Annotated in this window: 41 protein-coding genes and 1 pseudogene; 30 read left to right on the forward strand and 12 right to left on the reverse strand. The window is 73.6% G+C overall.

Annotated elements, in window-relative coordinates; genetic code table 11:
* The 18 genes and pseudogenes from ACFT55_RS03925 to ACFT55_RS04010 all read left to right on the forward strand — a co-directional run.
* Positions 1 to 401: pseudogene (locus ACFT55_RS03925) on the forward strand (UDP-N-acetylmuramoyl-L-alanyl-D-glutamate--2,6-diaminopimelate ligase); the annotation flags it as partial.
* Positions 398 to 1,918: a UDP-N-acetylmuramoyl-tripeptide--D-alanyl-D-alanine ligase gene (gene murF / locus ACFT55_RS03930; protein WP_380241693.1), complete on the forward strand. Its 1,521-nt coding sequence runs from the start codon at positions 398 to 400 to the stop codon at positions 1,916 to 1,918. The pseudogene ACFT55_RS03925 and the gene murF, both read left to right, overlap by 4 nt.
* On the forward strand, positions 1,915 to 2,997 hold the full coding sequence (gene mraY / locus ACFT55_RS03935) for a phospho-N-acetylmuramoyl-pentapeptide-transferase (RefSeq protein ID WP_380241695.1): 1,083 nt from the start codon (positions 1,915 to 1,917) through the stop codon (positions 2,995 to 2,997). The genes murF and mraY overlap by 4 nt, the downstream gene beginning before the upstream one ends.
* Positions 2,994 to 4,457: a UDP-N-acetylmuramoyl-L-alanine--D-glutamate ligase gene (murD, locus tag ACFT55_RS03940; RefSeq protein WP_380241697.1), complete on the forward strand. Its 1,464-nt coding sequence runs from the start codon at positions 2,994 to 2,996 to the stop codon at positions 4,455 to 4,457. The genes mraY and murD overlap by 4 nt, the downstream gene beginning before the upstream one ends.
* Positions 4,458 to 4,511: 54 nt before the next feature.
* Positions 4,512 to 5,894 (forward strand): putative lipid II flippase FtsW, encoded by a 1,383-nt coding sequence (gene ftsW, locus ACFT55_RS03945; protein ID WP_380241699.1) that lies wholly within the window; start codon positions 4,512 to 4,514, stop codon positions 5,892 to 5,894.
* Between the two features lie 10 nt (positions 5,895 to 5,904).
* A complete protein-coding gene (murG, locus tag ACFT55_RS03950) occupies positions 5,905 to 7,074 on the forward strand; it encodes an undecaprenyldiphospho-muramoylpentapeptide beta-N-acetylglucosaminyltransferase (protein WP_380241701.1) in 1,170 nt (389 codons plus the stop codon).
* Complete coding sequence (gene murC / locus ACFT55_RS03955) at positions 7,071 to 8,585, forward strand: UDP-N-acetylmuramate--L-alanine ligase (RefSeq protein WP_380241703.1); 1,515 nt, start codon at positions 7,071 to 7,073, stop codon at positions 8,583 to 8,585. Before murG ends, murC begins: the two co-directional genes overlap by 4 nt.
* 260 nt (positions 8,586 to 8,845) lie before the next feature.
* Positions 8,846 to 9,571: a cell division protein FtsQ/DivIB gene (locus tag ACFT55_RS03960; RefSeq protein ID WP_380241706.1), complete on the forward strand. Its 726-nt coding sequence runs from the start codon at positions 8,846 to 8,848 to the stop codon at positions 9,569 to 9,571.
* 210 nt (positions 9,572 to 9,781) lie between these two features.
* Entirely contained in the window at positions 9,782 to 11,131 is a 1,350-nt protein-coding gene (gene ftsZ / locus ACFT55_RS03965; protein ID WP_380241708.1) for a cell division protein FtsZ, read from the forward strand.
* A 7-nt stretch (positions 11,132 to 11,138) separates the two neighbouring features.
* Positions 11,139 to 11,948, forward strand: a complete 810-nt coding sequence (pgeF, locus tag ACFT55_RS03970; protein WP_380241711.1) for a peptidoglycan editing factor PgeF — start codon at positions 11,139 to 11,141, stop codon at positions 11,946 to 11,948.
* Positions 11,949 to 12,130: 182 nt separating this feature from the next.
* Positions 12,131 to 12,601, forward strand: a complete 471-nt coding sequence (locus ACFT55_RS03975) for a cell division protein SepF (RefSeq protein WP_380241713.1) — start codon at positions 12,131 to 12,133, stop codon at positions 12,599 to 12,601.
* A 142-nt stretch (positions 12,602 to 12,743) separates the two neighbouring features.
* Entirely contained in the window at positions 12,744 to 13,034 is a 291-nt protein-coding gene (locus ACFT55_RS03980) for a YggT family protein (RefSeq protein WP_380241715.1), read from the forward strand.
* Between the two features lie 191 nt (positions 13,035 to 13,225).
* Positions 13,226 to 13,858, forward strand: coding sequence for a DivIVA domain-containing protein (locus ACFT55_RS03985; RefSeq protein ID WP_380241718.1), 633 nt, complete (start codon positions 13,226 to 13,228; stop codon positions 13,856 to 13,858).
* A 157-nt stretch (positions 13,859 to 14,015) separates the two neighbouring features.
* A complete protein-coding gene (locus ACFT55_RS03990) occupies positions 14,016 to 14,477 on the forward strand; it encodes a TraR/DksA family transcriptional regulator (protein ID WP_380241720.1) in 462 nt (153 codons plus the stop codon).
* A 76-nt stretch (positions 14,478 to 14,553) separates the two neighbouring features.
* Entirely contained in the window at positions 14,554 to 15,246 is a 693-nt protein-coding gene (locus tag ACFT55_RS03995; RefSeq protein WP_380241722.1) for a signal peptidase II, read from the forward strand.
* A 2-nt stretch (positions 15,247 to 15,248) separates the two neighbouring features.
* Entirely contained in the window at positions 15,249 to 16,181 is a 933-nt protein-coding gene (locus tag ACFT55_RS04000; RefSeq protein ID WP_380241724.1) for an RluA family pseudouridine synthase, read from the forward strand.
* A 50-nt stretch (positions 16,182 to 16,231) separates the two neighbouring features.
* Positions 16,232 to 16,363, forward strand: coding sequence for a hypothetical protein (locus tag ACFT55_RS04005; RefSeq protein WP_380241726.1), 132 nt, complete (start codon positions 16,232 to 16,234; stop codon positions 16,361 to 16,363).
* Positions 16,360 to 18,195, forward strand: a complete 1,836-nt coding sequence (locus tag ACFT55_RS04010; protein WP_380241728.1) for a glycosyl hydrolase family 28-related protein — start codon at positions 16,360 to 16,362, stop codon at positions 18,193 to 18,195. Before ACFT55_RS04005 ends, ACFT55_RS04010 begins: the two co-directional genes overlap by 4 nt.
* A gap of 54 nt (positions 18,196 to 18,249) precedes the next feature.
* Here ACFT55_RS04010 and ACFT55_RS04015 read toward each other — a convergent pair whose 3' ends face one another.
* Positions 18,250 to 19,218 (reverse strand): LacI family DNA-binding transcriptional regulator, encoded by a 969-nt coding sequence (locus tag ACFT55_RS04015; protein ID WP_380241731.1) that lies wholly within the window; start codon positions 19,216 to 19,218, stop codon positions 18,250 to 18,252.
* A gap of 96 nt (positions 19,219 to 19,314) precedes the next feature.
* Between ACFT55_RS04015 and dnaE the strand changes: the two genes are divergently transcribed.
* Genes dnaE through ACFT55_RS04030 form a run of 3 tightly spaced genes read left to right on the forward strand, consistent with a single transcriptional unit; the run spans position 19,315 to position 23,863 of the window.
* Positions 19,315 to 22,902 carry a DNA polymerase III subunit alpha gene (dnaE, locus tag ACFT55_RS04020; protein WP_380241734.1) on the forward strand — a complete coding sequence of 1,196 codons (3,588 nt, stop codon included), beginning with the start codon at positions 19,315 to 19,317 and terminating at the stop codon, positions 22,900 to 22,902.
* Entirely contained in the window at positions 22,899 to 23,417 is a 519-nt protein-coding gene (locus ACFT55_RS04025; protein WP_380241736.1) for an NUDIX domain-containing protein, read from the forward strand. Before dnaE ends, ACFT55_RS04025 begins: the two co-directional genes overlap by 4 nt.
* 41 nt (positions 23,418 to 23,458) lie before the next feature.
* Positions 23,459 to 23,863, forward strand: coding sequence for a pyridoxamine 5'-phosphate oxidase family protein (locus ACFT55_RS04030; protein ID WP_380241738.1), 405 nt, complete (start codon positions 23,459 to 23,461; stop codon positions 23,861 to 23,863).
* A gap of 54 nt (positions 23,864 to 23,917) precedes the next feature.
* Here ACFT55_RS04030 and ACFT55_RS04035 read toward each other — a convergent pair whose 3' ends face one another.
* On the reverse strand, positions 23,918 to 24,145 hold the full coding sequence (locus ACFT55_RS04035) for an RNA-binding S4 domain-containing protein (RefSeq protein ID WP_380241740.1): 228 nt from the start codon (positions 24,143 to 24,145) through the stop codon (positions 23,918 to 23,920).
* 58 nt (positions 24,146 to 24,203) lie between these two features.
* Here ACFT55_RS04035 and hisD point away from each other — a divergent pair, with 58 nt between their 5' ends.
* Positions 24,204 to 25,529 (forward strand): histidinol dehydrogenase, encoded by a 1,326-nt coding sequence (gene hisD, locus ACFT55_RS04040; protein WP_380241742.1) that lies wholly within the window; start codon positions 24,204 to 24,206, stop codon positions 25,527 to 25,529.
* 121 nt (positions 25,530 to 25,650) lie between these two features.
* Positions 25,651 to 28,965 carry an SNF2-related protein gene (locus ACFT55_RS04045; RefSeq protein ID WP_380241744.1) on the forward strand — a complete coding sequence of 1,105 codons (3,315 nt, stop codon included), beginning with the start codon at positions 25,651 to 25,653 and terminating at the stop codon, positions 28,963 to 28,965.
* Positions 28,966 to 29,082: 117 nt separating this feature from the next.
* Here the strand turns inward: ACFT55_RS04045 and ACFT55_RS04050 are convergent, their stop codons facing one another.
* From ACFT55_RS04050 to ACFT55_RS04075, 6 genes are all read right to left on the reverse strand, one after another.
* On the reverse strand, positions 29,083 to 30,810 hold the full coding sequence (locus ACFT55_RS04050; protein WP_380241747.1) for an ABC transporter substrate-binding protein: 1,728 nt from the start codon (positions 30,808 to 30,810) through the stop codon (positions 29,083 to 29,085).
* A 67-nt stretch (positions 30,811 to 30,877) separates the two neighbouring features.
* The gene (locus ACFT55_RS04055) at positions 30,878 to 32,932 is read right to left on the reverse strand and encodes a dipeptide ABC transporter ATP-binding protein (RefSeq protein ID WP_380241749.1); all 2,055 of its coding nucleotides are present in this window, start codon (positions 32,930 to 32,932) and stop codon (positions 30,878 to 30,880) included.
* Entirely contained in the window at positions 32,929 to 33,846 is a 918-nt protein-coding gene (locus tag ACFT55_RS04060; protein WP_380241752.1) for an ABC transporter permease, read from the reverse strand. The genes ACFT55_RS04055 and ACFT55_RS04060 overlap by 4 nt, the downstream gene beginning before the upstream one ends.
* 19 nt (positions 33,847 to 33,865) lie before the next feature.
* Positions 33,866 to 34,849 (reverse strand): ABC transporter permease, encoded by a 984-nt coding sequence (locus tag ACFT55_RS04065; RefSeq protein WP_380241754.1) that lies wholly within the window; start codon positions 34,847 to 34,849, stop codon positions 33,866 to 33,868.
* Between the two features lie 273 nt (positions 34,850 to 35,122).
* On the reverse strand, positions 35,123 to 37,405 hold the full coding sequence (locus tag ACFT55_RS04070) for a RecQ family ATP-dependent DNA helicase (RefSeq protein WP_380241777.1): 2,283 nt from the start codon (positions 37,403 to 37,405) through the stop codon (positions 35,123 to 35,125).
* Between the two features lie 280 nt (positions 37,406 to 37,685).
* Positions 37,686 to 38,108 carry a hypothetical protein gene (locus tag ACFT55_RS04075; RefSeq protein WP_380241757.1) on the reverse strand — a complete coding sequence of 141 codons (423 nt, stop codon included), beginning with the start codon at positions 38,106 to 38,108 and terminating at the stop codon, positions 37,686 to 37,688.
* Positions 38,109 to 38,198: 90 nt separating this feature from the next.
* On the opposite strand from ACFT55_RS04075, the gene ACFT55_RS04080 reads away from it, so the two are divergent.
* On the forward strand, positions 38,199 to 38,753 hold the full coding sequence (locus tag ACFT55_RS04080) for a Rieske (2Fe-2S) protein (RefSeq protein WP_380241759.1): 555 nt from the start codon (positions 38,199 to 38,201) through the stop codon (positions 38,751 to 38,753).
* 95 nt (positions 38,754 to 38,848) lie between these two features.
* On the opposite strand, the gene adhP is transcribed toward ACFT55_RS04080, so the two are convergent.
* Entirely contained in the window at positions 38,849 to 39,880 is a 1,032-nt protein-coding gene (gene adhP / locus ACFT55_RS04085; protein WP_380241761.1) for an alcohol dehydrogenase AdhP, read from the reverse strand.
* Positions 39,881 to 40,157: 277 nt separating this feature from the next.
* Here adhP and ACFT55_RS04090 point away from each other — a divergent pair, with 277 nt between their 5' ends.
* From ACFT55_RS04090 to ACFT55_RS04115, 6 genes are all read left to right on the forward strand, one after another.
* Positions 40,158 to 41,372 carry a histidinol-phosphate transaminase gene (locus ACFT55_RS04090; protein ID WP_380241763.1) on the forward strand — a complete coding sequence of 405 codons (1,215 nt, stop codon included), beginning with the start codon at positions 40,158 to 40,160 and terminating at the stop codon, positions 41,370 to 41,372.
* Positions 41,372 to 41,974: an imidazoleglycerol-phosphate dehydratase HisB gene (hisB, locus tag ACFT55_RS04095; protein WP_380241765.1), complete on the forward strand. Its 603-nt coding sequence runs from the start codon at positions 41,372 to 41,374 to the stop codon at positions 41,972 to 41,974. The genes ACFT55_RS04090 and hisB overlap by 1 nt, the downstream gene beginning before the upstream one ends.
* A 4-nt stretch (positions 41,975 to 41,978) precedes the next feature.
* Positions 41,979 to 42,515: a hypothetical protein gene (locus tag ACFT55_RS04100; RefSeq protein ID WP_380241767.1), complete on the forward strand. Its 537-nt coding sequence runs from the start codon at positions 41,979 to 41,981 to the stop codon at positions 42,513 to 42,515.
* Positions 42,516 to 42,694: 179 nt separating this feature from the next.
* The gene (hisH, locus tag ACFT55_RS04105) at positions 42,695 to 43,366 is read left to right on the forward strand and encodes an imidazole glycerol phosphate synthase subunit HisH (RefSeq protein ID WP_380241779.1); all 672 of its coding nucleotides are present in this window, start codon (positions 42,695 to 42,697) and stop codon (positions 43,364 to 43,366) included.
* A gap of 49 nt (positions 43,367 to 43,415) precedes the next feature.
* Positions 43,416 to 44,147 carry a bifunctional 1-(5-phosphoribosyl)-5-((5-phosphoribosylamino)methylideneamino)imidazole-4-carboxamide isomerase/phosphoribosylanthranilate isomerase PriA gene (gene priA / locus ACFT55_RS04110; RefSeq protein WP_380241769.1) on the forward strand — a complete coding sequence of 244 codons (732 nt, stop codon included), beginning with the start codon at positions 43,416 to 43,418 and terminating at the stop codon, positions 44,145 to 44,147.
* A 56-nt stretch (positions 44,148 to 44,203) separates the two neighbouring features.
* Positions 44,204 to 44,956, forward strand: coding sequence for an SseB family protein (locus ACFT55_RS04115; RefSeq protein WP_380241781.1), 753 nt, complete (start codon positions 44,204 to 44,206; stop codon positions 44,954 to 44,956).
* 6 nt (positions 44,957 to 44,962) lie between these two features.
* Here ACFT55_RS04115 and ACFT55_RS04120 read toward each other — a convergent pair whose 3' ends face one another.
* Genes ACFT55_RS04120 through ACFT55_RS04130 form a run of 3 tightly spaced genes read right to left on the reverse strand, consistent with a single transcriptional unit; the run spans position 44,963 to position 46,804 of the window.
* The gene (locus tag ACFT55_RS04120) at positions 44,963 to 45,811 is read right to left on the reverse strand and encodes a trypsin-like peptidase domain-containing protein (protein WP_380241771.1); all 849 of its coding nucleotides are present in this window, start codon (positions 45,809 to 45,811) and stop codon (positions 44,963 to 44,965) included.
* Positions 45,808 to 46,416 (reverse strand): hypothetical protein, encoded by a 609-nt coding sequence (locus ACFT55_RS04125; protein WP_380241773.1) that lies wholly within the window; start codon positions 46,414 to 46,416, stop codon positions 45,808 to 45,810. Before ACFT55_RS04125 ends, ACFT55_RS04120 begins: the two co-directional genes overlap by 4 nt.
* A gap of 1 nt (position 46,417) precedes the next feature.
* The gene (locus ACFT55_RS04130) at positions 46,418 to 46,804 is read right to left on the reverse strand and encodes a DUF1844 domain-containing protein (protein WP_380241775.1); all 387 of its coding nucleotides are present in this window, start codon (positions 46,802 to 46,804) and stop codon (positions 46,418 to 46,420) included.
* Between the last annotated feature and the right edge of the window lie 63 nt (positions 46,805 to 46,867).

A 46,867-nucleotide genomic window follows, 5' to 3' on the forward strand; every position in this document is an offset into this window, starting at 1 on the left:
AGCCGGCCGCCGACTGGCTCGACCCGTTCGGCGCGGGCGGAGCGGCGCTGACCGGCGGGCTGCTGCTCGGCGTGTTCGTCTACTGGGGCTGGGAGTCCGCGGTCAACCTCACCGAGGAGACGGAGGACCCCGCCGCCGTCCGTGCGGTCGTGCTCGACGGGGCCAGGGCGGCCGCCGGGCCTGCGCGCGCCGCCGGCCGCGACGTCGTCGTGATCGAGGTCGCGCCGCGCGCCGCCGCGATCGAGGCGGCCGTGCTCGACGCGGGGGCGGACGACACCGTCCTCGTGGCGGGGCGCGGCCACGAGACCATCCAGGAGGTCGCGGGCGTCGACCTCGAGCTCGACGACCGGGACGAGGCCCGCCGCGCCCTGCAGCGGCGGCACGAGAGGACGACCGCATGATCGCGCTGACCGCCGCCGACGTCGCCGAGGCGACCGGGGGACGGCTGCACGCCGCCGCCGACGTGGCCGTGACCGGGCCCGTCGAGGTGGACTCCCGCCGGGTCGGTGCCGGGAGCCTGTTCGTCGCGCTGCCGGGCGAGCGGGTCGACGGGCACGACTTCGCGCAGGCTGCCGTCGACGCGGGCGCCACCCTGGTGCTGGCCGCGCGCGAGCTCGAGGGACTGCCGACCGTCGTGGTCGACGACGTCCAGGCCGCGCTGGGCGAGCTCGCTCGCGCCGTCCTGGCGCGCGTGCGTGCCACGGGCGACGTGCGGGTCGTGGCGGTCACCGGCTCGGTGGGCAAGACGACCACCAAGGACCTGCTCGGCCAGCTCCTCGCCGACCTGCTCCCGGACGACGTCGCGCCCGCCGACGGCCTGGTGGTTCCCGCCGGCTCGTACAACAACGAGGTGGGCCTGCCGCTGACCGTGCTGCGGGTCACCGAGGCCACCCGCTTCCTCGTGCTGGAGATGGGCGCGGACGGCCCCGGCAACATCGCGTACCTCACGCGGATCGCGCCGCCCGACGTCGGCATCGTGCTCGCCGTCGGCGTCGCCCACGTGGGCAAGTTCGGCTCGGTCGAGGCGATCGCGCGCACCAAGAGCGAGATGGTCACGGGTGTGCTGCCCGGCGGCACCGTCGTGCTCAACGCCGACGACCAGCGGGTCGCCGCGATGTCGGCGCTCACGTCGCCGGAGCACACCGTCACCACCTTCGGGACGATCTCGTCGGCGGACGTCCGCGCCACGGACGTGGAGGTCGACGCCTCCGGCCGGGCGCGCTTCGGGCTGGTCGGCCAGGTGGGAGCGGACGCGTCGCCCGTCGAGCTGCGGCTCGTCGGGGCGCACCACGTGAGCAACGCGCTCGCCGCGGCCGCCGCCGTCCTCGCGCTCGGGGGCACCGTCGCCGACGTCGTGGCCGGGCTGTCGCGCGCGACGCCCGTCAGCCCGCACCGGATGGCCGTGACCGAGCGTCCGGACGGCGTGACCGTCGTCGACGACGCCTACAACGCGAACCCGGACTCGATGCGCGCCGCGCTGCGGACCCTGGCCGTGATGGCGGGCCGCACCCGCCGGTCGGTCGCGGTGCTGGGTGAGATGCTCGAGCTGGGCGACGGGGCGCGTGCCGCGCACGACGCGATCGGACGCCTCGTGGTGCGATTGAACGTCAAGCTCCTCGTCGTCGTCGGCGACGGGGCGTACCACATCCACGAAGGCGCCCTGCAGGAGGGTTCCTGGGGAGAGGAGTCGGTCTTCGTGCCTGACCTGGACGCGGCACGCGAGGTCCTCGCCGAGTCGCTCGAGCCGGGCGACGTCGTCCTCGTGAAGTCGTCCCTCGGGTCCGGCCTGTGGCAGCTCGGCGACGAGCTCGCCGCCGGCGGGCCGGCAGCGCCCGGCATCGACGACCAGGACGGCCAGGACGGCCAGGACGGCCAGGACGGCCAGGACGGCCAGGAGAGCACGGTGGTCGTCCCGTGATCGCGATCCTGGTCTCGGCCGGCATCTCGCTGGTCGTCGCGCTGTTCGGCACCCCCCTGTTCATCCGGTTCCTCGTGCACCGCAACTACGGCCAGTTCGTCCGGCAGGACGGGCCGACGGCGCACTTCACCAAGCGCGGCACCCCCACGATGGGCGGCGTCGTCATCATCGGCGCGACGCTCGTGGGCGTCGCGGGGTCGATGGCGGTCGCGGGCCGGCCGCCGAGCGCGTCCGCGCTGCTGTGCCTCTACCTGATGACGGGCCTGGGAGTGGTCGGCTTCCTCGACGACTTCACGAAGATCCGCAAGCAGCGCTCGCTCGGGCTCACCGCGAAGGCGAAGATCGTGGGCCAGGGTTTCGTGGGCATCAGCTTCGCCATCCTCGCCCTGCAGTTCCCCAACGCCAACGCGCGCACACCCGCGTCGACCCGCATCTCGTTCCTGCGGGACACGAACCTCGACCTGGCGTTCGCCGGGGTCACCGTGGGTCTGATCCTCTTCGTGATCTGGGCGAACTTCCTCATCACTGCGTGGTCCAACGCGGTGAACCTCACCGACGGTCTCGACGGGCTTGCGACGGGCGTGTCCCTCGTGGTCTTCGGCGCCTACGTGATCGTGTGCATCTGGCAGCTCAACCAGTCCTGCCAGCGCCTCGCTGCCGCCGGTCCGCGCTGCTACGAGGTGCGCGACCCGCAGGACCTCGCGATCATCGCGGCCGCGATCATGGGCGCCTGCTTCGGCTTCCTGTGGTGGAACGCCAGCCCGGCCCGCATCTTCATGGGCGACACCGGCTCGCTCGCCCTGGGCGGCGCCCTGGCGGGGATCTCGATCCTGTCCCGCACCGAGATCCTCGCGGCCATCGTGGGTGGCCTGTTCGTCATCATCGTGATGTCGGACGTCATCCAGATCGGCTTCTTCAAGCTCACCGGCAGACGCGTGTTCAAGATGGCACCGCTGCACCACCACTTCGAGCTGTCGGGGTGGGGCGAGGTCACGATCGTCATCCGCTTCTGGCTCATCGCGGGCCTGTTCGCCGCCCTGGGCATGGGCGTCTTCTACGCCGAGTGGGTGGCCACGTGACCCCTCCGGGTCGGCTGCCGGAGGGCGCGCGCGTCGTCGTGGCGGGGCTCGGGGTCACCGGCCGTGCCGTCGTCGCGGCCCTCGCGGGCCGGGCGGCCTCGGTCGTCACGGTCGACGCGCGGGCCGAGGGCGCCCACGTGCGCGACGCCGACGACCCGGCGACGGCCGCGCGCCTCGTCGCGGGCGCGGACCTCGTCGTCGCGTCGCCGGGGTGGGCGCCGAGCACGCCGCTGCTCGCCGCCGCCCGCGCGGCCGGCGTGCCCGTCTGGAGCGAGGTGGAGCTCGGCTGGCGGCTGCGCGTCGACCGGGAGGGTGCCGGCCGGGGGCCCGCGCCGTGGCTCGCGGTCACCGGCACCAACGGCAAGACGACGACCGTCGAGATGCTCGCGTCGATCCTGACCGCCGCCGGCCTGCGCACCGCTGCCGTGGGCAACGTCGGCACGCCCGTGGTCCAGGCAGCGCTCGACCCGACGCTCGACGTCCTGGCCGTGGAGCTCTCGAGCTTCCAGCTGCACCACACCCTGTCGACGTCGTTCGAGGCGGCCGCGGTCCTCAACGTGGCGGCCGACCACCTGGACTGGCACGGGTCGCTCGACGCGTACGCGCGGGACAAGGGGCGCATCTTCGCCCGGGCGCAGGTGGCCTGCGTGTACTCCGTCGCCGACCCGCGCACGGAGCAGCTCGTGCGGGACGCGGACGTGGCCGAGGGCGCCCTGGCCGTCGGCTTCACGCTCGGCGCCCCGGGCCCCGGCCAGCTGGGGGTCGTGGAGGACGTGCTCGTCGACCGTGCCTTCCACACGGCACCGGACGCCCGCGACCGGCACCGGACCGCCGCCGAGCTCGGCACCCTCGCGGACCTCGCGCACCTCGCGCCCGGCCCCGCGGGGAGCGTGGTGCCCGCGCACGTCGTCGCGAACGCCCTGGCAGCGGCCGCCCTCGCCCGCGCGCACGGCGTCGACGCCGCCGCGGTCCGCGACGGCCTGCGCGCCTTCCGGCCCGGCGCCCATCGCATCGCGCAGGTGCGGGAGCTCGACGGCGTCGCCTGGGTGGACGACTCGAAGGCGACGAACGCGCACGCCGCGGCGGCCTCGCTCGCCGGGTATCCGGCGGCCTCCGTCGTGTGGATCGCCGGCGGCCTTGCGAAGGGGGCGTCGTTCGACACGCTCGTCGCCGGCCGCGCCGACCGGCTGCGTGCCGCCGTGCTCATCGGCGTGGACCCGGAGCCGATCCGCGGCGCGCTGGCCCGACACGCGCCCGAGGTCCCCGTCGTGGTGGTCGATCCCGGAGACACTGGCTCGGTGATGCGTCGCGCGGTCGCGGCGGCACGGGACCTCGCCCGGCCGGGCGACACCGTGCTGCTGGCGCCCGCGGGCGCGTCGCAGGACCAGTTCGCCTCCTACGCCCAGCGGGGAGAGGCGTTCGCCGCCGCCGTGGCGGAGCTGGAGGCGACAGGACGGTAGGACGGCGCCGGGCAGTCAGCCCGGGTCGTCGCCACGCGAGCGAGGAGTGTCGGGATGGCGGTCACGACGGGCACCCGGCGCCCCCGCGCAGCCGCAGGTCAGCAGGCGAAGGGCCAGGCGAAGGGCTCGGTCCGGGGCGCTGCCAGGACCTCCTCGAAGTCGTCCGTCAGGTCCGCGGCCAGGTCTGCCACGAAGCGCTCGGCCGACCGGCCGTGGCTCGGGCAGTGGAACTCCACCGTCACGAGCTACTACCTGCTGGTCGGCGCGACCGGCCTGCTGCTCGTCATCGGGCTCGTCATGGTGCTGTCCAGCTCGACGGTGACGTCGATCGCCGAGGGCGGTTCGCCCTACACCGCCTTCGTCAACCAGGCGCGCTACGCGCTCATCGGGCTGCCGCTCATGCTCCTCGCCGCCCGGCTGCCCGTGCGCTGGTACAAGCGGCTGGCCTGGCCCGCGCTGATCGTCGCCCTCGGCCTCCTCGCGGCGGTGCTGTTCTTCGGGACGGCGGTCAACGGCAACCAGAACTGGCTGCCGCTGGGCCCGGTCCGGATCCAGCCGTCGGAGCTGGCGAAGCTCGCGCTCGCCGTGTGGCTGGGCGCGGTGCTGGGGCGCAAGCAGCGTCTGCTGGGCAGCTGGGCGCAGGCGCTCGTCCCGGGCGCGCTCGGGCTCGCGGCCGTCCTCGGTCTGGTGATGATGGGCCACGACCTCGGTACGGCGCTCATCATCGCGCTGCTGGGACTGGGCGCGTACTGGGTCTCGGGCGCACCGGCCTCGATGCTCGCCCTGGGCGGGGCGGGCGCGGCGCTCCTCGTGGGCTGGGCGTTCATCGTCAACCAGGGCAGCTCCGACCGGCTCGACCGCATCCTCGCGACCTACGGCTCCGCGTGCGACGCCGCGAGCGAGTGCTACCAGTCGATCCACGGCCTCTACGGGCTGGCGACTGGCGGCCTGTTCGGGGTCGGCCTCGGTGCCAGCCGCGAGAAGTGGAAGTACCTGCCCGAGGCGCACAACGACTTCATCTTCTCGGTGATCGGTGAGGAGCTCGGCCTGCTGGGCACCCTGCTGGTGCTCGCGCTGTTCGCGGTGCTCGGGGTCGCGATGGCACGGGTCGTGCGCCGGCACCCCGACCCGTTCGTGAAGATCACCACCGCGGCGGTGGGCTGCTGGGTCGTGGGCCAGGCGTTCGTCAACATCGGTGTCGTCACCGCGGTCCTGCCCGTCATCGGCGTCCCGCTGCCCCTGGTGTCGGCGGGCGGTTCCGCCCTGATCACGACCATGATGGCGCTCGGCATGGTGATCAGCTTCGCGCGGACCGAGCCGGGCGCCGCGGAGGCGCTGGCGGCCCGCCGCAGCGTCGTGCGCAGGTCCGTGGCCGTGCTCTCGCGCCGAGGGCGCCGCGGGGGAGAACCGGGCCGGGACGTCCGCCCCGGCCGATAGGGTCCTCGGTGTGAAGAGCTCTGCAGTCACGTCCGTCGTCCTCGCCGGGGGCGGCACCGCCGGCCACGTCAACCCCCTCCTCGCCGTCGCGGACGAGCTCCGCGCCCGGGAGCCGGAGGCCAGGATCCTCGCCCTCGGCACCACGTCCGGGCTCGAGGCCGACCTCGTCCCGGAGCGCGGCTACCGGCTGTGGCCCGTGCCCCGGGTGCCGCTCCCGCGCCGACCGAGCGTCGACCTGCTGCGGCTGCCCGGCCGGCTCAGCGCCGCCGTGAAGGCCGCCGAGGCCGCGATCGACGAGATCGGCGCCCAGGCGGTCGTGGGCTTCGGCGGGTACGTCTCGACGCCCGCCTACCTCGCTGCGCGGCGCAAGGGCGTCCCGGTCGTGATCCACGAGCAGAACGCGCGCCCCGGTCTGGCCAACAAGCTCGGCGCTCGCTGGGCGGCACGCGTCGGCGCCACGTTCCCGGGCACCACGCTGCCCGGTGCGCAGGTCGTGGGCCTGCCGCTGCGGGCCGAGATCGCCGACCTCGTCGCCCGCCGCGACGCCGACCCGGTGGGCGCGCGCGTGCAGGCGGCGGACGCCCTGGGTCTCGACCCGGCGCTGCCGACGCTCGTCGTCACGGGGGGCTCCTCGGGCGCGGCCTCGGTGAACGCGGCGCTGGCCGGCGCGGTCGACGCGCTGCTGGGCGCCGGCGTGCAGGTGCTCCACCTCACCGGGAAGGGCAAGGCCGGCCCGGTCCGCACGGCGGTCGAGACGGCCACCGTGGCGGGGGCCCACGAGGCCGCGCGCTACCAGGTGCGCGAGTACCTCTCCGAGATGCAGCTCGCGCTCGCGGCCGCCGACTTGGTCGTCGCCCGGTCCGGCGCGGGCACCGTCTGCGAGCTCGCCGCGCTCGGCGTCCCGGCGGTCTACGTGCCGCTGCCCGTCGGGAACGGGGAGCAGCGCCTCAACGCCGCCCCGCTCGTCGACGCGGGCGGCGGGCTGCTGGTCGACGACGCCGACCTCACGTCCGCCTGGGTCGCCCAGCACGTGCCGGCGCTCCTGGCCGACCGGCCGCGCCTCGAGGCGATGGCGGCCGCGGCGCGCACGACCGGTGTGCGCGACGGCGCCGCCCGCGTGGCGGACCTCGTGGCGGAGGCCGTCGCGGCGGCCCCCTCGGCCGCCGGGGGACAGGCATGAACGCGGCGGCACCCGGGGTGCTGCCCGTCGAGGCGCTCGGACGCGTCCACCTCGTCGGGGTGGGAGGCGCGGGCGTCTCGGTGGTCGCCCGGCTGCTCGCGGCGCGCGGCGCCGACGTCCAGGGCTCGGACGCCGCCGCAGGTCCGGCGCTCGAGGCGCTGCGCGAGGACGGCGTGCGGGTCTGGGTCGGTCACGACGCCGCGCACGTCGTGGGACCGGACGGTGCGCCGCTGGTCGACACCGTCGTCGTGTCCTCGGCCGTGCGGGAGACGAACCCCGAGCTGGCGGCGGCCCGCGCCGCGGGTGTCCGGGTGCTGCACCGCTCGCAGGCGCTCGCCTCCCTGATGCTGGACCGGCGCGCCGTCGCCGTCGCCGGGGCGCACGGCAAGACCACGACGTCGGCGATGGTCGCCACCGTGCTGCGTGCCTGCGGCGTGGACGCGTCGTTCGCCATCGGCGGGACGGTGCGGGTCCGCGACGCCGAGGGCCACGAGAGCGCCGTCCCGGGCGGCCGGCTGGGCTCCTCGGACGTGCTCGTCGCGGAGGCGGACGAGTCCGACGGCTCGTTCCTCAACTACGCGCCGACGGTCGCGGTCGTGACCAACGTCGAGCCCGACCACCTCGACCACTACGGGTCGCGCGAGGCGTTCGAGCGAGCCTTCGAGGAGTTCGCCGGCCGGATCGTGCCGGGCGGCACGCTCGTGGCGTGCGCGGACGACGCCGGGTCGGCCGCGCTCGCGCGGACGCACCGGGAGTCGGGGCGGACGGTGGTCACGTACGGCGAGGCAGCCGCGGCCGACGTCCGCGTGCGCGACGTCGAGGTCGGCGCCGGGACCGTGTCCGCCGTCGTGTCGGGAGGGCCGCTCGGCGAGGACGCGCACGTGCTCCGCCTCGCCGTCCCGGGGGCGCACAACGCCCTGAACGCCACGGCTGCCGTCGTGACCGCGGTCCTGCTCGGGGCGGAGCCGGCAGCGGCGGTCGCGGGTGCCGCGACCTTCGTGGGCACCGGGCGCCGCTTCGAGCCCAAGGGCGAGGCCGACGGCGTCCGGGTCTACGACAGCTACGACCACCACCCCACCGAGGTGGCCGCGCTGCTGCGTGCGGCGCGACCCCTGGCAGGCGACGGGCGCATCGTCGTCCTCTTCCAGCCGCACCTCTACTCGCGTACCCGCATCTTCGCGGACCGCTTCGCCGCCGCCCTGGCGCTCGCGGACGAGGTGGTCGTCACCGGGATCTACCGGGCGCGCGAGGACGTGGACCCGTCCGTCGGGCCGCGGACGATCACGGACCTGCTGGAGCGGACGGCGTCCGGCGGAGGGGTGCACGCCGTCGAGGACCGGCTCGAGGCGGCACACGTGACCTCCGCGCTGGCCCGGCCCGGCGACCTGGTGCTGACCGTGGGCGCCGGAGACGTGACCGAGCTCGGCCCCGTGATCCTCGCGGACCTGGCCGCGAGGCGTCCCGGCGTGGCGTCGCCCTCCGTCCCGTCCCGCGACGAGAGCATGGGGTGATGCGACCGCCAGCCCGCCCGCGCCCGACGCCACGCACCACGTCGTCGGGACCTCGGACGGGAGCGGCCGGAGGACCGGCGCCGCGCCGGCGCCCGGCGACGGGAGCCACCCCGGCAACCTCGGCGCGGACGACAGCCCCGGCCGCACCGACGGCGCCGACGGCGCAGGTCCGGACGCCCGCCGCCCGCCCCGACGGCGCGCATGGCCCCCGCACCGCGGCGACGGCGGTCGTCCCGGTGGGGCAGGAGATCCCGCCGCGCGTGTCCACCCAGATGGCGGACCGGCTCGCCGAGCGGACCGCGATGCGCCGGCACCGCGCCTGGCGGCGTGTGCTCGGGTGGGTCCTCGCCGTCGTCGTCGTGGTCGCCCTGGGCGTCGCCGCCCTGTGGTCCCCTGTGCTGGCGCTGGAGAAGGCGCAAGTGTCCGTCTCGGGGGTGAACCAGTACGTCGACCCGGCGGCCGTCCGGGAGATCGTCGAGGAGCCGGTCGGCACGCCCCTGCCGCGGCTCGACACCGTGGCGTTGCGTGAGCAGCTGCTCCGGCTGCGGGGCGTGAAGGACGTGCGCATCGCGCGCTCGTGGCCCCACGGCCTCGCCGTCGAGGTGACGCCACGGGTGCCCGTGGCGGCGGTCCCCGACGGCGACGAGCTGGCCCTCCTCGACTCGTCGGGAGCACGCGTCGCGACGCGCCCCTCGGCTCCGCAGGGGCTCCCGCAGGTCGACGTCCCGCTCGACGACGCCCTGGCGCTCCAGGCGGCGCTGCACGTCCTCGCCGCGCTGCCGCCGGGTCTCGCGAAGCAGGTCCAGCAGGTGAGCGCGGACACGCAGGACGCCGTCGAGACGGTGCTCGACGACGGCACCACCGTCGTGTGGGGCGGGAGCTCGCAGCTGCCCCTCAAGGTCGAGGCGGTGCGCACGCTGCGCAAGCTGGCCGACGGCGCCCGCACGATCGACGTGTCGTCGCCCGAGCTGCCGGTGACCCGGTGACCCGGCGCCCCGGCGGCGCAAGCACCGGGCGCGCGCGACACGCCGAGAGACGTCCGGCGCCGGGCCAGGCGCGACGCCTACCGTCGATCGCAGCAGCAACCTGACATAACTCTAACCCTCAACTCGAACCTTAAGGTTAGCCCTGCGGGAGCGACGAGGGGGAGCGAGGACCGGACGTCGGGGACCAGGAACGACCCGAGAGGCAACGACGTGGCAACTCCGCAGAACTACCTGGCAGTGATCAAGGTGGTCGGTATCGGCGGTGGCGGCGTGAACGCCGTGAACCGCATGATCGAGGTCGGGCTCAAGGGTGTCGAGTTCATCGCCATCAACACCGACGCCCAGGCGCTGCTGATGTCGGACGCCGACGTCAAGCTCGACGTCGGTCGTGAGCTCACCCGTGGCCTGGGCGCCGGCGCCGACCCCGAGGTGGGCAAGAAGGCGGCCGAGGACCACGCCGAGGAGATCGAGGACGTCCTGCGCGGCGCCGACATGGTCTTCGTGACGGCAGGCGAGGGCGGCGGCACCGGCACCGGCGGCGCACCCGTCGTGGCCCGCATCGCGCGCTCGCTCGGCGCCCTGACCGTGGGCGTCGTGACGCGACCGTTCACGTTCGAGGGCCGCCGTCGCTCCGTGCAGGCCGAGCAGGGCATCGAGACCCTCCGCGAGGAGGTCGACACCCTCATCGTCATCCCGAACGACCGGCTGCTGTCGATGTCGGACCGGACCGTCTCGGCGATCGCCGCGTTCCACTCCGCCGACCAGGTGCTGCACTCCGGTGTCCAGGGCATCACGGACCTCATCACGACCCCGGGCCTGATCAACCTCGACTTCGCGGACGTGAAGTCCGTGATGCAGGGGGCGGGCTCCGCGCTCATGGGCATCGGCTCGGCCAGGGGAGAGGACCGCGCCGTCCAGGCGGCCGAGCTCGCGATCTCCTCCCCGCTGCTCGAGGCGTCGATCGACGGGGCGCACGGCGTGCTGCTCTCGATCCAGGGCGGCAGCGACATCGGCCTGTTCGAGGTGCACGAGGCGGCGCGCCTGGTCCAGGAGGCGGCGCACTCCGAGGCCAACATCATCTTCGGCACGGTCATCGACGACGCGCTGGGCGACGAGGTGCGCGTCACCGTCATCGCCGCCGGGTTCGACGGCGGCGTGCCGCAGACGCGCAAGGACGGCCGGGGTCTCGGGCAGATCGCCGGGGCAACCCCCCGGCCGGCGGCCTCCGGCGACGGGGCGGCCACGACCGTGCCCGTGCCGCCGCCCGGCGTCCAGACGGCGCCCCCGCGCCCGCCGCAGCCGACCACCCAGTCGGTGCCCGCGGCGAACGTCCGGCCGCGGCCGATCCCGGCCGAGCCCGACGACGTGCCCGTCAGCCTCGACGCGCCGCCGGCGCCGCCCGCCGGTGCCCGCCCGTCGGAGGCGCGCCGGCCGTTCACCGTGGTCGAGGACGCCGAGGGCGAGGGTGTCACGGTGGAGCGCCCCGTCGAGGTCCCCCGGCTGTTCGACGAGCCCCGTCGCCCCGCCGAGGAGCTCGACGTGCCCGACTTCCTCAAGTGAGCGCGGAGTGAGCGGGACGGTCGGCTGGGCCCAGGAGGCGTTGTTGCCGGCGCAGTTCGGCGCGGGGCTGCTGCGCGTGGACCTCGGGGAGGGCGTCGTGGCGGGCTTCACGACGCGTCACGGCGGAGTGTCGCCCGCCCCGTGGTCCTCGCTGGACCTGGGCACGTCGACCGGTGACGACCCGGTGCGCGTGCGGGAGAACCGCGCACGCCTGGGGGAGTGGGTCGGCGCACCGGTGGCGTTCACCGCACAGGTGCACGGCGACCATGTGCTGGACCTCGGTGCCCCCGAGCTGGCGGAATGGTCGTCGCCCGAGCCCCCGGCCGCGGCGGGCGAGGCCGACGCGATGGTCACCGCTCAGCCGGGCCTCGCGCTCGGGGTCCTGGTGGCGGACTGCGTGCCGGTGGTGCTCGCCGACCCGGTCGCCCGGGTCGTCGGCGTGGCGCACGCCGGCCGCAAGGGCGTCGTGGCCGGTGTCGTGCACCGGGTCCTGGACGGCATGCTCGCGCGCGGGGCCAGCGTGGAGGACCTGCGGGCCGCCGTCGGGCCCGCGGTCTGCGGGTCGTGCTACGAGGTGCCCGCCGAGATGCGCGCGGACGTGGCCGGCGTCGTCCCCGAGACGTGGTCGACCACGGAGGCGGGCACGCCCGCCCTGGACCTGCCGGCCGGGGTGCTCGCCCAGCTGGCCGCCCGGGGGGTCGACGCGATGCGGGTGGACCGGTGCACGCTCACGGACGCCGACCTCTACTCCCACCGCCGTGCCACCGCCCAGGGCACGACGACGGGACGGCAGGCCGGCGTCGTCGTCCTGACCTGACGTGACACGACGAGCGTGACCTGGCCCGACCTGGCCCGACACGACCCGACCTGACCGGGACGGACACGCCTCGCGGGCACGACACACCGGCGTGTCGTGCGTCAATGCCGCCACGGGCGTGGTTAACGTCGTGACACCGCCCTGGACGGAGGGTGGGACGTGGCGACGAACGGAGCAGGGCGATGGGCGGAGCGCTTCGCAAGACGATGCTGTACCTGGGGCTCGCCGACGACCAGGGGGAGTCGGAGGAGTACCTCGACGAGTACGAGGAGCTGGAGGCACCGGTGCGCGACCGTGACGACTACCAGGCGCAGGTCACCCCGCTGCACCGCGGCGGTGCGAGCGAGTCGGTGATCGCGTCCGACCTGCGGCGGATCACCACCATCCACCCGCGCTCGTACAACGACGCCCGCACGATCGGCGAGGCGTTCCGTGGCGGCACGCCCGTCATCATGAACCTGTCGGACATGGACGACGCGGACGCCAAGCGTCTCGTCGACTTCTCCGCGGGCCTCATCTTCGGCCTTCGTGGGTCGATCGAGCGCGTCACGAACAAGGTCTTCCTGCTCTCGCCGGAGCACGTCGAGATCTCGGGCGAGGAGCCGCCGGCGGAGAAGGCCCCCGGCCGCGGGGCGTTCTACAACCAGAGCTGAGCGACCGCAGCGGCCACGCACCACCCCACCGGCGCACCGGTCCTGCCGGTCACGTCGACGGATCCGTCCGGCCAGGGCCGGGGCAGTCTGCCCCGGCCCTGCCTCGTGCTCGCCCTGCCTCGTGCTCGGGTAGGTTCGACCCGTGAACGCAGTGTTTACCCTCATCGGCTTCCTCCTCGGCCTCTTCCTGCTGTGCCTCGTCGTGCGCCTGGTGTTCGACTGGGTGCAGTTCTTCGCGCGGGACTGGCGACCTCGTGGGGTGATGCTGGTCATCGCGGAGGCCGTGTACACGGTCACCGACCCGCCGCTCCGCGCGCTGCGCAGGGTGATCCCGCCCCTGACGCTCGGGCAGGTCCGCCTCGACCTGGCGTTCCTGATCCTGTTCATCGGCACCTCGATCCTCCAGCAGGTGTTCCTCGGCCTCGGCCGGTGACATCCCTGTGACAGGCCGGTGACCTCCGGCAGGGTGACTCTCGCCACCCTGCTGACGTGTGAAGACGTGGTGAGGGCGGCACGACCGGGCCTTGTCGGGCAGGTCGCCCCGCACCGTGTCCGCTACCGTGGTCATCCAGACGGCCCGTGACCCGGGTCCCCGACGACCCTGCAAGACGATGAGGTGAGACGATGGCGCTGCTGACGGCAGAGGACATCCTGAACAAGAAGTTCGCCGCGACCAAGTTCCGTGAGGGCTACGACGTCGAAGAGGTGGACGACTTCCTCGACGAGGTCGTGCGGACGCTCACGGCGGTCCAGGAAGAGAACGACGACCTGCGTTCGAAGCTGACGGCGGCGGAGCACCGCGTCGCCGAGCTGAGCCGCTCGGACGCGGCGCAGCAGTCCCAGCCGACGCCCACCCCCGCGCCCAGCCCGGCCCCCGTGCCGGCCCCGGCGGCGTCCAAGCAGCAGCCGGCGGAGCCCGAGTCTGCGACGGGCATGCTCCAGCTCGCCCAGAAGCTGCACGACGACTACGTGCGGTCCGGTCAGGAAGAGGGCGACCGTCTCATCTCGGAGGCGAAGTCCGAGGGCTCGCGCATCGTCCGCGAGGCGGAGGAGACCAGCCACCGCACGCTGTCCCAGCTCGAGCAGGAGCGCTCGCTCCTCGAGCGCAAGATCGACGAGCTGCGCCTCTTCGAGCGCGACTACCGCACGCGTCTCAAGAGCTTCCTGCAGAACCTGCTGGGCGACCTCGACGCCCGCGGCTCGGCCCTGCCTCCTCAGCGGCAGAACGCCAACGCCGGTCGCGGATCGGAGCTCTGAGCGGGGCCCGTCACCCCGCGTACCGGGCTCTCTCGCCCCGTCTCACCCCGAGCGGCCCGCACGACATGCACGCCACCCCGCGCGTGCTGTTGTGCGGGCCGCTCGTCGCACTTACGCTTCGGTGACTCGTCGTCGACGCACCAAAGAAAGGGCACCGATGGCCAAGCTCTCGACCACCACCCGCGCGGCCTTGCGCGAGAACTTCCCGCACCTCACGCGGGACGTGAAGTCGTTCCCGGTCCGTGACGGCGAGGAGCCCTGGACCCTGCACGAGGTGGAGGAGCTGGCAGCCTTCCTGCTCGAGGACAAGGAGCGTCTCGAGCGCGAGCTCGCCGTCGCCGACCAGGAGCTGTCCGACCTGCTGCGCAACTCCGGCGACGGCGCGGGCGACGACCAGGCCGACTACGGCTCGAGCGCCCTCGAGCGCGAGCAGGAGCTGACGCTCGTCAACAACATGCGCGACCTGCTGGCGCAGACGACGCACGCCGTCGACCGCATCCGCAAGGGCACCTACGCCACGTGCGAGATCACCGGGCTGCCCATCGGCAAGGCGCGGCTGCAGGCGTTCCCGCGGGCGACGCTGTCCGTCGAGGCGAAGGCGCGCGAGGAGCGTCGCTGACCCTCCCCGGGTGGCCGGGGACCGGATCGGGCCGAGCGGTCCTGCGGCAGGCGCGGTCCGCCTAGACTGGCCGACGATGTCGACCACGCCCGCCGGCTCCGCCCCGGCCCCCGAGCCCGCGCCGCGCGACGGCGCCCCCGAGTCGCCCGCGACCGGTGCGCCCACCGACCACGGCCCGGAGGGCACCGCCGCGCCCGCCGCGGCGACGGGCGCTCCGGTGTCCGCTGAGCGCCGCCGTCGTCTGGTGATCTGGACCTTCGCCCTGGCAGCCGTGGTGCTGCTGGTGGACCAGCTGACCAAGTGGTGGGCGGAGTCGACGCTCGTGCTCGGCGCCGAGCCGTCCCCGCTGCTCGGTGAGCTCCTGCAGCTGCGTCTCATCTACAACGACGGCGCCGCGCTGTCGATCGCCTCGGGCATGACGTGGATCCTCACGATCGTCGTGATCGTCGTCGTGGTGGTCATCGTGCGCGCCATCCGCCGCATCGGCTCGGTCGGCTGGGCGGTGGCGCTCGGCCTGCTGCTGGGCGGGGCGCTGGGGAACCTCGGCGACCGGCTCTTCCGTCAGCCGGGCGTCGGTCGCGGCTGGGTGGTCGACTTCATCGACTACGGCGTCTTCGTCGGGAACGTCGCGGACATCGCCATCGTGGCGGCGGCCGCGCTCATCGTCATCCTGTCGTTCCTCGGGATCGGCCTGGACGGGCGACGGCACGTCGAGACGACCGGCGACCAGCCTGCTCGCAGCGCCGACGCCGCGGACGAGGAGCGCTGACGGTGTCGACGCGGACGCTGCCCGTCCCGGACGGCCTGGCGGGCGAACGGGTCGACGCGGCCCTCGCCCGGATGCTCGGGTTCTCCCGCACCCAGGCGGCCGAGCTCGCCTCGTCGGGCGCGGTCCTGCTGGACGGCCGCGAGGTCGGCAAGTCCGACCGCGTCGTGGCCGGGGGGTGGCTCGAGGTCACCGTGCCCGACGCGCGGCCCGCGGCCGCTGCCGTCGTCGCGGAGCCCGTCCCCGGGATGTCGATCGCGTACGAGGACGACGACGTGGTGGTCGTCGACAAGCCGGTCGGGGTGGCGGCGCACCCGTCGCCGGGCTGGACCGGCCCCACGGTGGTCGGGGCGCTCGTGGCGGCCGGCTACCGGATCGCGACCTCCGGCGCAGCGGAGCGCCAGGGCATCGTGCACCGCCTCGACGTCGGCACGTCGGGCCTCATGGCCGTCGCCAAGAGCGAGGCGGCCTACACCGGCCTCAAGCGCGCGTTCAAGGAGCGCACGGTCGAGAAGGTCTACCACGCCCTCGCCCAGGGGCACCCCGAGCCGACCACGGGCACGATCGACGCTCCGATCGGCCGGCACCCCAGCGCCGACTACCGGTTCGCCGTCGTGGCGGACGGCAAGCACTCGGTCACCCACTACGAGGTGCTCGAGATGCTGCCCGCCGCGTCGCTGGTGGAGGTGCACCTCGAGACAGGTCGCACGCACCAGATCCGGGTGCACTTCCAGGCGGTGCGCCACCCGCTGGTGGGCGACCTCACCTACGGCGCCGATCCCGTCCTCGCGTCGAAGGTCGGGCTCCGGCGGCAGTGGCTGCACGCCGTCCGGCTGGGGTTCGAGCACCCGCTCACGGGCCGCTGGGTAGAGGTCGGCAGCGAGTACCCGGACGACCTGGCGCACGCGCTCGAGGTCGTCCGCGGCGCGTACGCGTAGCCGCTGCTCTTGTCCTGCGACGCTCCACGCCCTAGCGTTCGTCGGGACGGGTGACACGAGTCACTCGCGACCTCGACGAGGAGGACGCATGGCAGCACACCCCGCGCCGGGCCACCCGGCGCCGGTACGTCCACGTCGGCACCGGCTCGCGCCGGTCGTCGCAGCAGGAGCAGCACTCGTGACGATCGTGGCCGGGACGTCCGGCGCCCAGGCAGCCCCGGCCCAGCGGATCGACCCGAGGCACCCGGACCTCGGCCCGAACGTCACGGTCTTCGGGCCCGAGACCCCGCAGTCCGAGATCCAGGCGACGATGGACGCGCTGCACGCGCGGCTGGTCGACGCCGAGATGACCACCGAGCGGCAGGCCGTGTACTTCCTGCCCGGTACCTACGGCTCGGCCGCCGACCCGTTGCAGGTCAACGTCGGCTACTACACCGAGGTCGCCGGCCTCGGCGCCTCGCCCGAGGACGTCACGATCGACGGGGCGGTCGAGGTGCGCAACCGCTGCCTCGGCGACGACGCGAACCCGAACTGCATCGCCCTCGTCAACTTCTGGCGGACGATCTCCAACCTCTCCCTCGACGTGGACACGGCGGGCCAGGGCGGCTGCGAGGCGACGGCGAACTTCTGGGCCGTGTCGCAGGCGGTCTCCATGCGGCGGCTCGACGTCCGCGGGCCGCTGTCGCTCATGGACTACTGCACCGCCGGCCCGCAGTACGCCAGCGGCGGCTTCATCGCCGACTCCCGGTTCGACAGCCCGGTGGTCAACGGCTCGCAGCAGCAGTGGCTCACGCGCAACAGCGAGCTGGGCGGCGGCTGGTCGAACGGCGTGTGGAACCAGGTCTTCTCGGGGGTCGAGGGGGCGCCGAGCGAGGCGGGCTTCCCGGCCCAGCCGTACACTGTGCTGGGCGAGACCCCGACGAGCCGGGAGAAGCCCTACCTGTTCGTCGACGACCAGGGCCGGTACAACGTGCGGGTCCCGGCGGCGCAGCACGACAGCAGCGGCGTGTCCTGGTCCGACGGGACCACGCCCGGCCGGACCGTGCCGATCACCGACTTCTACATCGCGCGCCCGGGCGACTCGGCGACGCGGATCAACGCCGAGCTCGCGCGCGGCAAGAACCTGCTGCTCACGCCGGGCGTCTACGACGTGGACCGCAGCCTCCGGGTGATGCGCGCCGACACCGTCGTGCTCGGCATGGGGCACGCGACGCTGACGTCGGTCGACGGGGCGGTGCCGCTGGAGGTCGGGGACGTCCCGGGGGCGGTCGTCGCAGGGGTGACGATCGACGCGGGCCCCGAGCGGTCGCCCGCGCTCCTGCGGGTCGGCAAGGCGCACGGCAACAACCACCGCTCGGACGCCACGAACCCCGTCACCCTCTCGGACGTCTACTTCCGCGTGGGCGGCCCGCACGTCGGGCGCACGGACGTCGCGCTCGAGGTGAACGCGGACGACGTGCTGATCGACCACACCTGGGTCTGGCGCGCGGACCACGGCGTGGAAGGGTTCGCCACCGACGGCTCGGCGGGGGTCAACGGCGACACCGAGCGGTGGCGCACCAACACGGCCCGCAACGGCGTCGTCGTCAACGGCGACCGGGTGACCGCGACCGGCCTGTTCGTCGAGCACTTCCAGGAGCACAACACGGTCTGGAACGGCGAGGACGGCACGGTGGTGCTGTACCAGAACGAGCTGCCCTACGACCCGCCCACGCAGGCCGACTGGACCCAGCCGGACGGGACGCTCGGCTGGGCCGGGTACAAGGTCGGTGACGACGTCCGCCGGCACCGGCTCTTCGGCGGCGGGGTGTACGTGTTCAACCAGAACAACCCCGCGATCGTGACCGAGGATGGGTTCTCGGTGCCGGAGCGGCCGGGTGTCCGGCTGCACCACCTCATGACGGTCAACCTCAGTGCCGGCACCATCGACCACGTCGTCAACGGCGAGGGCGACGCGGTGCCGCCGTCGACCTCCGGCTCGCCGGAGTACCTGGCCGACTACCCGGCACCCTGACGCAGGGACCGCCGCCTGCGGTCGCACGGCCCTGGTGGTCGTGCGACCGCAGGGTCAGGCCGAGCCGCGGACGACCACGCGAGCGGGGTCGTGCGGCCACGGCGGTGCCACGACGCCGTCCAGCGCCGCGAGCACGCTCGCGGCGAGGTGGTCCGACTGCGGCCCCACCGGCTGGGCGACGGTGGTGAGCGGAGGGGAGGCGACCCGCCCGGCGGGTGCGTCGTCCACCCCGATCACCGCGAGCCGGCCGGGGACCGTGAGCCCCGCCTCGCGTGCCCCCGCCACCACCGCCAGCGCCAGGTCGTCGTTGTACGCCACGACGCCCGTGACGCCCTGGCCGTGCCAGTCCCGCACGGCGCGGGTGGCGGCCTCGTCCGGGCGCACGACCGTGCGCAGGGGCGGGCGGAGACCGCGGCGCGCGCACGCGTCGCGCGCGCCGGCGACGCGGAGGTCGGCGAACCGGCTCAGCCGCGCGTCGTCGGTCGTGGCGACCGCGAGGCGCTCGTGCCCGGCGGCGGCCAGGTGGTCCACCTGCAGCGCCGCGATGCCGCGCTGCGAGCGGTCGAACGCGTCGTCGTCGGCAGGCTGGGCGGCGCCGACCACCTGGATGCCGGCGCGCTCCATCGCCGCCACGTCCGCGGCGGAGAAGGGGGCGAGGCCGACCACCGCCCGGGGCGTCACCGCCCGCCACAGGTCGGCGAGGTCGCGCGAGCCCCGGTGGTGGTGCACGAGGACGAAGAGCCCGCGGGCGGCGAGGACGTCGGTGAGGTGGTCGAGCACGGAGTCCACGACCGGGCCTGTCGGCCAGTCCGGCAGCACGCAGACCACGAGGTCGCTGCGGCCACGCCGGAGGGTGCGGGCCGCGGCGGACGGGGCGTACCCCAGGCGGGCGGCCGCGGCATGGATGCGCGCGCGCGTCGCCTCGGAGACCGAGGCTCCCGGAGTGTCGTTGAGCACGTAGCTGACGGTGGTCCTGGACACCCCGGCCGCGCGCGCGACGTCGGAGCTGGTCACTCCCGGCACTGGGCCTCCTCGCGGTGTCGGCGGTCGCCAGCACTGTATCGGGGGTCGCCCGGGAGTCGTCACCGGGACGTCGGTGGGGCGACCTAGACTCGCGGCATGCCCGACGCAGGATCCCCCACCGTTCAGCCGACCGGCACCTCCGAGGACGACTTCGTCCATCTCCACGTGCACACCGAGTACTCGATGCTCGACGGCGCGGCGCGGATGAACGACCTGTTCAGCGAGGTGTCGCGCCTGGGCCAGAAGGCCATCGCCATCACCGACCACGGGTACCTGTTCGGCGCGTTCGACTTCTGGAGCACGGCGCAGAAGCACGGGGTGAAGCCGATCATCGGCGTCGAGGCGTACGTCACGCCGGGCACCAGCCGCCACGACCGCACCAAGGTCCTGTGGGGCGAGCAGCACCAGCGGCGCGACGACGTCTCTGCGGGCGGCGCGTACACGCACATGACCCTCTGGGCGCGGGACAACGAGGGCATGCACAACCTGTTCCGCGCGTCGTCCCTGGCGTCGCTGGACGGGCAGATGGGCAAGTGGCCGCGCATGGACCGCGAGCTGCTCGAGACCTACGGCAAGGGCCTCATGGGCACGTCGGGCTGCCCCTCGGGCGAGGTGCAGACGCGCCTGCGGCTCGGCCAGTGGGACGAGGCGGTGCGCGCGGCGGGCGAGCTGCAGGACATCCTCGGCAAGGAGAACTTCTTCGTCGAGCTCATGGACCACGGGATCGACATCGAGTCCCGCACCTTCAAGGACCTCCTGCGCCTCGCCGAGCACATCGACGCGCCGCTCGTGGCCACCAACGACCTGCACTACACCAAGCAGGAGGACGCCCACTCGCACGAGGTGCTGCTCGCGGTGAACTCCGGGTCGACGCTCGACGAGCCGACCTACGACCAGGGCGGCAGCCGGTTCGCCTTCAGCGGGGACAGCTTCTACGTGCGCTCGGGCGCGGAGATGCGCCGCCTGTTCGCGGAGCTCCCGCAGGCGATCGACAACACGCTGCTCATCGCGGAGCGCTGCGAGGTCTCGTTCGACACCAAGGCGAACTACATGCCGCGCTTCCCGGTGCCCGAGGGCGAGGACGAGATCAGCTGGTTCGTCAAGGAGGTCGAGGCCGGGCTGCGCCGTCGCTACCCGGACGGCATCCCGGACGACGTGCGCAAGCAGGCGAACTACGAGGTCGAGGTCATCATCCAGATGGGCTTCCCGGGGTACTTCCTCGTGGTGGCCGACTTCATCAACTGGGCCAAGGACCAGGGCATCCGCGTAGGGCCCGGCCGAGGCTCCGCGGCCGGTTCGATGGTGTCGTACGTCATGGGCATCACCGAGCTCGACCCCCTCAAGCACGGCCTGATCTTCGAGCGCTTCCTCAACCCGGAGCGCATCTCGATGCCCGACGTCGACGTGGACTTCGACGAGCGCCGGCGCGCCGAGGTGATCCGGTACGTCACCGAGAAGTACGGCGACGACCGGGTGGCGATGATCGTCACCTACGGCTCGATCAAGGCGAAGCAGGCGCTCAAGGACGGCTCGCGCGTCCTGGGCTTCCCCTTCGCGATGGGGGAGAAGCTCACCAAGGCGATGCCGCCCGCCGTGATGGGCAAGGACATCCCGCTCTCGGGGATCTTCGACCCCCAGCACGAGCGGTACGCCGAGGCCGCCGAGTTCCGCGCGGTGCACGACGCCGACCCCGAGGCGCAGCGCGTCGTCGAGACGGCGCGCGGCATCGAGGGGCTGAAGCGCCAGTGGGGCGTGCACGCCGCGGGCGTCATCATGTCGAGCCACCCGCTGATCGACATCATCCCCATCATGCGGCGCCCGCAGGACGGGGCGGTCATCACGCAGTTCGACTACCCGACGTCCGAGGGCCTCGGTCTCATCAAGATGGACTTCCTCGGCCTGCGCAACCTGACGATCCTCGACGACGCGCTCGAGAACATCGTCATGAACGGCAAGGACCCGGTCGCGATCGAGACGGTCGAGCTGGACGACAAGGCCACCTACGACCTGCTGGCCCGCGGCGACACGCTCGGCGTGTTCCAGCTCGACGGTGGCGCGATGCGCTCGCTGCTGCGCCAGATGCGGCCCGACAACTTCGAGGACGTCTCCGCCGTCATCGCCCTGTACCGGCCAGGCCCGATGGGCATGAACTCGCACATCAACTACGCCCTGCGCAAGAACGGGCTGCAGAAGATCGAGCCGATCCATCCCGAGCTCGAGGAGCCGCTCAGCGAGGTGCTGGGGGAGACCTACGGCCTCATCGTGTACCAGGAGCAGGTGCAGCGCGCCGCCCAGATCCTCGCCGGCTACTCGCTCGGCCAGGCCGACCTGCTCCGCCGCGCGATGGGCAAGAAGAAGAAGGAGATCCTCGACAAGGAGTTCGTCCCGTTCGAGGCGGGCATGAAGGAGCGCGGGTACTCCAAGCCGGCGATCCAGGCCGTCTGGGACACCCTCGTCCCCTTCGCCGGCTACGCGTTCAACAAGGCGCACTCGGCCGGCTACGGCGTCGTCTCCTACTGGACGGCCTACCTCAAGGCGAACTACCCGACCGAGTACATGGCCGGCCTGCTCCAGAGCGTGCGGGACGACAAGGACAAGATGGCGCTCTACCTGGGCGAGTGCCGTCGCATGCACATCACGGTCCTGCCGCCGGACGTCAACGACTCCGCCGCCAAGTTCACCGCCGTCGGGAACGACATCCGGTTCGGGCTCACGGCGATCCGGAACGTCGGTGCGAACGTGGTGGACGCGATCATCGCCGCGCGCGAGGAGAAGGGGGCGTTCACCTCGTTCACCGACTTCCTCGACAAGGTGCCCGCGGTCGTCTGCAACAAGCGGACCATCGAGTCGCTCATCAAGGCGGGCGCGTTCGACTCCCTGGGCCACCCGCGCCGTGCCCTGCTCGTGGTGCACGAGCAGGCGGTGGACTCGGTGATCTCGGTGAAGCGCAAGGAGGCCGAGGGCCAGTTCGACCTCTTCGCCGGCTTCGGTGGCGCGGACGAGGACGCGGCGATGACGTTCGCCGTCGACGTCCCGGACCTGCCGGACTGGGACAAGAAGCAGCGGCTCGCGTTCGAGCGGGAGATGCTCGGCCTGTACGTGTCGGACCACCCGCTGTCCGGGCTGGAGCACGTCCTCGCCCGCGCGGCGGACACGTCGATCGCCGCGCTCATGGCCGACGAAGGGCGCCAGGACGGGTCCACGGTCACGGTCGCGGGCCTGCTCACGAGCGTGCAGCGCAAGATGAGCAAGAACGGCAACCCGTGGGCGGCGGTCACCGTCGAGGACCTCGAGGGCGCCGTCGAGGTGATGTTCTTCGGGGAGACCTACCTGGCCTACTCGACGATCCTCGCCGAGGACCAGGTCGTGACGCTGCGCGGGCGTGTCCGGCGCCGGGACGACCAGATGCAGCTGCAGGCCATGGAGGTGTCGCTGCCGGACACGTCCGCCGTCGCCGACGCGCCCGTGCTGGTAACCGTGCCGCACACGCGGTGCGTGGAGCCGGTCATGGTGCGCCTGCGCGAGGTGCTCGCGACGCACCCGGGGTCGGCAGAGGTGCACGTGAGCGTCGCCGAGCCCGGCAAGCGCACGGTCGTGCGCGCGGCCGACACCCTGCGGGTCGAGAAGTCGCCCGCGCTGTTCGGGGACCTCAAGGCCCTCCTCGGCCCGAGCTGCCTCTCATGACCGGGACGCCGGGCACGGCCGTCGAGGGGCCCGACGACGGTTCCGCGGACCACCGCTTCCGCGTGGTCCCCGCGGCGTACCTCTACCTGCGCCGCGAGGGCCAGGTGCTGCTGCAGCTGCGGCAGGGCACCGGCTTCATGGACGGGTACTGGGCCGCCGCTGCCGCGGGGCACGTCGAGGCAGGGGAGTCCGTGCACGAGGCGGCCGTGCGGGAGGCGCGCGAGGAGCTCGGCGTCGTCGTCGAGGCCGCGGACCTGGTGCCGGTCACGGCCATGCACCGCGGCCAGCCCGGAGGGCCGGCCCTGGAGCAGCGGGTCGACTTCTTCTTCAGCGCGACCCGGTGGACGGGCGGCCCCGCGATCCGGGAGCCCGCGAAGGCCGGCGACCTGCGGTGGTTCCCGTTCGTCGCCCTGCCCGAGCGGGTGGTGCCGCACGAGCTGGTGGTCCTGCGCGCGCTGCACGACGAGGGCAGGCACGGCACCCGGGTGCCGCCGATCCTCAGCTCCGGCTTCTGACGCGGGCGGGGCTCGCCCGCGCGCGCCGTAGGCTCGGGGGCGTGTTCCGCCTCAACCCCGAGCAGCTGGTGTTCGTCACCGAGCGCCACCTCGCCACCCTGACCACCCTCCGCGCCGACGGCAGCCCCCACGTCGTGCCCGTCGCCTTCACCTGGGACGCCGACGCGGGCGTGGCGAGGACCACGGCGCGCCGGACCTCGGTCAAGGTCGTCAACGCCCGCCGTGCCGGCGCCGACGGCGCACGGCCGCGGGCGGCGCTGTGCCAGGTCGACGGCGGCCGGTGGCTGACCCTGGAGGGCACCGTCGAGGTGAGCGAGGACCCGGCCGAGATCGCGGACGCGGTCGCACGCTACGCGAAGCGGTACCGGCCCCTGGAGCACGACCCGGCCCGGGTGGTGCTGCGCCTGACGCCCGACCGCGCGATGGCGTCGACCTACATGGCCTGAGACGTCCTGAGCGAGCGTCTGGTCAGGCGGGCGGCTGGCCGGGCGAGCGTCTGGTCAGGCGACGACGGCCGACTCGTCGCCCTCGGGCAGGGAGACGGTCACCACGTCGCCACGGACGAGCTGTCGCCCGCGCCGCGTCTCGACGTCGCCGTTGACCTGCACCTCGCCGTCCGCCACGAGGTCGCGGGCGTGCGTGCCGGACTCCGCGAGGCCGGCGAGCTTGAGGAACTGGCCGAGGCGGATGATGTCGTCGCGGATGGGGACGTCGGTGGCGGCGGTCATGCGTCCATTCTCCGACAAAAGGCTCCGGCGTCCGACCCGCGCTGCCTAGACTGGCCGGGTGATCCGACGCATCGACCTCCGTGGTCAGGAGCTGTCTCGCACCGAGCTGCTCGGGGTGCTGCCGCGCCCCGAGATCGGGGTGGACCAGGCGACCGCGGCCGTGGCCCCGATCCTCGCCGACGTCCGGGCCCGTGGCGCTGCCGCGCTGCGTGACCTGGCCGAGCAGTTCGACGGGGTGCGTCCTGAGCATCTGCGCGTCCCGGCGGCGGCACTGACGAACGCGCTCGACACGCTCGACCCCGTGGTGCGGGCCGGCCTCGAGGAGGCGATCCGGCGGGTCCGCACGGTGCACGCCGCCCAGGTGCCCACCGAGCACGCGACGCAGCTCGCCCCCGGCGCGGTCGTGCGCCAGCGCTGGATCCCCGTGCAGCGGGTCGGCCTGTACGTGCCCGGCGGGCTCGCCGTCTACCCGTCGTCCGTGATCATGAACGCCGTCGCGGCGCAGGAGGCCGGCGTGCCCGGCCTGGCCGTCGCCTCACCGCCCCAGAAGGACGCCGGCGGGCTGCCGCACCCGACGATCCTCGCCGCGTGCGCGCTGCTCGGCGTCGACGAGGTGTACGGGGTGGGCGGCGCGCAGGCCGTGGGCATGTTCGCGTACGGCGCGGCCGGCTCCGCACCGCAGGACGGTCCCGTCCTGTGCGAGCCGGTCGACGTCGTGACCGGGCCGGGCAACGTGTACGTCGCGGCGGCCAAGCGGCTCGTGCGCGGCGTCGTCGGCATCGACGCGGAGGCGGGCCCCACCGAGATCGCGGTGCTGGCCGACGCGACCGCCGACCCGGGGCACGTCGCCCTCGACCTCATCAGCCAGGCCGAGCACGACCCGATGGCGGCCTCCGTGCTGGTGACGCCGTCCGTCGAGCTGGCGGGTGCCGTCGAGGCCCGGCTGAGCGACCTGGTCGGTTCCACCAAGCACTCCGCGCGCGTCATGCAGGCCCTGAGCGGTCCGCAGTCCGCCGTCGTGCTGGTCGACGACCTGGACCACGGGCTCGCGGTCGTGGACGCGTACGGTGCCGAGCACCTGGAGATCCAGACCCAGGACGCCCCGACCCTCGCGAACCGCGTGCGCTCCGCGGGCGCGATCTTCGTGGGCCCGTGGTCGCCGGTCTCCCTCGGCGACTACATGGCGGGCAGCAACCACGTGCTGCCCACCGGCGGGTCGGCGCACTTCTCCAGCGGGCTCGGGGTGCACGCGTACCTGCGGTCCGTCCAGGTCGTGGAGTACACCCGGGACGCGCTCGAGGAGCTCGCGGACCGGATCGTCGCCGTCGCCAACGACGAGGACCTGCCCGCGCACGGCGAGGCCGTGCGCGGCCGCTTCCTCTGAGCTCCGGGCGCCAGTCGCGCGCCAGGGGTCTTGCCGCTCTGGCGTGTCCTGCGCCGAGGGCAAATAGTGTGCCAAGCGCGACTGGCACATCGCGTCGGAGGCACGTGCGAGCATGGACGCCATGCCCGCCCCGCCGCCCCGCCTCGACCCCGTCGTGGTCGGCGGCATCGTGGGGAGCGCCGCGTTCCGCCGTGCCCAGGGCTACGAGCGGGCCGGCATGGTCGGCACGTGGCGCTGGGACGCGGACGCGCTCGTCCTGACCTCCCAGGTCACGGGGAGCGGCCCGCAGCCCTACACCTGCCGCGTCACGTTCGACGTGGGCGCCGACGGCCGGTACGCGTACCGGGCCGCGACGTGCAGCTGCCCCGTGCGTGAGGACTGCAAGCACGTGGCGGCCACGCTGCTGCACGTCGGGCAGCAGGCGGGTGCGACGGACGTCGGTGGCCACGCCGCGGACGAGGGGACGACGTCGACCGGCTGGCGCGGTCGGCTCGCGGCGGTGACCGGGAGCGCACGGGGCCCGGCCGCGGGGACGGCGTCCGACGGTGCGACCGGCGGAGTGCTGCCGGTGGCGCTGCGCTTCCGGCTCGACGAGGCGTTCGGCGACCTGCCGCCGCAGCTGTCGGTGCGCCCGGTGGTGCGTGGTCGCACCGGGTGGAAGGTGGCGCCCGAGGCGAGCTGGGAGGCGCTTGCCACCGGGCTCTACGCCTTCGCCGACGTGCGGGCCACGCCGGCCCCGCAGGTCCGGCGCTGGTTCGCCGACCTGGGTTCCGCCCTCGCCGACGGCGGGTTCGGCCGCGGCCGGCTGGCGTGGCGGCCGCTCGCCGCGGGGGGACGCGGCCTGTGGGCCCTGCTCGCCGAGGCGGCGGACCTCGAGATCCCGCTGGTCGCGCACGGCGCGCGCGACGAGGTGCGCCTGGCGGGCACGGCCGAACTCCGGCTCGTGGTCGGGTCCGGCGACGACGGGGTGCGCCTCGACCCGGTGGTCGCCTTCGACGGCGCGGACGCGCCCGCAGGCTCTGCCCTCGGGACGGTCGGCGACACCGGCGTGTACGCCGTCGAGACCGAGGGGCGGCGCACGGTGCTCCGCCTCGGGCCCACCGCGCGCCGCCTCTCCGACGCGGCCCGCGAGCTCGTCGTCGTCGGCCGGGTCGACGTCCCGCGCGACGACGTGGCCGAGCTGTTCGCCGAGCACCTGCCGGTGCTGCGGCGCGCGGTCCGCGTGCTCTCCGACGGTTCGGTGACGCTGCCCGACCCGCCGCGCCCGGTGCTCGTCGCCGAGGTGGGCTTCGCGTCGCCGGAGCACGCGCGGCTCGCGTGGTGCTACGAGTACCCCGCGCCAGGCGGGTCGCCGCGGCGCGTCCCGCTCGAAGGAGCCGCCGCCGACCCGTTGCGGGCCCCGGACGCCGAGGCCGAGATGCGGGCCAAGGCGCAGGCCGCCGTCCGCGGCGTGCCGGGCTTCGAGCGGTTCGACCTCGCGGCCCGGACGGAGCTGAAGGGGCTGGACGCCCTCGACCTCGCGCACGGGGTGCTGCCCGCCCTCGCGGCCACGGGCGACGTGCGGGTCGAGGCCACCGACGTGCCGCACTACCTGCATCTCGACGCCGCCCCGCGGGTGGTCGTCTCCGGGGCCCCGTCAGGGGACTCCGACTGGCTCGACCTCGGCGTCTCCGTCACCGTGGCAGGCAAGGAGCTCCCGTTTGCGCGCCTGTTCACCGCCCTCACGCGCGGCGACAAGCGGCTCCTGCTCGTGGACGGCTCGTGGCTCCGGCTCGACCAGCCGGTCCTGGGGCGGCTGCGCGACCTGATCGCCGAGGCCACGGAGCTGAGCGACCGACCGGGCAAGGCGCGGGTCAGCCGCTACGACGCGCACCTGTGGGGCGAGCTCGAGGACGTCGCGGACGTCGTGGAGGCCGCGGCGACGTGGCGGCGGTCGCTGGCGGGGCTGCGGTCGTTCGCCGCGGGGGAGACGGTGGCTGAGCCGGTCGACGTCCCCGTGGGGGTCCGTGCCGACCTGCGCCCGTACCAGCGGGAGGCGTTCGAGTGGCTGGCGTTCCTGTGGAGCCACGGGCTCGGCGGCATCCTGGCCGACGACATGGGGCTCGGCAAGACGGTCGAAGCCCTCACGTTCCTCGCGCACGCCCGCGCCACCGCGCCTGACGCGCCGCCGTTCGTCGTCGTCGCGCCCGCCTCCGTGGTGGGGAACTGGGTGGACGAGGCAGCACGCTTCACGCCCGGGCTACGGGTGGCGTCGATGCCGGCGACAGGGCGCACGCTGGGCAGCGGGGTCGCGGAGCTCGCGGCGGGGGCCGACGTGCTGGTCACGTCCTACGCCGTCTTCCGCCTCGAGTTCGACGCGTTCGACGCGCTCGGTTGGAGCGGCCTGATCCTGGACGAGGCCCAGGTGGCGAAGAACCCGCGGACGAGGGCGCACGAGACCGCGCGGCTCCTCGACGCACCGTTCAAGCTCGCGATCACCGGCACGCCCCTGGAGAACAACCTGCTCGAGCTCTGGGCGTTGCTGGCCGTCGTCGCGCCGGGCCTCTACCCGTCGATGCACCGCTTCCGCGCCGAGACGGCGCGGCTCGTCGACGCCGCGGCCACCGACGACGACCCGCAGGTGGTGGCGGCAGGCAACCGCGCCCTGGCCCGCCTCAAGCGCCGGATCCGTCCCCTCGTGCTGCGTCGCACCAAGGAGCAGGTGGCGCCCGAGCTGCCCGAGCGGCAGGAGCGCGTCCTGCGCGTGCCGCTCACCCCGGACCACCGCAAGGTCTACGACACCCACCTGCAGCGGGAGCGGCAGCGGCTCCTCGGCCTGCTGGAGGACTTCGAGGCCAACCGGGTGGCCATCTTCCGCTCGCTGACCACCCTGCGCCGCCTCGCGCTCGACGCGTCGCTGCTCGACGGCGCGTACGCGGGCGTGGGCTCCGCGAAGCTGGACGTGGTGACCGACGAGCTGGTCGAGATCGCCGCGGAGGGCCACCGCGCCCTCGTGTTCTCGCAGTTCACGTCGTTCCTGCGCCGGGTGGAGGCGCGGTGCGCGGAGGCGGGGCTGGCCGTCGCCTACCTCGACGGGGCCACCCGCCGCCGCGCGGACGTCATCCGCGGCTGGAAGGAGGGGGACGCACCGGCGTTCCTCATCAGCCTCAAGGCGGGTGGGGTGGGGCTCAACCTCACCGAGGCGGACTACGTCTACCTGCTGGACCCGTGGTGGAACCCCGCGGCCGAGGCGCAGGCGGTGGACCGCACCCACCGCATCGGGCAGACCCGGCACGTCGCTGTCACCCGCCTCGTGGCGCAGGACACCATCGAGGAGAAGGTGATGGCGCTGGCGCGCCGCAAGGCCGCGCTGTTCGACGCGGTGCTGGACGACGAGGGGGGCGCGTTCTCCCGCTCGCTCGCGGCCGACGACGTGCGCGGGCTGCTGGAGCCGTAGGCCGGACGGGGCCCCCGCCCGGCACGCCCCAGGCACGACGAAGCCCCCGGGGCCGGCGGCGGGTGCCACCGGCCCCGAGGGCCTTGCTGGTCGAGCCGTACGGCTCAGCCGTCCGCGTCAGTTCGCGGGGGCCGTGCCCTTCTCCCAGCCCACGTTCTCCACCGGCTGCAGGCCGAAGAGGTCGAGACCGGTGTAGGTCTCGGGCGTGAGGTTGGCGAGACCCTTCGTGGCCATGGAGATCCACGGGCCGTTGTACAGCGGCAGGATGCCCCAGGTCTCGGAGATGATCTCCGACTCGAGCTTCATGCCCGCCTCGGTCTGCTCCTCAGCCGTCGGCAGGGACGACACCTGGTCCGCGATCTTCTTGTCGATCGCCTTGGTGCCGGTCGACGACAGGTTCAGGCCCGAGTCCGAGCAGTACAGCTGGCACATGTACGCCACGCCGTACGGGTCGCTCGACGAGAAGCCGAGGATGACGAGGTCCCAGTCCTTGGTGGACAGCACGGTCGAGAAGTCGCTCGCGGGGCGCTTGTCGATGTCGAGCTTGAAGCCGATCGCGGCGAGCTGCTGCTGGACGACCTTGGCGCGGGCCTCGGTGATCGGCTCGTCGCCGAAGATGGGCAGACGGCCCTCGAACTTCACGCCGTCCTTCTCGCGGACGTCGCCGTTCTTGGTCCAGCCGGCCTCGTCGAGGAGCGTGTTGGCCGCGTCGACGTCGTACTTGTAGCCCGCGGCAGCGAGCGCGTCGACGTAGCCCTCCTGGAACGGGAACAGGTTCAGCGAGCCGGCGTCGGGCTCGGTGTAGTTGAGGCCGTTCCAGACGACCTCCTTGATCTGGTCGCGGTTGATGGCCTTGAAGAGGGCCTCGCGGACCTTGACGTCCTTGAACTGCGGACGCTCGGCGTTCAGCTCGAGGAGGTTCGTCGACGTGCGCTGCGCGCGGTACGTCTCGGCGTTGTCGACGTCCTTGAGCTGCTCGAGGTTGTCGGCCGACAGGTTGTCGACGTAGTTGACCTCACCGTTCTGGAAGCCGTTCACCGCGGCGGTGGGCTCGAGCACGCGGAACGTGACCTTGTCGAGCATGGGCTTGTCGCCCCACCACTTGTCGTTCGGCACGAACGAGACGACGCCGCCGTTGAGGTCGAACTCGTCGATCTTGTACGGGCCGGCACCCCAGTCGGCGTGCGCGTCCTCGAGGTAGCCCTCGTTGAACACCTTCGGCGAGTTCACGGCCGGGTTCATGATGTGCCAGAACAGACCGTCGGTCCAGGGGAACTCGGTCTTGAAGGTGACGACCGCCTGGCGCTCGTCCTCGCCCTGCTTGACAGACTCGATCTGCGAGTAGCCGTCGGTCGAGCTGGGGACGTAGCCCTCCTCGGTCGACCGGTTGGCCTTCCAGAGCTCCTCGTAGGACTTCCAGGTGATCGGGCTGCCGTCGTTCCAGACCGCCTTGGGGTTGATCGTGTAGGTCACGACGGTCTTGCCGTCCTTGACCTCGGTGGTCCAGTCGGAGAGGTAGTTCGGGTTGGCCGAGGCCTCGCCCTCCGGGGACATGAGGATCATCTGCGGGTTGTACCACTCCCAGATGCGGGCGGTGTCGACCGACCCGTCGGAGTGGTTCGGGTTCATCTGCGGGGTGATCTCCGTCAGCGGGAAGGTCACCTCGCCGCCCTGCTCGAGCTTCTCGCGCGGCTGCGGGTTGTAGTCCGCGCCCTCGATGGTCTGGGCCGAGGCGGACGGCTTGGCGCCGCCGTCGTCGTTGCTCCCGCCGCCGCAGGCGGTGAGGGCCAGGGCCAGCACGCCGGCGACGGCGACGCTGCCGGCCAGTCTCTTCTGCAGCCTCATGGGTGCTCCTTTCGCGCCTGGTAGGCGCTCACTCGATGGTTGGAGTTGATGGGTGAGGAAAGCTTCGTCAGCGGTGGTGGCAGGCGTTCACGTGCACGCCCGTACGGCCGCTGAGGACAGGGACCTTCGTCTCGCACACGGCCCGCTCCGGGGCGTCGAGGGTCTGGTACAGGGGGCACCTGGAGACGAAGGGGCACCCTGTGATGGTGTCGGTCGGGCTGGGAAGGTCGCCCTTGAGCACGATGTGCTCGCGGCCGCGCTCCTTCACCGGGTCCGGCACCGGGATCGCCGACAGCAGCGCTCGGGTGTACGGGTGCTGCGGGTCGTCGAAGACCGCGTCGACCTCGCCGTGCTCGACGAAGCTGCCGAGGTACATCACGGCGACGCGGTCGGCGATGTGCCGCACGACCGACAGGTCGTGCGCGACGAAGAGGTAGGACAGGCCCAGGCGCACCTTGAGCTCGTCGAGCAGGTTGATGACGCCCGCCTGCACCGACACGTCGAGCGCGGACACCGGCTCGTCGAGGACCACCAGCTTCGGGTTGGTCGCCAGAGCGCGTGCGATGCCGATGCGCTGGCGCTGCCCGCCGGAGAACGCCGCCGGGAAGCGGTCGCTGTGCGCCGGGTCGAGGCCGACGAGGTCCATGAGCTCGTCGACCCGCGGCCCGACCTCAGCGGTCGGGGTGCCCACGGTGCGCAGGGGCTCGGCGATGACGTCGAAGACCGTCATGCGCGGGTCGAGCGAGCCGACCGGGTCCTGGAAGACGATCTGCACGTCGCGGCGCAGCTGACGCTCGGCGCGGCCACCCTTGATGTCGGCGACGCTGGTGCCGACGATCCGGATGTCGCCGTCGTCCTGCGCGGCGAAGTCCATGATCTGCAGCAGCGTCGTGGTCTTGCCCGACCCGGACTCGCCGACGATCGCCATCGTCTCGCCCTCGCGGACGTCGAAGCTGACGCCCTTGACGGCGTGCACCTCGCCGACCTTCTTCTTGCGGAACGAGCCCTTGAGGAGCGGGAACGTCTTCGTGAGGTTCTCGACCTCGAGCGTGGGCGCACGCAGGTCGCGGGGCACCCTCTCGAGGGTCGAGGAGGGGATCTCGGGGACCGGGTAGACCGGCTCGTCCCCGATGCGGCCGGCACGGATCTCCTCCGCGCGGATGCACGCGGCACGGTGGTCCGGTGCGCCGCCGACGGGCAGGAGCTCGGGCTCGGAGGTGAGGCACGCGTCCTGCACGATCGGGCACCGCGCGGCGAAAGGGCACGCGTCGGGGAGGTCGACCAGCAGCGGGGGGCTGCCCTTGATGGGCACGAGCGGCTGGTCCACCGACTTGTCGACCCGGGGGATCGCCCCGAGCAGGCCGATCGAGTAGGGCATGCGGGTGTCCGCGAACAGCGTCTCGACCGGGGCCTTCTCGATCGCGCGACCGGCGTACATGACGACCACGTCGTCCGCGATGTTGGCCACCACGCCCATGTCGTGCGTGATCATCATGACCGCGGCACCGGTCTCGCGCTGCGCCGTCTTGATGAGGTCGAGGATCTGGGCCTGGATCGTGACGTCGAGGGCCGTCGTCGGCTCGTCCGCGATGATCAGCCTCGGGTTGTTCGCCATCGCGATGGCGATGACCACGCGCTGGCGCATGCCGCCCGAGAACTCGTGCGGGAACGACTTCACGCGCTCCTGGGGCCGGGGGATCCCGACGAGGCCGAGCAGCTCGACGGCGCGGTCCCAGGCCGCGCGGCGCGACATCCGGGGGTTGTGGACCGTGAGTGCCTCGACGATCTGGTCACCGACCGTGAACACCGGCGTCAGCGACGTCAGCGGGTCCTGGAAGATCATCGCGATGCCGTTGCCGCGGATCTTGGACATCTGCGCGTCGCTCTTGCCGAGCAGCTCCTCGCCCTCGAACTGCACCGAGCCGCCGATGCGGGCGTTCTCGTCGAGCAGGCCCATGACGGCGAGCGAGGTGACGGACTTGCCGGAGCCGGACTCGCCGACGATCCCGAGGGTGCGCCCCTCGGCGAGGTCGAACGAGACGCCGCGGACGGCGTCGACGCGCCCCGCCTCGGACGGGAAGCTGACGGTGAGGTCGCGGACGGAGAGTACGGGGGTGGTCATGCGCGGCCTCCCGCAGCGGAGGTGGGATCGAGGGCGTCGCGCAGGCCGTCGGCGACCAGCGCCATGGAGACGGTCAGCAGCGTCAGTGCGGCGGCGGGGAAGTAGAACATCCACGGCGCGCTCGAGATGCTGGAGGCGCCGATGCCGATGAGGGACCCGAGCGAGACGTCGGGGAGCTTCACGCCGAAGCCGAGGAAGGACAGCCCGGTCTCGGCCATGACGGCGCCGACCACGCCCAGCGTGAAGTTGATGACCAGCAGCGACCCGATGTTCGGGATCAGGTGGCGCAGCACGATCCGCAGCCCGGGCACGCCCATGTAGCGCGCGGCGTGGACGTACTCCCGCTCGCGCAGCGAGAGGGACAGCGTCCAGATGGTGCGGGCCTGGAAGAACCAGCTGACGAGGATCAGGACGAGGGCGATGACCTTCCAGTCGCCGCCGGAGTCGTTGGACATCATCGCGAGGAGCAGGAACGTCGGCGCCACCATCAGGAAGTGGATGATGAACAGCGCCACCCGCTCGATCCGGCCGCCGAAGTAGGCGGCCGCGGTGCCGATGACGGCCGACAGGATCGTCGTGCCCGTGGCCACGACGACCGCGATCAGCAGCGAGCGCTGCAGGCCCACGACGACCATCGCGTACAGGTCGTTCCCGGCGTTGTTGGTGCCGAACCAGTGCTCGGGGCTCGGCGGGTCGGACAGGGCGAGGAAGTCGAGCTCGACGTGGTCGTACTTCTGGAAGAACGTGCCGAACACCGCGAAGAGCACGAGCAGCACGAAGATGACCACGCCGCCGACCGCGGGACGGTTGCGGGCGAAGCGGCGGCTGTACAGCCGCCACTTCGACAGCCGCTTGCGCTCACCGGGCTCCGCGACGGGGGGAGCGACCTCGGTCTCGGCCAGAGGGTCGACCATGGAGGGATCGTTTGCCATGTCAGCTCACCCGCACTCGGGGATCGAGGACGACGACCGCGATGTCCGCGAGGATCGCGCCCACCGCGGTCATGACCGCGCCGAACGCCGCGACCGCGACCACACCGTTGATGTCGTTCTTCGAGATCGTCTCGATGAAGTACTGCCCCATGCCCTTCCAGGCGAAGATCGACTCGGTCAGCACGGCGCCCGTGAAGATGCCGGGGATCGAGAACGCGACCTGCGTCGTGACGGGGATCAGCGACGTGCGCAGGGCGTGCTTGCGGATCGCCTGCTGCTTGGTCAGGCCCTTGGCCCGCGCCATGCGCACGTAGTCGGACTTGATGTTGTCGAGCAGCAGGGAGCGCTGCAGGAAGTGGTACTGCGCGTACCCCACGATGATCAGCGCGATGGTGGGCAGCGTGAGGTGCTGGACGGTGTCGAGCAGGGTGGGAAAGAAGCCGCTCACCCCCGGGCTCGACGAGCCGGTGACGTAGAAGACCGTCGTGCCCACGGCGCCGTTGAAGGCGATCGCGAGCAGCACGAGCCCGAGCGCCGCGACCACGATCGGGATGTTCATCGTGATGATGGACGTGCCCTGCGCGATCCGGTCTCCGACGCGGTACTGGCGCGAGGCGCTGTAGACGCCCAGCGCGATGCCGATGAGCGTCAGCAGGATCGTCGCGCCGAGCATCAGCTCCGCGGAGACCCACATGCGGTAGGAGACCTGCTCGTTGACCGACTGCCCGGTGGGGCTGACTCCCCAGTCCCAGTGGAAGAGGATGCCGCTGAACCAGTTCCACCACCTCACGAGCAGCGGCGTCTGGTCGTCCAGGTTGCGCGGCTCGAGCAGGTTGTGGATCTGCTCCTCGCTGAGAGGGGGCCGCCTCCCGACGTAGTTGCTCCGGGGGTCGAGGTAGGCCCAGGCGAGGAAGTACGTGAGATTCGTGACGGCTACGACCATGAGCAACCAGCCCGTGGTGCGGCGCAGCAGATATCGGGTCAAAGTCGGAGGGGCTTTCTTCAGGAACGGTCGCGGTGCCGTGACATTACCGCCGTCCAGAGTGGCCTCCGACACATCTGGGCCGAGCGGCTCGGATCGTTACGGTTTCGTGCTCCAGGCGAACAATCCCGGAAACATGCGGAGCGGCCGGCGGGTCCTGCCCCTGGTGCTGGCCCGGAGCGGGTCCGGGGCGGTCCGCAGGTCCGCCTCGATCAGGTCGGGGGCGGTCTGACCTGCCCCGACGTCCTCAGCGCACGTCGGTGCAGTCAGCGCGCGTCAGCGCACGCCGAGGACGAACGGGTGCACGGCGGACGCGCCGGCCTGCCGCAGGAGCCGTGCGGCCACCGTGAGCGTCCACCCGGACTCCGTCCAGTCGTCGACGAGCAGCACCGAACGGCCGGGCAGGCCGCGCAGGGTCGCGTCGTTGAGCTCGAGCCGGAGCCGCCGGGCCACCCCGGCGAGCCGCATCGCGGAGTTCACGTCGTGCCGAGCCGGCTGCTCGGCGCCTGCCGCAGGGCCGACGGAGCCGATGAGGGGGACGCCGAGGTAGGCGGCGAGTCCGGACGCCAGGTGGTAGGTCAGCTGCGGTCGGGTGGTCGAGCGCACCGCCACGACCCCCTCGACCAGCGTCCGGCGCGCGCCCGCGGCGGCGGTCTCGCCGTCGCCCTCTACGCCCTCTACGCCCTCTACGCCCTCTCCGGCCGCGCCGGCCGCGCGGACGGCGTCCCAGTCGTCCAGCACGCGAGCCGCGGCGTGCCGCAGGGGCACCGGCACCTCGCCGTCGGGGGCGCCGGCCGCGAAGAGGTCGCGCAGCGGTCCGGACCAGCCCAGGCCGTCGAGGCGGGCGACGGCGCGCCCCGTCTCGGCGCGCTCGTCGGGCGCGATCTTGCCCTTGAGGTCGAGCCCGAGCGCGGCGAGGCCCGACGGCCACATCGCGCGGGGGCCGACCTCGACACCCGGCCGGTCCATGTCGGCACGCGCCGCGGCGACGGCCTCGGCGTCCGGGACGGCGGGCAGGGAGACACCGTCACACCGGTCGCAGCGGCCGCACGTCCACCCCGCGGGCAGCTCCGGGTCGTCCAGCTGGGCCCGCAGGTACGCCATGCGGCACCCGGTGGTCGCGACGTAGTCGACCATCGCCTGCTGCTCCGCCTGGCGCGTGGCCTCCACCCGGGCGTACCGCTCGGCGTCGTACGCCCACGGCGTGCCCGTGGCGACCCAGCCGCCCTGGACCCGGCGCACGGCGCCGTCGACGTCGAGCACCTTGAGCATCGTCTCCAGGCGCGAGCGCTTGAGGTCGACCTGGGTCTCCAGCGCGGCGGTGCTCTGCGCGCCGTCCGAGGCCGAGAGCGCCCCCAGGGTGGTGCGGACCTGTGCCTCCGCGGGGAACGCCTGGGACCCGAACCAGTCCCAGATGGCGCGGTCCTCCTGCCCGGGCAGCAGCACCACGACGGCGTCGTCGACGCCACGTCCCGCGCGGCCGACCTGCTGGTAGTACGCGATGGGCGACGACGGGGCACCGAGGTGGACGACGAAGGCGAGGTCGGGCTTGTCGAAGCCCATGCCGAGGGCCGACGTGGCGACGAGGGCCTTGACCCGGTTCTCCTTGAGGTCCTGCTCCAGCTGCTCCCGCTGCGTCGGGTCGGTGCGTCCGGTGTAGGCGGCGACCGCGAGCCCGGCCCCACGCAGCTGCTCGGCGACCTGCTCGGCGGCCGACACGGTGAGGCAGTACACGATCCCCGACCCGTCCACGTCCTGCAGGGCCTCGACGAGCCAGGCGACGCGCGTGGGCTGGTCCGGCAGCTCCAGGACGGCGAGGTGCAGCGACTCCCGGTCCAGCCCGCCGCGCAGCACCAGCACGTCGTCCGTGGTGCGCGCCTCGGCGCCCGCCTCGGCCTCGAGCTGCCCGCCACGTACCGCGAGCTGCTCCGCGACGTCGGACGTCACGCGTGCGTTGGCCGTGGCGGTGGTCGCGAGCACCGGGATGCCGGGCGGCAGGTCGGCGAGCAGGGTGCGGATGCGCCGGTAGTCCGGGCGGAAGTCGTGACCCCAGTCCGAGATGCAGTGCGCCTCGTCGATCACGACGAGTCCCGCGTCGGCCGCCAGCCGGGGGAGGACCTCGTCGCGGAACGCCGGGTTGTTGAGACGCTCGGGGGAGCAGAGCAGCACGTCCACCTCGCCCGCGGCGATCGAGGCGTGGACCTGGTCCCACTCCGTGACGTTCGACGAGTTGATCGTCACGGCACGGATCCCGGCCCGGGCGGCAGCCGCGATCTGGTCGCGCATGAGGGCCAGGAGCGGCGAGACGATGACGGTCGGTCCGGCCCCGCGGGAGCGCAGCAACGACGTGGCGACGAAGTACACCGCCGACTTGCCCCACCCGGTGCGCTGCACCACGAGCGCGCGCCTCCGGAAGGCGACCAGAGCCTCGATCGCGCGCCACTGGTCGTCGCGCAGGGTGGCGTCCTCGCGGCCGACCAGCGCACGGAGGGACTCCTCCGCCTGCTCCCGCAGCGTGCCCCCGCCCTCGCCCGCGCTGTCGAGCAGCCCGCGGAGCATCGCGAGCTTCGCGCGCTTGGCGGGGTCGGTGCCGGGCGGTCCCTCCTGAGGGCCGGCGGCCGGGACCGGCGCCGGTGATGGGACGGACGGGCGCGCCGGGGGAGCGGGTTCCGGCTCCGGAGCCAGGTCGTCCGGCGGCGGGGCGTCGTCGTCCGAGGGGGCGAACACGAGGTCGGCGTACGGGTCGTCGGGGTGGCTCACCCTCCCGATCGTAGGGTGCGCCGCCGACGGGCGACGGCAGCTCTCCACAGCCCGCGCGGCGGCTCGTCCTGGAGCGCGGTCAGCGCACGTACTCCCGCAGGAGCGCGACCGCCGACCCGACGACCGTGACCACCTCGGAGGCCGCCGCGAGGAGCTCGTTGGTCCCGGCGAACGTCTCGTTGACGCCGTAGAACCCGACCGTCGTCGAGAGGACGAACGCGAGCAGGGTGAGGCCGCCGAACCCGATCCCGCCGACCAGGGGCAGCCAGTGCCGCCAGATCACCAGCGCCGCGGCGAGCACGACGCCGGCCACGGCGTTGAGCAGGAAGAGAGGGCCGACGACGGCGATCGTGTCGTAGCCGTCGAGGTACAGCAGCACGTGGATCACCGCGGACACCAGGGCTCCCGCGGCGGCCACGGCGCGCCACACCCGCGCGAAGGGGCCGCCGGGCGGTCCCCCGGCCCGTGGCCGCGGTGGCACTGCGCTGGGCGTGGAGTCCATGATGATGATGCTCCCACTCCTCGGGCCCGCCGTCTCCGGAGCGGACGCGTATGCCGACAGGCCCCCTGGACCGCACCCCTCGGAGGCTCGATGCCCAGCACCCCGACCACGACGTCCGCGACGTCCGCGACGCCCGAGGCGCCCGTGAGCCCCGCCGCCGAGACGCCCGGCAGCACTGCACCCGGGGCTCCGCTGACGGCGCAGCGTTGTGCCTGCGGGCCCACCCGTCGGCAGGTGCTGCGCGGCACCGGCGCGGTGGCGGGCGTCGTCGCCGGCGCGGGCGTGCTCGCCGCCTGCGTCGAGCAGAAGCCGACCCCGGAAGAGGCCGCGGCGTCCGCGAGCGCGGCCGGGGCGGGGACCGTCGTCGTCGCGCTCGCGGACGTGCCGGTGGGTGGCGCCGTGTCCGCCAAGGTGGGCGGCCAGGACGTGCTCGTCACCCAGCCGACGCAGGGGGAGGTGCACGCCTTCAGCGCGATCTGCACGCACGCCGGGTGCACCGTCGCGCCGGGTGACGGGGAGCTCCTGTGCCCCTGCCACCAGTCGCGCTACGCGCTCACCGACGCCGCGGTCCTGGGCGGCCCTGCTCCTGAGCCGTTGCCCGCGATCCAGGTCGAGGTCTCGGGGTCCGACGTCGTCCTGCCGTGAGGTCGTCCTGGCACGAGGTCGTCCTGGCATGAGGTGGCGGGCGACCGGGCCCGGCGGTGTCGTCCGGCCCGGTCGGCCCGCGGAGGCAGTGCCGGTCAGCCCCGCATGTCCATGACCACCCTGCCGTCGATGGTGCCCGCGATCATCTCGTCGAAGATCGCGTTGATGTCGCCGAGGGGGCGCACGGAGTAGGTCGGCGCGACCTTGCCACGGGCGAAGAAGTCCAGCGCCTCGGCCATGTCCTTGCGCGTCCCGACGATCGAGCCTCGCACGGTGAGGCCGAACAGGACCGTGGTGAAGATGTCCAGCGGGAACTTCTCCGGGGGCAGCCCCACGAGCGAGACGGTGCCGCCACGGCGGAGAGCCCCCACGGCCTGGGGGAACGCGTGCGCGTTCACCGCCGTCACGAGGGCGCCGTGGACGCCGCCGCCCGTCCCCTCCCGCAGCTCCGCGGCCGCGTCGGCCGACGTCGCCGCGTTGACCGTGACCTCGGCACCGTGCTTGCGCGCCAGGGCGAGCTTCGTCTCGTCGACGTCGACCGCGGCGACGCGGCGGCCCATCGCGACCGCGTACTGGACGGCGATGTGGCCGAGCCCGCCGATGCCGGAGACGAGCACCCACTCGCCCGGCTGGGTGTCGGTGACCTTGAGGCCCTTGTAGACGGTCACTCCGGCACAGAGGATCGGTCCGACCGCCGACAGGTCGACGCCGTCGGGGATGATCGGCGCGTACCGCGAGTCCACGAGCATGTACTGGCCGAAGGAGCCGTCGACCGAGTAGCCGCCGTTCTTCTGGTTCGGGCAGAGGGTCTCCCAGCCGGTCTCGCAGTACTCGCACTCGCCGCAGGCGCTCCAGAGCCACGCGTTGCCGACGGTGTCGCCGACGGCGAGCCGCGTCACCTGGTCGCCCACTGCCACGACGTGGCCGACCCCCTCGTGGCCGGGGACGAAGGGCGGGGTCGGCTGCACCGGCCAGTCGCCGTGCGCGGCGTGCAGGTCGGTGTGGCACACGCCGGTGTAGTCGACCTTGACGAGGGCCTCGTGGGGTCCAGGGGTGGGGACCTGCCGGTCCTCGACGGAGAGCGGCTCGCCGAACGAGCGGACGACCGCGGCTTGCATGGTGCTCATCTCAGACTCCCTTCAACGGGGCCCTCGGGTCGGACCCCCCGGCGTGCTGTTGCTCCTTCGACGGTAGGCAGGAAAGGGGTGCCGCTGCTCTCCAATGCTTGTGAAACCTGTCACAAGCCGCAGAGTCAAGCCGTTCGGTGCATGTGAAGTCGTTCACAAGCGCTGGATCCGGAGCGCTGCCGGGCGCCGAGTGTGCGAGCCCGGGCGGCGGCGCAGCCCGACGGCCGAGGGGCGGACGGCGGGCCCCGACGTCCTGGCGGTTCCGTAGACTGCCCGTGTGACCACCCCTCTGTCCGCCCCGGCGCCCGCGGGCGGGGTCGACGGCGCGCGGCTGCCGTTGCGCCCGGAGCTCGCCGACGAGGTGCCGTACGGCGCCCCGCAGCTCGACGTCCCCGTGCTGCTCAACGTCAACGAGAACCCGTACGCGCCGTCGGAGGCCGTCGTCGCCACGATCGCCCGGTACGTCGCCGACGCGGCGCGGGGGCTCAACCGCTACCCGGACCGCGACTTCGCCGCCCTGCGCGGGGACCTGGCCGACTATCTGGCGCTCGAGTCCGGGGTGCGCGTCGCGCCCGAGCAGGTCTGGGCCGCCAACGGCTCCAACGAGGTCATGCTGCACCTGCTGCAGGCGTTCGGCGGCCCCGGACGCACGGCGGTGTCGTTCGCGCCCACCTATTCCATGTACCCCGAGTACGCCCGGGACACCCACACCCGCTGGGTGACCGGTCGACGTGAGACGGACTTCACGCTCGACGTCGACCACGCGGTCGCGACGATCGAGGAGGTCCGGCCGTCGGTGGTGCTGCTGGCCAGCCCGAACAACCCGACCGGCACCGCGCTCCCGCTCGCGACCGTGGAGGCGGTCCTGGCCGCAGCGGCCCGCGTCGAGGTGCCCGACGCGCCCGAGCACGCCGGGCGGCGTGCCGGCGCGGTCGTCGTGGTGGACGAGGCCTACGCCGAGTTCCGGCGCCCCGGCACCCCGTCCGCGCTGGAGCTGCTCGCCGGGCACCCGCACCTCGCCGTCACGCGCACGATGTCGAAGGCCTTCGCCGCGGCGGGCCTGCGGCTCGGCTACCTGGCCGCGTCGCGGGAGCTCGTCGACGCCCTCCGCGTCGTGCGGCTGCCGTACCACCTGTCCGCGGTGACCCAGGCGGCCGCGCGCGGCGCCCTGGCGCACCACGACGAGCTGCGCGCCCAGGTGCGCGGCCTGCGCGACGAGCGCGACGACCTCGTGGCCTGGCTGCGGGCGCAGCGCGTCGACGGCCGCCCCCTGCGGGTGGCCGACTCCGACGCGAACTTCGTGCTGTTCGGGACGTTCGACGACCGGCACGCCGTCTGGCAGCGCCTGCTCGACCGCGGCGTCCTGATCCGGGAGACCGGCCCGGAGGGCTGGCTGCGGGTCTCGGTGGGCACACCCGCGGAGAACGCGGCCTTCCGGGCCGCCCTCACCGAGGTCGTCACCGGCGCCGACGCGCCCGAGAAGGAGGACTGATGCAGCACCGCACGGCCCGCGTGGAGCGCACGACGAGCGAGTCGAGCGTCGTCGTCGAGCTGGACCTCGACGGCACCGGGCGCACGGAGATCTCGACCACCGTGCCGTTCTACGACCACATGCTCACGGCGCTCGGCAAGCACTCCCTGATCGACCTGACGGTGCGTGCCACGGGGGACACCCACATCGACGCGCACCACACCGTCGAGGACGTCGCGATCGTCCTGGGGGAGGCCCTGCGCGAGGCGCTCGGCGACAAGCGCGGGATCTCGCGCTTCGGTGACGCCACGGTGCCCCTGGACGAAGCGCTCGCGCTGGCGGTCGTCGACGTGTCCGGCCGCCCGTACCTCGTGCACTCCGGCGAGCCGGAGGGGCAGGAGTACCACCTCATCGGCGGCCACTTCACCGGATCCCTCACGCGCCACGTGCTCGAGTCGCTTGCGCACCACGCGGGCATCTGCCTGCACGTACGGGTCCTCGCCGGTCGCGACCCGCACCACATCGTCGAAGCCCAGTTCAAGGCGCTGGCCCGTGCGCTGCGCGCCGCCGTCGCCCCCGACCCCCGCGTCGAGGGCGTCCCGTCCACGAAGGGTGCGCTGTAGCCGCATGACCACCGATCGCGACCAGCACCAGGACGTGCCGGACGAGCTGCCCGAGGGCTTCGAGGTCCCCGACGACCTGTCCGGGCTCGACGGCGCGTCCGCCGACCCCGAGCTGGCGGTCCTCATCACGCAGATCGCCGGCGCGGAGCCGTTGGCGGCCGCCTGTGCGCTCGCGGAGCTCGACGTCGACGCCGCGCCCACGCCGGTGGGCGCCCTCGCCGTCCTGCGCGACACCCGCGGCGACACCCCGGCCCGCGCCGCCGCGTCGATCTCGAAGCTCGTCGCCGGGGTGCCTCTCGTCCTCGTGACCCGGCGGGGCGAGCAGCTCACGTGCGTGCGCTACGCGGACGGCGCGGCAGAGGGCGAGCTCCCGCCCGGCCTGGTGCTGGGCGGCGCGCCGGAGGCTCTCGAGGACCTCGTCACGGGGCAGCTCACCGTGGCCGACCTGCCCGGCGTCGTGCCGTCGGCGAGCATCGGCCGGTTCAAGGCGATGCGGATGCTCACGGGCGCCGCGCGCAAGGCTCGCAAGAAGCAGCAGTAGGGAGTCACATGCCGGAGACGACGCCGGGCACGACGCCGGGCACGACGCCGGGCACGACGCCGGACCCCGCCGGTCAGGGGGAGCGACGGCCCGATCTCGCGGCCGCGCAGACGGCCGCGGGCATCGCGCCGCTGCTGCCGCACGGGGGTGCCGCGGCGGACCTCAACCCTGCGCCCGCGGTGGCACGTGCCGACGGGCGACGCCGGGTCGTGGTGCTCGACTACGGGTTCGGCAACGTCCGGTCGGCCGTGCGCGCGCTCGAACGGGTCGGCGCCGACGTCGAGCTCACCGCCGACCTGACGCGTGCCGCCGAGGCCGACGGCCTCGTCGTGCCCGGGGTGGGCGCCTTCGCCGCCTGCATGGCCGGGCTGCGGGCCGTCCGCGGCGACCAGGTGGTCGACCGCCGTCTCGCCGGAGGCCGGCCCGTGCTCGGCATCTGCGTCGGCATGCAGGTCATGTTCGACGCGGGGGTGGAGCACGGGGAGCGGGCCGAGGGGCTGGGCGAGTGGCCGGGCGTGGTCGAGCGCATCGACGCGCCGGTGGTGCCGCACATGGGCTGGTCGCCGGTCGAGGTGCCCGAGGGCTCTCGCCTCTTCGCGGGGGTGGAGCACGAGCGGTTCTACTTCGTGCACTCCTACGCGGCACAGGAGTTCACCCTGGGGCACGACGGGGAGGTCGACCCGCGGTACACGCCCCCGCTGGTCACCTGGGCGCGGCACGGCGCTCCCGGCTCCGAGGCACGGTTCGTCGCGGCCGTCGAGAGCGGACCGCTGTCCGCCACGCAGTTCCACCCCGAGAAGTCCGGCGACGCGGGCGCGACCCTGCTGGAGAACTGGGTCCGCTCGCTCTGACACCCCGCCGGACCACCCACCACGCACCGAAGAGCTGGAGAGACACCCCATGACCGAACGCCTCGTGCTGCTGCCCGCCGTCGACGTCGCCGACGGCCAGGCCGTCCGCCTCGTGCAGGGAGAGGCCGGCTCCGAGACGTCCTACGGCGACCCCCTGGCCGCCGCCCGCGACTGGCAGGCGGGCGGCGCCGAGTGGATCCATCTCGTGGACCTGGACGCCGCCTTCGGACGCGGGTCGAACGCCGAGCTGCTCGCGCAGGTCGTGGCCGAGCTGGACGTCCAGGTCGAGCTGTCGGGCGGTATCCGTGACGACGCGTCGCTCGAGCGCGCCCTGGCCACGGGCGCGCGTCGCGTCAACATCGGCACCGCCGCCCTCGAGGACCCGGAGTGGACCGCCCGCGTCATCGCCGAGCACGGCGACGCGGTCGCGGTGGGCCTGGACGTGCGCGGCACCACCCTCGCCGCCCGTGGCTGGACCCAGGAGGGCGGCGACCTGTGGGAGGTTCTCGCCCGCCTCGACGACGCCGGGTGCTCGCGCTACGTCGTCACGGACGTGACCAAGGACGGCACGCTGCGCGGCCCGAACGTCGAGCTGCTGCGGGAGGTCGCCTCGCGCACGCCCGCGAAGGTGGTCGCGTCGGGCGGCATCTCGTCGCTCGCCGACCTCGAGGCGCTGCGCGCCCTCGTGCCGGACGGCGTCGAGGGCGCCGTCGTGGGCAAGGCGCTGTACGCCGGGGCGTTCACGCTTCCCGAGGCGCTCGACGTGGCGGGTCGGCCGTGACCGGCCCCGCCGCCGGACCGCAGGACGGCGGCGACGGCCGCGCGCTCCCCGGCCACCTGAAGTCCATCCAGCCCACGTCGCAGTTCGCGGGCGACGACGGCACCGCCGACCCGGAGCTCGCGCGTCTGCTGCGGGCCCACGCCGACGGTGCCGGCGCGCTGCAGGAGGTCGTGCGCCGCCTCGCGGCCACCCGGGTGCTCGTCCCCGTCCTCGCCGAGCTCGCCGTGGCCGACGTCGTCGAGCACGAGGGCCCGTCCGGCACGCAGGAACTGCACGTCGACAAGGAGGCCGCCGCGGGCGTCGTGGCGATCGAGGCTCCCGACGGCCGCCGCGCGCTGCCCGTCTTCACGTCCGTCGAGTCGATGCGGGCCTGGCGTGCCGACGCCCGTCCGGTGCCGGTCGAGGCCGCGCGTGCGGCGCTGTCCGCCGTCAGCGAGGACTGGTCGCTGCTCGTGGTGGACCCCGCCGGGCCCGCCACCGCCCTCGTGCCCCGCCCCGCGGTGTGGGCGCTGGCCCAGGGCGAGGAGTGGCGTCCTGCGCTCGTCGAGGGCCCTGGCGGCGCGGTCGAGGTGGAGGCGGAGGTCGCGACAGCGGTCGCCGACGCCGCCGCCCCCGTGCAGCACGTCGTGCGGGCCCATGCCGAGCGGGGCCGCCGCGCCGAGGTGGCCGTGGTGCTGGCCCTGGACCCGGGCCTGGACCGTGCCGGGCTGGACCGGGTCCTCGCGCAGGTGAACGCCCGGCTCGGCGCCTCGAGCGTGATCTCCTCGCGCGTCGACTCCCTGGAGCTCCGGGTCGGCGCCGCGCGCTGACCACCGCTACCGGGACGGGGGCGGGGTCTGCTCGGTCGGCTGCTCGGTCGGCTGCGCGGTCGGCTGGTCGCTCGGCTGCGCGGTCGGCTGGTCACAGGGTGGGAGCGGCTGGAACCCGTCGGCATCGTCGAGCACCCGCTCCAGCGTGGAGACGGGCACCAGCAGCGACCGGTCGTCGGAGGTCTTCGCGTAGACCACGCCGATGACGCGGCCGTCCGCGTCGAGGGCCGCGGACCCGGACGAGCCGGGCTCGACCGGCGCGTCCGTGAGCAGCACCTCGCCCAGGTTCTCGTGCAGAGGGTCGGTGGTCGGCCCGATCACCTCGCCCGCCGTGACGGTGAGCCGTCCGCCCTCGGGGTAGCCCACCACGGTCACGGCGTCGCCCGGCTCGGGGTCGGCACGGGCGAGCGTCGGGTGGCTGGGCAGCGGGTCCGCGGTGCGTACCAGTGCGAGGTCGGCCAGGGACGCGCTGCCGGCGGCGGCGACCTCGAGGTCTCGACCGTCGTACGTGCTGACCTCGAGCGACTCGGAGTCCGCCACGACGTGCCGGTTGGTGATCAGGGTGTGCTCGTCCACGGCGAACCCTGATCCGGTGGACAGGCCGTCGCACCCGACGTTGCGGATGCGCACCGCCATTCGCTGCACGGTGTCGAAGCCGTCGGGGGACAGCGCCTGCGCCCCGCGCGGGTCCAGCGAGGGTGGCGCCGAGGCCGTCCCGCCCGTGGGGACGACGTCCTCCGGGACGGGACCAGGCACCGACGGCAGGACACCGCAGCCGGCGAGAGCGGTCGCGAGGAGCGCGACGGACGCCGTGCGGGCGGCGCCGGACGCCCGCGGTGCCCCCGGTCGCCTCACTGATCGAGCTCCTGCTTGAGCTGGTCGCTCGCCTTCGACGCCTGCCGGCACAGCGTGCCGACGTCGGCGGCGAACCGGTCGAGGTCCTTCGCGTCGTACGCGTCCCGGTCCTCGAGGGAGGTGATGAGCCGGGCCTGCGCGTCCACGCAGTCGCCGAGGGCCGTGGTCACGACGCCCGCGGCCTCGCTCACCCGCTTCTGGTAGTCGAGGTACTGCTGCGAGGCGACGTTCTCGTCGCCGAGCTGGGCCTTCTCGTTCGCCAGGTCCGTGATGCGGGAGGTCGCGGTCGCGAGCTGCTCGCGCGCGGCGACGAGCTCGGCGTCGGTGGCGTGCAGCTGGGCGTCGAGGTCCGCGACCCGGTCGGCGTAGCCACGGGCCTCGTGCTCCCATGCCGCGCTGTGCTCCTGCCAGCGCGTCGTGGTGACCCACAGGTACGCGCCCAGGCCGAGCGCGAGCGCGAGCAGCACGGCCAGGACGACGACCACCGTCGTGCGCCGGTCGTGATGCTCGTCGTGGCGCCGGGCTGCCCCGGCGCCGGCACCGGGCGGTACCGCCGGGCCCGGCGGCGGGTCCGGCGGCGGCGGCCAGGCGGACGGCGTGGACATGTCAGACGACGGAACCCGTGTACTTCTCGCCCGGGCCCTCGCCGGGAGCGTCGGGGACGACGGACGCCTCCCGGAACGCCAGCTGCAGGGTGCGCAGCCCGTCCCGCAGGGAGCGGGCGTGCTGGTTGCCGACGTCGGGGGCGCTCGCCGTGACCAGTGCGGCGAGCGCGGTGATCAGCTTGCGCGCCTCGTCGAGGTCGAGGTGGTCCTGCGCCTCGGCGTCCTCGGCCAGGCCGCACTTCACGGCGGCCGCGCTCATGAGGTGCACGGCGGCGGTCGTGATGACCTGGACGGCGGGGACGTCGGCGATGTCGCGCGTCGCGTCGTCCTCCACGGTCGTGGCCGGGACGGCGTCGGGGGAGGGGGTCGCGTCGGGGGTGGTGCTCATGGGGTCCATCTTCGCATCGGGGCGGGTGGGTGACGACGGCCGAGGCCGGGCCCCGACGGGACC

This window comes from Isoptericola sp. NPDC057191, assembly GCF_042670225.1.
GTDB lineage: Bacteria > Actinomycetota > Actinomycetes > Actinomycetales > Cellulomonadaceae > Isoptericola.

What these genes read in the sequence shown, in the direction of transcription:
- ACFT55_RS04100 (WP_380241767.1), top strand. Translation starts at nt 41,979, where the DNA reads ATGACCACCGATCGCGACCAGCACCAGGACGTGCCGGACGAGCTGCCC.
- ACFT55_RS04035 (WP_380241740.1), bottom strand. Translation starts at nt 24,145, where the DNA reads ATGACCGCCGCCACCGACGTCCCCATCCGCGACGACATCATCCGCCTC.
- ACFT55_RS04060 (WP_380241752.1), bottom strand. Translation starts at nt 33,846, where the DNA reads ATGGTCGACCCTCTGGCCGAGACCGAGGTCGCTCCCCCCGTCGCGGAG.
- ACFT55_RS04050 (WP_380241747.1), bottom strand. Translation starts at nt 30,810, where the DNA reads ATGAGGCTGCAGAAGAGACTGGCCGGCAGCGTCGCCGTCGCCGGCGTG.
- hisB (WP_380241765.1), top strand. Translation starts at nt 41,372, where the DNA reads ATGCAGCACCGCACGGCCCGCGTGGAGCGCACGACGAGCGAGTCGAGC.
- murF (WP_380241693.1), top strand. Translation starts at nt 398, where the DNA reads ATGATCGCGCTGACCGCCGCCGACGTCGCCGAGGCGACCGGGGGACGG.
- ACFT55_RS03995 (WP_380241722.1), top strand. Translation starts at nt 14,554, where the DNA reads ATGTCGACCACGCCCGCCGGCTCCGCCCCGGCCCCCGAGCCCGCGCCG.
- adhP (WP_380241761.1), bottom strand. Translation starts at nt 39,880, where the DNA reads ATGAGCACCATGCAAGCCGCGGTCGTCCGCTCGTTCGGCGAGCCGCTC.
- ACFT55_RS03975 (WP_380241713.1), top strand. Translation starts at nt 12,131, where the DNA reads ATGGGCGGAGCGCTTCGCAAGACGATGCTGTACCTGGGGCTCGCCGAC.
- ACFT55_RS04045 (WP_380241744.1), top strand. Translation starts at nt 25,651, where the DNA reads ATGCCCGCCCCGCCGCCCCGCCTCGACCCCGTCGTGGTCGGCGGCATC.
- ACFT55_RS04080 (WP_380241759.1), top strand. Translation starts at nt 38,199, where the DNA reads ATGCCCAGCACCCCGACCACGACGTCCGCGACGTCCGCGACGCCCGAG.
- ACFT55_RS04055 (WP_380241749.1), bottom strand. Translation starts at nt 32,932, where the DNA reads ATGACCACCCCCGTACTCTCCGTCCGCGACCTCACCGTCAGCTTCCCG.
- ACFT55_RS04025 (WP_380241736.1), top strand. Translation starts at nt 22,899, where the DNA reads ATGACCGGGACGCCGGGCACGGCCGTCGAGGGGCCCGACGACGGTTCC.
- ACFT55_RS03990 (WP_380241720.1), top strand. Translation starts at nt 14,016, where the DNA reads ATGGCCAAGCTCTCGACCACCACCCGCGCGGCCTTGCGCGAGAACTTC.
- ftsW (WP_380241699.1), top strand. Translation starts at nt 4,512, where the DNA reads ATGGCGGTCACGACGGGCACCCGGCGCCCCCGCGCAGCCGCAGGTCAG.
- priA (WP_380241769.1), top strand. Translation starts at nt 43,416, where the DNA reads ATGACCGAACGCCTCGTGCTGCTGCCCGCCGTCGACGTCGCCGACGGC.
- ACFT55_RS04070 (WP_380241777.1), bottom strand. Translation starts at nt 37,405, where the DNA reads ATGCTCCGCGGGCTGCTCGACAGCGCGGGCGAGGGCGGGGGCACGCTG.
- ACFT55_RS04075 (WP_380241757.1), bottom strand. Translation starts at nt 38,108, where the DNA reads ATGGACTCCACGCCCAGCGCAGTGCCACCGCGGCCACGGGCCGGGGGA.
- dnaE (WP_380241734.1), top strand. Translation starts at nt 19,315, where the DNA reads ATGCCCGACGCAGGATCCCCCACCGTTCAGCCGACCGGCACCTCCGAG.
- ACFT55_RS03985 (WP_380241718.1), top strand. Translation starts at nt 13,226, where the DNA reads ATGGCGCTGCTGACGGCAGAGGACATCCTGAACAAGAAGTTCGCCGCG.
- ACFT55_RS04130 (WP_380241775.1), bottom strand. Translation starts at nt 46,804, where the DNA reads ATGAGCACCACCCCCGACGCGACCCCCTCCCCCGACGCCGTCCCGGCC.
- murC (WP_380241703.1), top strand. Translation starts at nt 7,071, where the DNA reads ATGAACGCGGCGGCACCCGGGGTGCTGCCCGTCGAGGCGCTCGGACGC.
- ACFT55_RS04125 (WP_380241773.1), bottom strand. Translation starts at nt 46,416, where the DNA reads ATGTCCACGCCGTCCGCCTGGCCGCCGCCGCCGGACCCGCCGCCGGGC.